Here is a 53597-nt window from a genome sequence, read left to right as displayed (position 1 = left end):
GGCGTTTCTTGTGTACGAACATGATGCAAAGATAGCTTGCGCCACCCAAAAATCCAAATACAAAGTGTCACTTTATTGATTTTTAATGATTTACGGCCGTTAACGGCTATTAACGTGGAAAACAGGAAGATATTAAAGACATGTGGCACGCGGCATGGGATGATTACCGTCACGTGGATGTTTATCGTCACATGTCATGGGATGATTACCATCACGTGGCATGTTTACCATCACATGTCATGGGATGATTACCGTCAAGGGGGTTAGGGCGGGGATGAACCCCGCCCCTACGAACCTACCACAATCTGGTATTACTGGCGTCCACCGTTACGGCGGTGATGAGGCCCTGTCGGTAGTCTCCAAGATACTTTGTTGAGAAAACTGACATTTTTCGCTACTGTGGCTGCGATTTTCGGAAGCAACCGGTCTTTTGCCCGGATTTTCTCGATTTTTTGGCCATATTTTGCAAGTTATTGATAGTCAAGAAGATAGCTAATAAGCACTGTCTCTGTGGGCTCGAGCCATCGGCTTGGTCGATGAGAAACAACTGTTTTGTGCTGATCATCTCAGTGTTTTGTGGCGGTCATCTCAGTTGTTTCTCGATGTCAAACAACTGAGATGACTTGCTCATCACATTGTTTTTTGCGGACAAGACACACAAAACAGCCGTTTCGTCCTTACCGTTTTGCCTTTTTTTGCCTTTCGGCTTCTCTAGATTGAAAAAGTGCGATGTATGTTTTTTTCCAATGTCGTAACCTGCACATGGAAAAAAGGTGACGTTCCGATTTGTGCTTTTAAAAGAAAGTGTTACCTTTGCAGGCAACGCTCTATTCATCACTATCATTTACAGCATCTATGATCATTATTGCGACGATACTTCTATATTTTCTTTGCTTACTATTTCTGTCGTGGCTGACCAGCCGCCATGCCGATAACCGTGACTTCTTCAATGCCCGTCGCAGCTCGCCGTGGACGATGGTCGCCTTTGGTATGATCGGTGCCAGCATCTCGGGAGTGACGTTTGTCTCCGTGCCCGGCATGGTGCTCAGCGTGCAGATGACCTACTTGCAGATGTGCTTGGGCTATATCCTGGGCTACTTTGCCGTGGCCTTTGTCTTGTTGCCTGTCTACTACCGTCTCAGGCTGACGAGCATCTACACCTACCTGCAGGGTAGGCTGGGGGCACGCAGCTATGCCACCGGGGCTTCGTTTTTCCTCATTGGCAAGCTGACGGGATCGGCAGTGAAGTTCTACGTTGTATGCATGATCCTCCAGCGTTTTGTCCTCGATGCCTACCATGTGCCGTTTGTCGTGACGGTGTCGTCGCTGGTGCTGCTCATCTGGCTCTACACGCGTCGTGGCGGTATTCGCACGCTCGTGTGGACCGACTCTTTTCAGACACTTTGCATCTTGGTCGCGCTGGTGCTCATCATTTTCAGTGCGACGCGCGCCCTCGGCATGTCGCTCTCCGATGCCGTCGTGGCGGTAGCCCACGACAGTCGTTCGCGCGTCTTTGTCTTCGATGACTGGCGGTCAACGCAGAACTTTTGGAAGCAGTTTTTCTCCGGCGTGTTCATCGTGGTGGTGATGACAGGTCTCGATCAGGACATAATGCAGAAAAACCTCACGTGCCGCACGCTGCGCGAGGCGCAAAAGGATCTGTGCTCCTATGGCTTCGCCTTTCTTCCGGCCAACCTTCTGTTGCTGGCACTTGGTGTCTTGCTGGCCCTGCTCGCTCAACGATGGGGCATGGCCTTGCCGGCAAACACAGACGAGCTGATGCTCAACTTCACAGCCGGCGGGCGTCTGGGACCTGTGGTGACGGTCCTTTTCTCCATCGGCATTGTGGCCGCCTGTTTCTCCTCGGCCGACTCAGCACTGACGGCGTTGACGACGAGCGTGTGTGTCGATCTGTTCCGTCGGCCTGCCGATGAGCAGTTGCGCAAGCGCGCGCATGTCGTCATCGCCGTAGTGTTCGTGGTGTTTATTCTTGTCTTTGCCCGTCTCAACTCCACCAGCCTGCTGCAGGCCGTGTTGATGCTGGTTGGCTATACCTATGGTCCGCTGCTCGGCTTGTTTGCCTACGGACTGTTCACGCGTCGTGGCGTGCGTGACCGTTGGGTACCATACGTCTGTGTGGCTTCGCCACTGCTCTGTCTTGCCGCCGACATTCTTGCCCGCCGCTGTTTCGACTATCAGTTCGGCTACGAATTGCTCATGTTCAATGGAGCTCTGACCTTCATGGGGGTGTGGCTGACAGCTCCTTCCGCTCATCTGCCGTATGAGCGTCGGCATGGCGGCACATCCCGACTGTTCTCACGTACACTTTCTGATTAGAGGGTTAGGGCGGGGATAAACCCTGCCCTAACTACATTGTCACCCTTGACACTGAATTTCGGGGTTAGGGCGGGGATGAACCCCGCCCCTACATTGTCACCCTTGACACAGAATTGCGGGGAATTGTCTCCGCTCCTAAATCCGTTTGAAGTGGTGGGTTCGTAGGGGCGGGGTTTATCCCTGCCCTAACCCCCTTGTCGGTAATCATTCTCCCCGCCCTCACCCCCGTGACGGTAATCATTCCACCCCCGTGCCACATGTTTTTATGGCGCACTGGATATTTCCCGTGGGCCGATATGTTCATAATTGGTTAAAGAGGTCCATAACTCAAGGAAAATATTCATAGGCAGGCTTAAGCTCCCGATGGAGCTATGGTGTGGAAGTGATGGGGCAGCCTTTCAAGACGCTATGGACTATCTTCCGGCCGCAGGATTTTATGCCCAAGGGGCAATTTTACGCGTTAGCGATTTTCGTCATGGGCAGGCTTGACACCAAAGGTGTGGGGCTAAAGCTATGGGGTAGGCGGCGAGCTTGCTCGCAAGACTACCCCATAGCTTTAGACCCATTGCTCCTTGGGGAGCATAAGCATGACCATGATTTTCTTTTCTCTTTTCCGTTTAAAATGCCAAAGCGATAATGGCAGCATAAAGATTTATATTTCCTCTCACTATGATTCCACGGAAAATGTCCAGTGCGCCGTTTTTATATCTTTTTCGGGGTTAGGGCGGGGATGAACCCCGCCCCTACATTGTCACCCTTGACACTGAATTGCGGGGAATTGTCTCCGCTCCTAAATCCGTTTGAAGTGGTGGGTTCGTAGGGGCGGGGTTTATCCCCGCCCTAACCCCGTAAAACATATGAGTGGGCCGATATAGTCACCAATCTTGGAACTTGGGTGTCCCAATGACGAAAGCAGGAAAAAGATAACCGAATATCAAGCAGACCAGTTCTCGATATTCGGTTATATTCTTATTACCTCAATGGGGTTGAGGCATCACATCTTCGACCGCTGATAGTCTCTTGGCGACATGCCATACATATTCTTGAACATCGTGGAGAAGCTCGCCGAGTTGGAGAATCCGCAGGCATACATCACCTCGGTGATGCTCTGTTTCGGATTCTCGAGCAGACGTGCAGCTTGCTTGAGCCGCAGGTTCTTGATGAAGTTGTGCGGTGTCTGGTTGGTGAGTTCCTTCATCTTTCGATAGAGGTGCACACGGCTGATGCCCACCTGGTCGGCAATGTCGTCCACGCCCAGGTCGGAGTTGCTCAGGTTGTCGTTGATGACATCCATGACACGCTGCAGGAATTTGTCGTCGGGCGTCTGCACGTCCACCTTGTTGATCTTGTCGGCCTGGTCTTCCTGTCCGGTGAACTTGTTTTTCAGCGTACGTCTCACGGCGAGGAGGTTGGCGATGGTGCGTCGCAAGATATCCATGTTGAAGGGTTTGACCACGTAAGCGTCGGCACCGGTCTCCAGCCCCTCCATGCGGTCCTCGTCTCGGCTTTTAGCTGTGAGCAGGATGACGGGGAGATGGTTGGTGTTGATGTTTGACTTGAGCTTGGTGCAGAGCGTGATGCCGTCCATCTCGGGCATCATCACGTCGCTGATGACCAGGTCGGGCATGTCCTTGAGGATAGCCGCGAGAGCCACCTTGCCGTTGGGATAGTAGCAGACATTGTATTCATTGCTCAGCTCCGTCTGCAGGTAGCTGGCGATCTCGTCGTCGTCCTCCACGACGGCAATCGTCGGTTTGCTGTTGTCGTCGCGTGTGGCAACGGGATGCACGAGGGGATCCGCCTCCATGTCTTTGAGTTCCTGCGCCAGTTGCTTGTCGGCTTCACTGTTGTCGTGCTCAACCGGTGTCATGCTGCCGTCGTCTGCCACCATCTCCTCGGGTTTGAGATGGCTGTTGCCCAAAGGCAGTGTGACGATAAAGGAGGCGCCCGGTCCGTCGCTGTTGTTGCGTGCGGTGATCGTGCCATAGTGGAGTTCCACGAGCGAACGGGTGAGGTCGAGGCCGATGCCCGTACCCGTGTTGCGCTCTCCAATGCTGGTCGGACTTTGATAGAAGCGCTGGAAGATCGTCTCGAGCTTGTCCTTAGGAATGCCGCATCCCGTGTCGCGCACGGTGATGATGGCGTCGGTGTCGGTATGAGTCAGGCTGATGTTCACCTCACCGCCCGTGGGGGTGAACTTAAAGGCATTGGAGAGCAGGTTCATGATCACCTTGTCGAAGTTGTCGCGGTCCACCCACACAGGCAGCGTGTCGCTGTCGTGGTGGAAGGCGAAACGTATCTTCTTGATGTTGGCCTGCTGCTGGAAGAGCTGCACCTCGTCGTCGATGAAGCCTACCATGTCGGTTTTCCGCATGTGCATGGCCATCTTTCCCTTGTCGATTTTCCGGAGGTCCATCATCTGGTTGACGAGGTGAAGGATACGCTCGGCATTGCGGCGCATGAGCGCATAGGTGTTTTGGCGCTGCGGGTCGCGGTCGGTCTTGATGAGCGAGAGCAGCGGGGTGATGATCAGGGTGAGCGGGGTGCGGATGTCGTGGCTGATGTTGACGAAGAACCGAAGCTTGGCCTCACCCATCTCTTCGGCATGGATATGCTCCTGGAGCGTGAGATGCTCCTGCTCCTTGCGCTTGCGGTAGGCAAGATAGGCGTAGAATGCCCAGACCAGCAACGCGAGATAGACAAACTTGGCAGGCCATGAGGCGTACCATGCGGGACGGATCTCGACGATGAATTCCTCCTCGGCCGACGACTCGCCGTTGTAGAGAGCCTTGACACGGAACTGGTATTTTCCGGCGGGCAGATGGGCGAAGGACAGCACATTCTGTCCCTGAGCCAGTGTCTTCCATCCCTCGTTGTTGATGCTGTAGGCGTAGGTCACCTGCTCCACATCGTTATAGGTGAGTGTTGTCAGCTCCAGCGAGAAGCTGTTGTCGTCCTGTGCCAGGGAGAACAGATGTGATTCGTAGCAAGGCTCCTCGGTGATGGTGAACCATCCCGACTTCATTCCTGCGATCACGGGTGTGTTGCCTACGAAGAAGTGCGAGATGTGGACGGAAGCCTTCCATGGTGAATGTCCGATATGCGAAGGGTCGAAGACGTTGATGCCTCCCGGTCCTCCGACGAGCATCCTGCCGTCGGCAGAGAGCGAGACGGCGCCGTCGCTGAACTCATTGCTTTGCAGTCCATTGCCGACAAAGAAGCTTTGTGTCTTGCCCGTGCGCATGTCCATACAGCAGAGTCCGTGGAGGGTGCCGAGCCATAGCCGGTGCTGGCGGTCTTCCTGCATGAAGGCCACGCTGTTGTCGGGCAGTCCCTGCCGTACGGTATAGACGAGCGGCTTGCGCCAGTGAGCCTTGTCGTGGCAGTAGAGCACGTCGTTGCTGCCTACCCACACGCGGTCACGGCTGTCGACATAGAGGCTGTGGGCAAACGATCCCTGGTCGACGCTGTTCACGCCGAAGGTGCTCAGCCAGCTGTCGCGCTTGAGATCGAGGCAGGCTATGCCCACCGAGTTGGCTACATAGAGGCGGTTGCCGTCGCGCGAGAACGCCAGCTTGAAGATGAAGTTGTTGGGCAGGCTGTTGGCCTTCAGGTTGCCGTCGGCGTTCTTTGCCATGACATAGTGGCGTCGGGTGCCGTCAGGCCGGATCATGAAGAGGCCGTTGCCGAGGGTAGCCAGCCACATATTGCCTCGGGCATCGCTTTTGATGTCGAAGACGCTCACGCCCTGTCCGAGATCCACGGGATGGTAAGTGTTGCCCTCAAGATACCCGCAGCCTTCGAGGTAGCTGCCTATCCAGAGCCGGTGGCGGCTGTCGAGGCAGAGCGCCTCAATGGTTTTGGGGAAGGTGAGGTGGCGGAGCTGTTTGCCCGTGGCGTCGAGCTGGTAGAGGCCATCGCGGTCAGTTCCCACCCACATCGTGCCGTCCTCGCCGAAGAGTACGCGCGTGACACAGTTGCCCCCGATGGGGCTGGTGTTGCCCGCACGGTAGCCGATATATCCAAAGTCAAAGGCCAGGGCAGGCTGCATGAAGAGTCCTTTTTGGAGCATCGTCATCCAGATGTTGCCCTGCCGGTCTTGGATGATGGAGTTGACTTTGCCGGTGGTGAGGTCGATGCGGTTGGTATAGAACGGGTTGTTGACCACGATGCCTGTTGCAGGGTGATAGGAGAACAGGCCGTGTCCATCGCTGCCGACATATACCTTGCCTGAAGGAGCAACAAAGATACACGACACGGCGAGTTTGCCCAAGGCACTGATCTGGGTAAAAGGTGACGTGCCGCCGCGTGAGAGATAGACGCCGTCGCCCGTCGTGCCGATATAGACATTGCCCAGCGCATCGCAGACGATGGAGGTCACGGCCTGGTCGCCTTTGCCCAAAAACTTCTGAGCGAGTCGTCCCTGATGGTCCAGACACAGCAGGCGGCCGTCCTCGGTGTTGATCCACAAACGGCCCAGCCGGTCTTCTGCCATCCGCCGGATGTATTTCAACTTGCTAATTGCGCCCTTCACCGGGCGGCATACATAGTCGTTGGCTTGGGCGGTGGGCTGGAGGATGCCATATCCCGACGTGCCGATGAGCACTTGACCATTGTGGCGCACGACGATGTCGTTGACGTAGGTCTTGATGAGTTGGTGCTCGGCATTGTAGATTTTGTAAGCGTGGAACTGCTGTCCGTCGTAACTCATGAGGCCTTTGTTGGAGCCCAGAAGGATGTTGCCCTGCCGGTCCTGTTCCACCTTATTAATATAGTTGCTGTCAAATCCGCGCGCGCCGGCATTGTCGCGGTTGATGACAACGAAGTGATAGCCGTCGAAGAAATTCAAGCCATTGCGCGTGGTAACCCAGATGAAGCCACGGCTGTCTTGAAACACCTGGTTGGCAAAACTGCTCGACAAGCCGTTTTCGGTGTTATAGAGTTTGCCGGTCTGAGCCTCCGCAAAGGCGGAAGTCAATAATAGGATAAGGAAGAAAAGTGTCTGTCTAAGGTTCCGCATGATGGTTTTAATCTGTGTCGGTGACACGATGTTATGTTATTAAGTTTTGGTGAGACACGGCATCCGGAAGTAAACGGTTTACGGCGGAACGTCGCGGCTCCTGTCTTTGTAGCCACAAAGATAGTAAAAAAATGGTAAGTCATTACGTCTTTATCTCAAAAAAAGTGGCTGAAAAGACATTTTATAAAGAAAATGTTACACTGCGATACAAATATCAAAACTCTATGAGACTAATAATAAAGTAAGATAAGGACGAATGTCGTAATTTTGCAGCAGAAATCAAATCTCCCAAAAATGAAAACGACAAAAACTGCTTTAACTACTCTCATGCTCATGGCAGCACTCGGCACCAGTGCCCAGCAGCTGACCCTGCAACTCGACAAAGCCCAGAAGGCGGTAAGCCCGACACTATATGGTATGATGACCGAGGAGATCAACTTCTCCTATGAAGGCGGTCTCTACGCTCAGATCCTGCGCGACCCTTCCTTCCGTGAGGATGTCAACGGACAGCGTCGCAACCCATGGACGCCCTGGCATTCGGGAGGACCCAAATACTGGCTGGCTACCGACACGCTCGCCTCACAACTTACGCTCACGCAGAAGGGCGGATACAACCGTGCCAATCCCGCGGTGCTGAAATGGAAGGCTAAGGCTGGAGCAAGCATTGCCAACGGTGGATTCTGGGGTGTGCCCATCCGCGCGAAAGAACACTATAAAGGATATGTCATCGCCAAAACCGAGAAAGGCAGTGGCACTTCGTTCACGCTGAGCCTTGTCAGCAACGACGGCAAGACGGTCTTTGCCTCCACAAAGATCGACGGACTCGGGGAGAACTGGCAGAAGAAGAGCTTCGAGCTGACCGTGCCCGAAAAGGTCAAGGCCACGAAGGACGCTCGCTTTGTCATCATCGCTGACAATGAGGGAACGTATGACTTGAGCAAAACGGTGCTCTTCCCTGAGACGTTCAACAACCGGCCTAACGGACTCCGCAAGGATCTCATGGAGATGATGTGCCGGATGAAACCGAAGTTCCTGCGCTTCCCCGGCGGCAACTACCTCGAGGGCAATGATTTCCGCAACCGCTTCGACTGGAAGCGCACCATCGGCGATCCCGATGAGCGACCGGGCCACATGAGTCCTTGGGGCTATCGCTCTACCGACGGTCTTGGTCTATTGGAGTTCCTGGAGTGGGCGGAGGACTGTGGCGCAGAGCCGATCCTCGGTGTCTTTGCCGGTTACACGCTCAGCGGCGACCACCTCACTGCCGACTACATCGACGGCTTCGTTCAGGATGCCCTCGACGAGATCGAGTATGTCACGGGCGGTCCTGAGACCAAGTGGGGCGCACAGCGTGTGCGCGACGGACATCCCCAGCCGTTCCCACTGCACTATGTGGAGATCGGCAATGAGGACTTCTTCGACGAGAGCGGCTCTTATGCCGGACGCTATAAAAAACTTTATGACGCCATCAAAGCCAAGTATCCTCAGCTGCAGCTTATCTCTACCGCTGATCAGAAGATGGTGGAGCACTGGGCACAGGAGACGGGCGTGACCGGACTGAAGTTCGATGTCATCGATGAGCACTACTATCGCAGTACGGGTGACATGTATGCGGCTGCCAACCAATACGACAAATACGACCGCAAAGGTCCGAAGATCTTCTGCGGCGAGTGGGCAGCGCGCGAGGGCAAGCCGACCACCAATATGAATGCGGCGCTTGGCGACGCTGCCTGGATGACAGGTATGGAGCGCAACGCCGACCTGCTGATCGGTCACTGCTACGCACCGCTCTTCGTCAACGTCAACAAAGGTGGCATGCAATGGGAGAGCGACCTCATCGGATACGACGCGCTCAACGCCTACGGCTCGCCGTCCTACTACGCTCAGTGTATGTTCGCCCAGAATGTGGGCAACCGCATTGTGCCGATGGTCGACAAGGACATGCCAACAATGGAATACGAGGGTAAGAAGCTGCCGCAACTATACTACTCGGCAACGACCGACACGCAGTCGGGACGTACATACCTGAAGGTTGTCAACGGCGGAAAGACAGCACAGACGCTCACCGTCACCGTCAGCGGCGGTAAGGTAGCCGGAAAGGGTACCATCACCACGCTCAAGGCTGCCAAGCCCGAGGACACCAACTCCATCGACAACCCCAAGCATGTCGTGCCGGTGACCGCCAAACAGAAGACCGGCAAGACTTTCAAGGTGGTGCTCGCACCGCTGTCGGTCAATGTGATCAAGATGTGAGGAGTATATAAGATGAATATAAGGTTAATATAATGTGAAGAATATGGCTTCATGAATAATGCTATAAGTTTAGGTTTTTAGAAGTGTAAAGTTAGGTTACAAGATGTTATGTAGGTTCGCTGTACTTACTTTTTTTCAGTAAGACAGATGATTTTAATGATTCCTAAGGCTCTCCGTAGTGATTACGGGGGGCCTTGATTGTGTTGAATAGGTTCGTATCACTCAGTGGCCACCTTGAAGTCGCTGACAGTTCCTGACTTCGTCAATGCGTCACCCTGAATCGAGAATAAGTTTTTGGAAAATAGTCACGTACAGACTTTAGCTCCCCATGGAGCTATGGTGCTGAGGTGATGGGGACAGCCTTACGAGCAAGCTCGTCGGCTGTCCCCATCACCTCAGCACCACCCCCTACGGGGGACAAAGCCTGCCCGTGACGAAAATCGCTATCGCGTAAAATTGCGCAGAGCGCATAAAATATTCAGCCCCCCCCTAAATCTGATCACAATTATTTTAGAAAGCCTTGATGATATCATCGTAGTAATAATAACGCTCTATCTGTGCTTTGGGCCATGTACCGAAGTTCACCAGAATGGCTATTGGAAACGATGTGCCGCGAAGATAACCAAACGTCTGAAACTGCTCTTTGTTCGTGATAGTCTTGATGGACTTGCACTCTATGATGACATTGCCACGGGGCATTATCACGACCATATCCATCTTGATGTAGCTTTCGAGTTGTTCTCCGTCGAAAAACGGATGATATATGAACTCCTTCCTTGCATCAAACTTTTCTTTAACCAATTTTCTGCACAAAGCCTCCTGGTAGATATATTCCGGCATTCCGGGTCCCAATTGTCTGTGGACATATTGCATACAGCCAATAATGCCATAAACATATTGAATGAGGGACTGATGAAGATCAGAATCGAGGAGAGAACGAGAAATAGACAAATCATTCATGTACTGCGTTTTACTTACAAACGATTATTCAGCCGCTTTATTTTATGCGTTATGCGCAATTTTATGCCTTGGCAATTTTCTTCATGTACAGGCTTTGACCCCGAAAGGGGTGAGTCTCAACCAGCGGGATAGCCGTCGAGCTTGCTCGTAAGGCTATCCCGCTGGTTGAGACTCAGAGCTCCTCATGGAGCGTAAGCCTGTACATGATTTTCTTTTTTCGTATCACCTGGATACGGCAAGGCAATATGAGTCAGGACAAAGACATTGACTGTCTGCCGGGCTGTTAAGGAGGAATATCATTCCATAATTCGTAATTGCGTCACTATCAATTGCTGAAATATAGATAACCGTCATAGTGCACTTTCAACAGTTGCAATGTTTTCTCATAGGTATATTCCAATGTCTCTGCCATATCCTGGATGGAAGATGCAAAGACCTCAGACAATTCCTCTTCAATAATTCATGAGCCATCGCGGTAGTCATCGTATGGCGTCCTATAACCCTGTTCCGTCGACCCTTATCGCGATTCCGATACGCAAAAAGTCCTTTCTCATGTCGGTTTTCTCGGATTTTATGCTTACCTTTGCGAGCCTAAAGTGAAAGATGATGCAGTATCATCCGACCGCATAACAACAATCTCAACTTTCTTTGTTTGAGATCCTCACCAGACTAATTCCAACATTAACAATCTTCTTCCATAGATTTTAACGTACAACAATATGAACATCAATTTCAGACAACTCACGCTCAGCGCTGCCCTGACTCTTGTCTTCGGCTTGCCTGCCAACGCTCATAACAGCGTTGTCGGCCTCGATAACAGCGTGATGCGCAAAGACTCCACCGTACACAATGACTCCATCGCGAAGAGACATTCCGCTGACAAGGCCAAGAAAGACTCCACAGCCGCCAAGAAGGAAAACGCCTACGACAAACTCATGAAGAAAGGCGGCTCGGTACGTAACGGACTCTTCACCGTGCGACATATCGAGGATAAATGGTATTTTGAGGTGCCACAACGCATCACCGACCGCATGCTCTTAGCGGTGACACGTTTCACCTCAGTGCCGCAGGCCTTCAAGGAACTGCCCGGTGAGGAGGTCAACCACAGCACCATCTATTTCGAAAAGCGTGATGACAAGACGCTGCTGCTCCGCGCCTATGCCAAGACACAGGTCGCCGACGACAAGGAACAGATGGCGCAACTCGTCGAAAAGTCCACGATCGACCCCATCGTGGCGAAGTTCGACATCATCGGAAAGAATCCCAAGACCGGTGACATGCTCGTGGAGGTGAGTAAGTTCTTCGTTCAGGACAACAACATCTTCGGACTCTCATCGTCGGACCGCAAGGTTGTCAACGTCACGGCCTTGCAGGCTGATCGTAGCTTCATTGACACGATGACGGTCTATCCCATCAACGTCGAGGTGAGGACGCTGCGCACCTATAGCTGTCCCGACGGCAGGATGCCGGCGTCAAGGACCGGTTTTGTCACCGTCGGCATGAACACGAGCATCGTGCTCCTGCCCGAGAAGCCGATGCAGCCACGTATCGCCGACAACCGTGTAGGATTTTTCGAGACCCGTCAGACACGCTTCTCCGACGGTGCGCCCTCGAAAGGCTACGCCATCATCAACCGCTATCGCCTGGAGCCCAAGGACCCGAAGGCCTATAAACAGGGCAAGCTCGTGGAACCGAAAAAGCAGATCGTCTACTATATCGACCCGGCAACGCCAAAGAAATGGGTGCCCTATCTCATCGCCGGCATCAACGACTGGAACGCTGCCTTTGAGGCTGCCGGATTTAAAAACGCCATCGTTGCCCGTGAAGTGCCCAAGGGCAGCGACATCAGTCCCGACGACGCACGCTACTGTTTCCTGCGCTATCTGCCTTCCGAAACGGAGAACGCCTATGGTCCGTGCATCGTTGACCCGCGCAGCGGCGAGATCATCGAGAGCCATATCTGCTGGTATCACAACGTGATGAACCTCGTACGCAAATGGTATATCACCCAGTGCGGGCCGCTCGACAAGCGTGCTCAGACCATGCAACTGCCCGACAAGCTCATGGGCGAGCTCATCCGCTTTGTCTCTTCCCATGAGGTCGGCCACACGCTGGGACTGCGCCACAACATGATCGCCAGCAGTGCCACACCCGTGGAGAAGCTCCGCGACAAGAAGTGGGTGGAGGCCAATGGCCACACGGTGAGCATCATGGACTATGCACGCTTCAACTATGTGGCTCAGCCCGAGGACGGCGTGTCGGAGCGCGGACTGTTCCCACGCATCAATGTCTACGACAAATGGGCCATCAAATGGGGCTACCAGTATCGTCCGGAATTCAAGGATCCATGGAAAGAAGCCAAGCAGCTCCGCACCGAAGTCAGCGAGGCGCTCAGCCACGACCATCGACTGGCCTACTGCGGTGACGAGGGACGAGGGCAGGATCCACGCAGCCAGACCGAGAGCCTCGGTGACGACAACATGAAAGCCAGCGACTATGGCATCAAGAATTTGAAGCGCGTCATCGCTCATCTCGAAAAGTGGACGGCACAACCCGACGGCCAGTACGACGACCTTGAGGAGATGCATAAGTCCGTGCGCTCGCAGTTTGCCCGCTATTGTCTCCATGTGCAGCGCAACATCGGCGGCATGTATACCAATACGATCCCCGGCATGCCCGTCACGGAAGTCGTTCCCCGCGACGTGCAGAAGGAAGCCATTGACTGGTGCGCCCGCAATGTCTTCGAGGCTCCGCTGTGGCTCTATCCCACGAGCATCTGTACGAAACTCAACCTCGACGCTGAGGACGAGATCGTGAACCGGGCCCGCACGCTCGTCTCCTACCTGCTCTCCTCCAACATGGTGGCCAACCAGTATAAGAAGAGCCAGCGTGCGCTCAAGCCCTATCCCGTGCAGGAATATCTCACCGACGTCTTCCACGCTGTGTGGAAACCGTTGGGAAAGGAAGGCGACAAGCAGGACTACTATCGCCGCCAACTGGAGCGTGCTTACGTCAACACGCTCAACCAGGATATCAATGCGGATCCGTCGAAGGACAAGAGCACGCTTAGCCTCAATGCTGCCAACTCCGATGCCCGTCTCTTCCTGCTCCAGCATCTCGACACCGTGGAGACGTTCTGCCGCAAGCAGCAGGCTTCGCTGTCCTCCAACAGCCTCAATGCACTGCACTACGCTGAACTCATCCACGAGATAGAACTCATCCGAAAGAAGTACGACAAGGCGGAGTAAGACAACAGAGAATAGTAATTGGGTCAAGGAAACGGGGATGCATGAATATTAACTCGAACGAGGATAAGTGTCCTCAATGCATGGCTCAATTACTTATTTGGTTTTATATGTGTGCGTATGTCATGCTATTTATGCTGAGGTTTCCTTATCTTTCTTGATGATAAGGAAACCTCAGCGTTTTCTGACAATTCTTTCTTCTATTTTTGTATTGCGTGGCTAAAGGTAATCATTTGCGTTTTTTCCTGAGATTTCCGTTCTTCTTATAGTGTCAGATTTCCGTTAGTTGATAAAAAACTCTCTTTCGTTGAATTTTAAAACACTTTCACGCATGAATATTTGCGTATATGGGATAAATAGTCTATCTTTGCACTCGAAAAGAAATATATATCGTTCGTTAGTTACAACAGCTTTTTTATTCAACTATCCAGACCATCCTTTTCGTGAGAAAGGGATGGCTTTTTTTTGCCCTCATTGATGGATCTCTTTTCTATCCTTTGTTCTGCTTACTTACGTCTCTTTATAGCACTGTGTCATTGATATACATCAATTAAGTGCCAATCTGTAAGTGTTATCCCAATAAATCATTTCAATATTGCATTCATCTTGTCTTTGATTAGGCATGGTGTAAGCAATATATATTATTTATATAACTTTTTGTTAGTAATACTTGTTAGTTGCTGACAAAATGATTACTTTTGCAGCATAATCATAAATCAGTGATAACAAAAGTAGAAAGAAATTAAACTTATTGCTTATGAAGCCGAATCCATCCACAGCGGTTGCCGCTACTATAGCTACAGCAAGCGCCTCTCAAGCACAAGCGAAAGCACCCGGACTGGTACGTGTACTGGGGCTGAAAGAATCAATTGGTATGACTATAGGCACCGTTGTCGGTGTCGGTATCTTCACATGCGGCAGCGCGCAGGTAGGACTGGTGGGTCCCTGGATCATAGTCTTCACCTTTCTCTCACTGCTGGTGAGCATCTGGCCCTGTATGATCTACGGCGAGATGGCGGCAGTGCTGCCTGAGGCAGGCGGTACCTACAACTATGCCAAGCGTGGTCTGAACAAGGTGTGGGCCATCATTGCCGGTTGGCAGTATATCATCTCGGTGGTCGGCATCGGTGCCGGCGAGACGCTGGCGTTCTCCAATTATTTCAAGATACTGATGAGCGCCTTGGGTGTTGACATCTCCATGATCGATGACCGTGTGATCGCCTGCAGCCTTGTGGCGATCTTCCTCGTCATCAACTGTCTCGGCATCAAGCAGAGCGGTAAGGTACAAAACGGCTTTATCTTCTTCTTCTGGGGCATGACAATCCTGTGGTTCTGCTATATGATTCCTCATGTGCACCTGGCATATTTCGGTGGATTCACCATGGACAAGATGCCGCCGTTCAATGAGATGATGTATATCTTCGGACTCGTATGGTGGTGCTACACCGGTTTTGAAACCTGCTGCTCGGTAGGTGGCGAGACCAAATTCCCGCAGTATACCTTGCCGCGTGCGCTGAAGCTCAGCGTATTCCTGGTGTTTGCCGTCAACGCGCTGTTTCAGTGGTTCCTCGTGGCACTGGTCAGCCCCGACTTCTACGGCACACTGGCCGTGTCAGACGCTCCTTATGCTGAGGGTCTGAAAGCTGCCGGACTTGTCGGCGCACCGATCATCCTGCTCTGTATCGCCATCACCTTTGGCGGCGACCTGAGCACTATCAACCCCGGCATTGCCGCTCCTGCCCGCTATATCTATACGATGGCTGAAGATCACAGCCTTCCTAAGTTCCTCGGAAAGATCAGCCCACGCTTCAACACGCCCAACAACGCCATCCTCCTCGTGGGTATCATCAACTTCATTCTCATTGCCACCAACTCTATCACCTACATTGCCTCGGTGTCACTCATCTCTCTGGCCGTTTGCTACATGATTGGCTGCCTGGCCTATCTCGGCTTGAAAAAGAAGTACCCTGATCTGAAGCGACCCTACAAAGCACCGATGGGTGTCTTTGGCAGTTGGTTTACCATTGTGGTCTATGCCTTCATGCTCTGCTTTGCCGACCGCATGGCACTGATCACCGCCGCCATCATCGGCGTAGCCTCTCTGGTTTATTTCTTCCTCTACACACGTGGCCATAAGGATGTCATGCCGACTCTCGAAGAGGAGATCGGCGAGATCGACGAACCCACCGTTAAGGAGAGACTGCATATCGACAGAGAGTACAAGATCTGGGCATGGGGCACTGCTGCTGTCACCGTCGTGGCACTGGCCATCTATCTCATCCCTATCCTCTTTTAGCATCAGCATCGCCTATGTATAGAATCACCATAGAACAGACATCCTACGCGTTTCCTGACCTGAAGGCGCTCATGGCCAAGGCCACACCGATCAGGTCGGGAGACCAACTCGCCGGCATCGCTGCCAAGAGCATGGAGGAACATGTGGCAGCGCAGATGTGCCTGGCCGACGTGCCCCTGCGCCGCTTTCTCGAAGAGCCGCTCATCGACTACGACAAAGACGAGGTCACGCGGCTCATCATCGACAGCCATGACGCTCAGGCCTTCCAGCCTATCAGCAGTCTCACCGTCGGGGAGTTCCGCAACTGGATCCTCAACGATCACACCACCACGGCGATGCTCTCTGCCGCTGCGCCGGGCATCACACCGGAGATGGCGGCCGCGGTCTCGAAGATCATGCGCAATCAGGACCTTGTCCTCGCGGCGCAGAAATGCCATGTCGAAACGGCGTTCCGAGACACCATCGGCCTGAAAGGATGCATGGCCTCACGTCTGCAACCCAACAGTCCTACCGACGACCTCAAGGGTATCGCCGCGAGTATCATCGACGGACTGATGTACGGCTGTGGTGACGCCGTCATCGGCATCAACCCCGCAAGCGACTCTCTGCCGTTGCTCATAGAGATGGAGAAGATGCTCGACGGTATCATCTCGGGCTACGACATACCGACACAGAGCTGTGTGCTCAGCCATATCACCACAGGCATCGAGATGATCAACCGCGGCGCACCGCTCGACTTGCTCTTCCAGAGCATTGCCGGTACGGAAAAGGCTAACGCGGGCTTCGGCATCAACCTCAAACTTCTCGATGAGGGCTACGAGGCCGTGAAGAGTCTGCACCGGGGCACGTTGGGTGACAACTGCATGTATTTCGAGACCGGACAGGGCTCGGCTCTCTCTTCTGACGCCAACTTTGGTGTGGACGAACAGACGTGCGAGGCGCGCTGCTATGCCGTGGCCCGCCGCTATCATCCGTTGCTCGTCAACACGGTGGTGGGCTTTATCGGACCGGAATATCTCTACGACGGCAAACAGATCACGCGCGCCGGACTCGAAGACCACTTCTGCGGCAAGCTCATGGGCGTGCCGATGGGCTGCGACATCTGTTATACCAATCATGCCGAAGCCGACCAGGACGACATGGACAATTTGTTGCTGCTGCTCGGCGTGGCGGGCGTGAACTATGTCATGGGCATCCCCGGTGCCGACGACATCATGCTCGGATACCAAAGCACGAGTTTCCACGACATCATCGCCACGCGCAAGATGCTCGGTAAGAAACCGGCACCGGAATTTGAGAAATGGCTCGAGGACATGAAACTCTTCAATCGCGACGGCCGCATCCTGCAAGCCTCGCCGACACACGCGCTGATGAAGCTCGTGAGCTAAAGACAGAGTAACAACGGAATAAAGCCTTTTTGTAGACAGAAAGACATAAAGGACATATAGAGCCTCCCGGATTTTGTAGACAGAAAGACATAAGGGACATATAAAGCCCCCTCGGATTCTGTAGACAGAAAGACATAAAGAACATATAGAGCCTCCCGGGTTCTGTAGGAAGAAAGACATAAAAGGTATCATTATCCTCCGCTGAATACAAAGCAGAGCCGCCCTTGGGGTGACTCTGTTTGGCGTGGCTGGTTACAACCAACCGTGCCACTGAGGGGTATAAAATCATCGATCATCATGGAAACAGAGATAAGTATCAGAACACAGCATTTGGAGGAAAATGACTGCTGGGCGTGGCTTCGGCAGTTCACTGACGCCCGCATCGCCCTCGGCCGTACGGGCAGCAGCGTACTCACCGACGACTATCTGAAGTTCAGACTGGCCCACGCTCGTGCCCGCGACTCCATCAAGATGCCGTTTGACGCCCGTCGTGTCGCTGAGGATCTGCACCGTCTTGGCCTTACCTCCTTCGAGGTGGACAGCAAGGCGGGTAACCGTGAGACGTTCATCACACGGCCCGACCTGGGACGCCGCCTCTCCGACGAGAGCCGGGCGCGCCTCAAAGCCATGCACTATCCCGGTTGCGACGTGCTGCTCGTCATCGCCGACGGACTCTCGTCAAAGGCGGTGCACAAGCAGGCCGTGCCCCTCGTGGAGCATCTGCAGCCTTATCTGCGTGACCTGCGGCTCTCGCTTGGTCCCATCGTACTGGCGCATCAGAGCCGGGTGGCACTCGCCGATGACATTGCCGAACTTATGCACGCCAAGCTCGTCGCCATACTCATTGGTGAACGACCCGGATTGTCTTCACCCGACAGCTTGAGCGTGTATATGACCTATAAGCCCTACTTCGGCCGTATGGAGAGCGAGCGTAACTGTATCTCCAACATCCGGCCTGAGGGACTCAACTACGACGCGGCAGCCTTCAAACTCACGTGGCTCATCGCCAACGCCTTTGACCGCCGCGTCAGCGGTACTGCACTCAAGGACGAGAGCGACGACCCAGCCAAGTATGGCAAGCTCGCCGACCTCCGCAAAAAATACTATCACGAGATACCTATGGTGCACAAGACGGCACTCAGAATTGCTATTGGTTAGATGGGTCCTTTGATCTTGTCACTGTTGATCTTTAAAGCCTCCACACCTTATTCTATTTAGTGAGTGAATCTCGCATGGCGTCGTATAGTATACCTCTTCTTCGTATACGAGCCTACGAGCGTGGTGATCAGCATCAACTCTTTTGTTTTTGTTAGAGGCGCATTTCTTCTCCCTCTCCCCCAGAGAGAGGGGGTAGGGGAGGAAGAGAACTTTCTGTTACCCTCTCAGTCGCTCTCTCAGTGCATTGCTCCTTCTGAGATAGGCCATGAGAAGGAAGACACTCAGGAAGGCGATGACCAAAGAGACGAGATAAAAGCTGCCGGCAAACAGGTCGTAGAGGCCGTGGAGTGTGGCGGGTATGGCCAGCGCCAGTACATAGAGCGATTTGCGATACTGAGGATAGAGTCCGGCCATGCCCACGAAGTAACCGCAGATACCTGCCCACACGGCATGGAGGAAAGGCAGAGACGTCAGTCGGGCGATGTTCAGCACAAAAGCTGTGGTGTAGTCGGCACGGATGTTGATCGACGTCTGATACTGTACGCCCTCGAAAACGCCGAAGGCTATACCCGCCATGAGACCATAGAACACCATCGTCTGCGGCAGCTGCGGCTCGCGAGCCCGCCGCTCCAAGACGAGCAGAGGGATCATCTTGGCGAACTCCTCCGTCAGTCCGATGCCGAGGATATAGCCTAAGATGCTCAGCGGGAAGGGCGCCGAGGTGAAGGCGTAGAAGAAATTCAACTCGTTGAGGCCCGAGAAGATGACGAACACGCCGAGCTGTGTGAGGAAGAACGTGGAGACGGCTTTGCTCTTGCTGATCTGTCGCGTACGGAAGAAATAGGCGAAGAACAGCCCCCAGATGGTGGCGAAATAGAGGCTTACGGCATAGAAGACGAGATAACCGCCGATGGGCAACAGCATGATAATGGACAGCGACAGCCCAACGATGGCAAGGATGAGCAACCGCTTGTCCTCCATGATATGATGCCGCTCCATGTCGTCTTTGGGAAAGATAAACGCGTGGCCGATATATCTGAGCTGCTCCATGAGTGAGCCGCGGTTGCGCACACGCGGGCGAATGCCGCGCGCGGCGAGCAATTCCTCTACCGTGCCCTCGACATCAGACTCCGCATCGCGTGCCCGGTCGTTGAGCAGCAACCGTCCCTCTTCTACGTATCTTGCAATATCAGACGCCTCGTAGGGCCCGTATTCATGCTGGTTCCTAATGATATAAATCATAACGTTCTCGTTCTAAAAATCTGCTAAACCTTATAGCTAACTTCTACCTTGCTGATTGCGCCTTGCCGCAATATATCTCAGAAACTTATTTCCTGACACCGATCTGGTCCAGTGCCTGCTTGATGTCGTCGAGGATGTCGTCCACATCCTCTATTCCCACAGACAGACGGATGAGATCCGGGGCGATGCCGGCGGCCTTGAGTTGCTCGTCGGTCAGCTGGCGGTGGGTATGACTGGCCGGGTGGAGCACACAGCTGCGGGCGTCGGCCACGTGAGTGACGATATTGATCATCTGCAGCGAGTCCATAAACTTCACGGCAGTGTCGCGGTCTCCCTTCAAGCCGAAAGCGATCACACCGCAACTGCCTTTAGGCATGTATTTCATGGCACGCTCGTGATAGCGGTCGTCTTTCAGTCCGGAGTAGTGTACCCAAGCCACGCGCGGGTCGTCATGCAGGAACTCTGCCACGGCCTGCGCGTTTTTGCAGTGCTGGGCCATGCGCAGGTGCAGCGTCTGTAGGCCGAGGTTCAAGATGAAAGAGTTCATCGGCGCGGGTATGCTGCCCAGGTCGCGCATGAGCTGAGCCACGAGTTTGGTGGTATAGCCCATCTTGCCGAAGGCCTTGACATAGGTGAGTCCGTGGTAGCTCTCGTCGGGTGTGCAGAGTCCCGGGAATTTCTCGGCATGTGCCATCCAGTCGAAGTTGCCGCTGTCCACCACAGCACCGCCGACCTGCGAAGCCGTTCCGTCCATATATTTCGTGGTGGAATGCGTCACAATGTCTGCGCCCCACTCAAAGGGACGGCAGTTGACTGGTGTGGCAAAGGTGTTGTCGACAATCAGAGGCACGCCATTGCGGTGGGCCACACGAGCGAACTTTTCGATGTCGAGCACAGCGCAGCCGGGGTTGGAAATCGTTTCGCCGAAAAGCAACTTAGTGTTGGGACGGAAGGCAGCCTGCAGCTCTTCTTCCGAGGCATCGGGATTGACAAAGGTGCACTCGATGCCGAGTTTCTTCATCGTCACGCCAAAGAGGTTGAACGTGCCGCCATAGATCTCGTTGGAGGCCACAATGTGATCACCGGCCTCACAGATGTTGAACACGGCATAGAAGTTTGCCGCCTGTCCGCTCGAAGTGAGCACGCAGCCCACGCCGCCTTCGAGTTGTGCGATCTTCAGTGCTACCGCGTCGTTGGTAGGATTTTGCAGACGGGAATAGAAATAACCCTCTTTTTTCAAGTCAAACAACTGTGCCATCTCATTGGAGTCGTCGTACTTGAAGGTCGTGCTTTGGATGATAGGCACTTCAATAGGCTCGCCGTTTTTGGGTTGATAGCCACCTTGCACGCAGAGGGTTGCCGTCTTTAAGTTTTTGTTCATGGTGTCGTTTCTTTATGTCGATTAGAAGATAATTTGCTCCTGCTCTTTTAATTCCAACCACAAAAGTACAAAAAAACTTAGAATTAAAAGATCCCGTAAGCATAAATTACCGTCTGCTGGCGGCAAAGAGCGCATAAAAAGCAAGGAGGCGACGAAGAATCACTCCCCATCGCCTCCTGGATTGCCTTTCTATTCAAACGAGTTTGTATAACAGTATAACATTGCGTCTCAAAAGTCGCGTATCAGAAGTTATTTGTTGGCCGGATGATCATAGCTGCTCTTGCGCACGTCCCAATACATCTTCGTGTAGTAGTTGTTCGTGCCGTCGGTAAGCTTGGATAGTGCTTCCTTGAAGTTTGCACCGTTGAGCGTACTCTCGTTGGTGGGGTACTTCACGCGCTCGATGATGTCGCCTTTGGTGTCGGAGAGCGGTGTGAACTTCACGGGCTGATCCTTATAGATGCAGGCGATCTCGCCCGGCCGCATGAGCTGCTCAGGATAGCCGGTGCGGCGGATCTCTGTCCACGCTTCGGTGCCGTTGGTGAAGAGGTCGAGGTATTTCTGGATGGCGCAGCTCTCAGCGTCGACCTTCTTCGATACGGCAGTGACATAAGCGTCCTCGTCGGCGGCGCTCAGCGTCTTGCCCGCCAGGCTGTACCAGTATTCGAGGCTGGCGCGCACGCCGTCCTCATAGTCCTGACGGTCATAACCGTTGTACTCACAGAGGATGAACTTCAGCTCGGCGTAGGTCATCAACGGCACGCTGTAGGTTGGAGTCAGTGCCAGCGGCTGGCCGCTTTTCCAGTCGGGTGAGGATGCACGGAACTTGTCCTGGATGCCGGTGGGCGTGACAAACGGCATGCCGGTGTACTCGCCATTGGCGTTAGGACAGGTGTAGATGCTCAGGCGCGGATCCACGGTGCCCTGCCAGGGATGCGTCTTGTGGTTGAGCTCGTCGGCCTCGCCTTTGAGGAGGTAGAGCAGCGGACGGGCGATGGAGAAATCGTTGCGGCCCTCGACATAGAAGCCCTCGTAGAACTGGCAGTAGTCAGAGCCGGAGGCGGAATAGGTGAACTTTGCCGCGTCGTCGTTGCTCTGCATCACGCCGCTCTCCACAGCCTCTTTGATATAGTTTTTCCAGTTGGGATCCACCTTGGACAGATGGATGGCGAGGCGGCACTTGAGCGAGTTGCCGAAGCGCTTCCATTTCTCTGCGTCGCCGCCGAAGATGACATCACCGGAGGAGAAGGCAGGCTGGCTGACGTCGATGGTGTTGACGGCGTCGGTGAGCTCCTTGATCATCTCGGTGTAGATGTCCTTCTGCGAGTCATAGGCCGCGTAGAGCGTGCCCTCGCTCTCGAGTTTTCCTGCCTGAGAGTAAGGCACGTTGCCCCAGGTGTCGGTGATGATATCCATCAGCCACACTTTCATGATCTTGGCAGCGGCAATTTGGTTGGCGTTAGTGCCGTAGGCGGAGTTGGTGGCTTTGTACTTCTCGTCGGTGTTGAGGGTGATGACCTTGTCGAAGTTGGCCAGTCCCATGTAGAGATAGTTGAAATAGCTGTTGTTCACCGTCTCACGTATCTGGTATCGGTCCTCCTCAGTGTAGTTGCGCTGCACCCACTGCTGGCTGTAGGTCAGGCACTGGCGTCCGCTGAACCAGAGGTCGTAGATGTTGTCCATCGCCCATTTCTCAGCCCCCTCCATGACCATGTTTGAGGGCACGTCGCTGGGCGAGTTAGGGTTTTTGTTGACGTTGTCGATGTCGCTGCACGAAAAGGTTGTCAGGGCCACGACCCCGATCATCGTATATCTGAGTATCTTGTTCATAGAATCATCCTCCAAAAATTAGAATTTGACATTTACAGTAAAGCCATAGTTAGCCACCATTGGCGTGGCACCACCTTCGATGCCCTGCACGTTGCCACTGCTGGTGACGATCATCTCCGGGTCGAAATGCTTGCAGTCGGGTCCCCAAACGGCGAGGTTGCGGCCGTAGGCACTCAGGCGCAAACCCTTGACAAACCAGTTGGGGCGCATCTTGAAGGTGTAGCCTATCGACACTTCACGCAGTTTGATATAGTCGCTGCGGAGTACGTTCTGTGCAGCCGGTCCCGTGTAGTAGTTCTCGTAGTAATCGCGTGCACTGACCACCTTGGTGTTTTTCACCGGTTGGCCGTTGGCGTCGGTAGCCACTTTGTAAGAGCCGTCGGCGTTTTTGATATAGTTGCCGTTGTCGTCGGTGGCAGCCACATAGCCGTCGGTGATCATACCCTTCTCACGCACGCCGTTGGCAGCGGTCTCCTCAAACATACCGGTGTAGCAGCCCCACAGACGGGTCGTGGAGAAGAAATGACCGCCATGCGAGAAGTCGAACTGAACGCTGGCGTCGAAGTTTTTCCAGCGGAAACTGTTGACCAGACCACCCGTGAAGTCAGGATAGATGCTGCCGATGTTGCGGTTGTCAGCCGTAGCCTTATAGAGTCCGGTCTCGGGATCTACGAGTTTGTGTCCGTACTCGTCATAGAGGTAGTCGGTGCCTTTGATGATGCCGTAGCCCTCACCTACCGAGGCTCCTACTTCCACCATGAAGGGGGCAGTGCCCAAGCGCAAGTAGTCGACACCGTCGGTGAGGCTCTTCACCTTGTTCTTATTGGAGGCGAGTGTCAGCGAGGCGTTCCATTCAAAGTCGTGTGTCTTGACCGGTGTGCCGTGGATAGCGAACTCGATACCGTGGTTCTGAATCTCGCCGCTGTTGACAACTTTGTAGATATAGCCTGTCGTACCCGAGACAGACAGCGGAAGAATCTCGTCTTTTGTCGTTGTGGTGTAGTAGGTCAAATCGAAGCCGAGGCGCTCGTCAAACATGCTGGCCTCCAGACCGAACTCCCAGGAGTGGGTGCGCTCAGGCTTCAGGTCTTTGTTGTTGAGCGTGTTCTGCATACGGTAGCCCGGTGTGGAGGGGTCGATGTTGGTGTACTGCAAGAAGGTCTGCTCCACCTGATAGGGGTCGGTGTCGTTACCGACCTCGGCATAGCCGGCGCGCAACTTACCATAGTTGAGCCAGGGCAGACTCTTCTTGAGCAGTTCGGAGAACAGCCAGCTGGCGGTCACCGAAGGATAGGTATAGGTGTTGTTGCCGCTGGGCAGTGCCGAGCTCTTGTCGGTTCTGACGGTGCCCTCGAGGTAGAGCATGTTTTTCCAGCCGAGGGTGACATCGGCAAATACCGAGTTGATGGCCTTCTCCTGCTTGTAGTTGTAGGCGTGAGGCGTGGAGATGGAGTTGGCAAGGTTGTAGAAGTCGGGAATGGCAAGTCCGCCGACGGTCTCGCCGTAGATGTACTCGTAGTGGCGTTTCATGATGTTGGCACCGAGGTTGGCCGACACGCTGTAGTCGTCGTGGAAAGTCTGGTTGTACATCAGCATGAACTCATGGTTGATCTCGTACTGAGTGCGCGCCACCTCTCTGTATTTCGACTGCTCCTGGGAGTGCACGGCGTTGCGCTCATACTGCTTCATGGAGTAGTAGTCGAGGTTGGCCTTGTACTGTGCCTTGAGCTGTGGGAGGATCTGATAGCTGAAGCCTGCATTGCCGTAGACACGGTCGCGGTTGTCGTTCTCATAGTTTTTGTAGCGACTCCAATAGGGGTTGTTGTGGAACTGGATGGTAGGATCGTCAAAGCCACCCATGTTCCACGAGCCCTGTGTGCCGTCGGGTTGGATATAGAGGTCCTTGAGCTCGTTTATGTTGAGCTGCCGCTGGCCCCACTGCGTGAACTTCACCATGATGTTGTTGTCGCCGTAACCAGTTTCCTGTCGTCCCTTGGTGCGGTTGTTGAAATAGTTGACCGTGGTGAAGACATTCAGTCGCTTGTCCTTGCTGGTGATGTTTCCGCTGACGTTGAAGATGTTTTTATACTGACTGCTGTTGGGCTCGTAGCCTTTGAGCGAGGAGTTGGTATAGGAGATGCGGTAGGCGCTGTTGTCGTAGACGTGCGAGATTGCCACGTTGTTAGTATAGCTGACTCCTGTGTTAAAGAAGTCGCGTACATCGCTTGTCGCCGGGCTCCACGGCGATGTGGAGGGGTCGCCTTTCTCGCCGCCGATGCGCCATTTGAGCAAGTCGTACCATGAGAGCACCTGACGCCCGTCGAGTTTTGGTCCCCAGCTCTCGTCCATACCGTAGTCAGGGATGGTGTAGGTCTTGCCGTTGATGGTCTGAGTGGAGAAGTCATCGCCTTCGTCGCCGTGGGCATACTCTCCGGCATAGCCATATCCGCCGCCGTATTGCTTTTGCAGTTTTGGTAGTTTGGTGACCGACTCAAAGCCGATGGTCGTGGAGTATTCCACGCCGTAGCCAGCGTGCTGACGGGCGTGTTTGGTGGTGATCATCACCACGCCGTTGGAGGCGCGGCTGCCGTAGAGTGCCGATGCGGCAGCTCCCTTCAATACAGAAACGCTCTCAATGTCGTCGGGGTTGATGTCCTGCACGAGGTTGCCGTAGTCGTAGCCCTCGGCACCTCGGGCTGTTTCCGAGCTGTTGTAGTCACGACCCTCGATGGGCACACCGTCGACGACGAAGAGCGGCTGGTTGTTGCCAGTGAGAGAGTTGGCACCACGGATAAGCACCTTGGCACTACCGCCCATGCTGCCTGCACCGGAGGAGATCTGCAGTCCGGCGATCTTTCCCTGCAAAGCGTTGACAGGGTTGCTCAGTCCGCCGCGGCTGAGGTTCAAGTCTTCGCCTTTCACCTCGGTGACAGCGTAGCCCAGGGCTTTCTTCTGTCGTGACACGCCCAGTGCGGTGACCACCACGTCGTTGAGCGTAGTGTTGTCGGCTTCGAGATAGACGGTTTGGTTTTCCTTAGCCTTCACGGTCTTGGTCTTCAAGCCAAGGTAAGAGATGCGCAGTGTACTCCCCGCCGGGATGCTCATTTGGTAGTGTCCGTCGACATCGGTGACGGTTCCTGTCTTGGTTCCTACGACCAGTACCGAGGCGCCCACAACGGGATCGCCCTCAGCGGTGAGAATGGTGCCACTGATGCGGGTCTGAGCCATTGCAAGTCCTGAACTTAGCATCATCGTAGCTAAAAGCATAGTCACTCTTTTGTCCATAAGCTCTCTCTAATTAATTAAGTTAACAATAATACGATTTGTTTTCTTTTTCTCTCTATTCCAGATAACAAGAGATTTTTAATTTTTTGCAAAGATAAGTAATTTTATCAAAACTACAAAGTACAAACGACATAAATTTATATTGTGCTTTTAAAAAGTGAATATTTGGTATATAAATATTCTTTTTAATAACATATATATTTTTATTTATAGAGAAATGCGTCTTTGTGATATTAACATAACACGATGGATGGCTCGAGAGTTGTTTTGACTTCTTCAATGCGTCACGCGAAATATACCCTGTATGGCTGATCCGATTGATATTCAAAGTAAGTGAATGCCAGCAATATCACCCCGGCGAACGTTAGCAATACTGGTCCGGGTAGGTTCGTAGGGGCGGGGTTTATCCCCGCCCTAACCCCCTTGACGGTAATCATCCCATGCCCCTTGACGGTAATCATCCCATCATCCGTGCCAGATGTTTGTATATCTTTTGCGGGGTTAGGGCGGGGATAAACCCCGCCCCTACTTGTCACCGGCCTTCTCGACGTTATCAAAAATCGATATACATGACTTGTAATGTGTTGGTGATCAGAATAATATATGGAGTCTTAATAAAAATGACGAAATCAGAAAATGTTTTTTTGCTGACACACATATTTTTATTTATAGAGAAATGTGCCTTTGTGATATTAACATAACACGATGGATGGCTCGAAAGCTGTTTCCGTGTGCGGTACCATAAGAATGCAGTTGGGTACGACGGCGTAAAACGCAGTTGTGATGTCAGTCTGCCTATGTCCATGGAATATATGATTTTACATGACAAAAACACCTCCGCGACAACTTGCAAACTAGAAACGAAAAAAGCGGATTTCTGTTTGCTTTTACTCATTTTTCCCTTGTTAGAGTGCTATTTTACCATGATGATGCTGTCATCTCACTGAGATGATGTGGTCATCTCACTGAGATGATGCGGTCATCTAACTGAGATGATGAGGTCATCTCACTGAGATGACAATGAAAAACAGTGGTTTTTCGAGCTATAAAAAACGGATTTTGTTGTAACGTATTGATAAACAGTAAGTTATAAAAAGGCGCCAAAAATCGCTGATTTTGGCGCAGAGGAGGTGCTGGTTCAGAAAAATGCAGCCACGAGGGCGGAAAATTGTCAGTTTCTTCAACAAATGCTATACATAGACAGGGTGGGGATAACCCCACCCTGACATGAAAGCTCTGTAGGCAACACATAGGAAGCCGGGTGATGAGCGGGCGATGGGGTGGGGCGCCCCGTTAGTTCACTATTTGTTTCTTCACCTTTGTGCTACCCTTCTTTGTCACTCCTTTGACGAGGTAGACGCCGGCAGGTATTTGAACATACGTCGTAGCGGCTTGTGGACGGAGGACCTGCCACAGACGACCGTCGAGGGTGTAGACCGACAGTGAGACAAGGGCGTCGCTACCTGCATAGGAGACAGCAAGCTGTCCAGTAGCCGGGTTCCAGGTCTTCAGGTCACCTTCGTCCGTGGCAAGCACGGAGGCGATGTCTGTCGGCGCGCCACGGGTGATGGCATAGGTGATGAACATCGGCTTGGCATTGGCAGCTTCCGCAGTATTACTTCGGATGTTGGCATCCACCTGCTGGCCTTGGTTGAAAACAAGTTGATTGTTAGCCGACATCTTCACGAAGAAAGACTCTTGCGGACGAATGACATTATACTCTGTACTCACCTGGTTGGCATTGGCCGACGGCAACTGTATCAGTGTGTCCCCGCGCAGCACCCAAAGGTTTTGCGTCTCAAGCGCGCCGCTGTTGTCGGAAAGGAACTGTGCGGCGCTGATGGATGCGGTGTAGGGGTTGGCGATGAGATAGTAGTGATTGTTCGAAGGCAGCACTGTGGCCGGCGTTACGGTAATCTCTCCCACCGCAGCCTCACTCATGTCGGCATTGACACGCAGCTTGCCGTTGTCGGTGCGTGTGAGCGTCACGGTCGTCTGTGAGGCGGTACCGTCGCTGTTCACCGTCTGGTAGCTGTAGGTGGCATCCGCTTTCGGCAGACGGACAAGGGCATTCTTGTTTCGCAGGTCTCCCTTTGGCATGTAGGCGTCACCGACACGCAGCGAGAAGGCGTAGTTGGCGTTCTGGTCGCTGCTGCCATAGATCGCGTTAGCAGTGTTATACACATGGCTCCAGCCGTTAGCCCCTGAGGTGATGGTTCCGTCGGTAGGCACCATCGCCATAGGACTGTCCCAGGCCGTGTAGCCGTTGCTGCCGTCCTGCTCCTTTACGGTCTTGTCGCCCCAGGCGCGCTGGTAGAAAGGATAGGTGACTCTGTTGTTGTCGCTGCTGTTCCAAGAGATGTTCTCAAAGGTCTGCGTCTCCTGACGGCCAGAAGCGGCAGGCGCATAGTAGTCACCGGCATAGGTGTCTTTCAACGGTGATGCCACCGAGTACCACTTGCCCACGGGGAGCTCCAGCTCCGTCCACGCCTTGTTATAGACAAGGAACTGCTGGCTGCGGAGCTCGGCGCCCGCCTTCAGGTAGATCTGGTCGCAGACGTTGCCACGGTAGTTCTGGCAGTAGAAACTGCCCTCATCATTTGCAGGATAGGCCTCCAACTCGTGGGAGATATCGGCCTCGTCACCATCTACAGAATAAGAAACTGCATTCTTGACATTCGACAGACGGATAGCCTGACCTACGTCATTATATTCAACGTAACCCAGCGAAGGATATAGGCCCGCATTCAGTACCGGTATAGTTACCTTCGTAAAGTACATCGGTGCATAGCTTCCGTCGCGCCTCGTCACGGTATTATCTGTTGCCGCGCCCGTGAAGGTAGCAGTATTACCATAATCGGTATAGGAAGCATTGTACAACTCGGATGCCGTAGAACGCCGCCAGTTTAAGTCGTTATTCCAGTTGGAATTGGTGCCATTCTCTGCTGTCGGATACCAAGAAACAAATTCCGGCACGATCTTCAAGCGGAAGAAAGTCTCACCAGGACAGTTGACAACGGTAGCGTCAGTAGAGTTGGTCACGACATACTGCAGTTGTAACTCATACCAATAGCCCTCATGTATCTTATTGATGATGCCGTCGGCGAGCCGGATGTTTACCGTAGAATCAGACGAGAGAAGATTGTAGGGCTGGTCAGGCTGATCGGCCTTGGCAAAGACCAACGAGCCTATTTGCGACTGCAATGCAGGGTCGTTAGTGTTACTCATGATGATATTGGCATCTCCGGTTGAGATATTGGTACCATCGACAAACATCAGATTACTCGTTGTGATTTTCTGTCCATCTACAACACGCGAAGAGATAGGTATGCGTAGCGAAGCCGCAGCGTTGTCTTGTATGATCTTGAGCTGTGGCAAACCAACACGAATATTGCGCACAGAACTTGTATTGGCATAAGGTATGCCGTTGCGACCGAGGTTGAGCTGAACACCCTGCTTGCTGACTCTCACCTTAAACTGTAGCGCTGCTCCCTCGCAAAGGTGATAGGTATAGCCATTTATCGTCAACTCACTGACCGTAGGAATGGCACACACTGAATAATTTCCCACTTTGAGTGGGTAGCCGGTAAGCGACGTGCTAGCCAGGAGCATCAACTTGCCACCGGGGTTTGTGCTTGCGTCATAGATGTTATTCTGCAGGACCTTCTTGTCGTCTTCTGTATAAGTTGTATTCGTTGTCTGATTATAATTGGAGGCAGTAGGATAAGCTTGTCTGAAATGGTCGAGCGCTTCCATAAGACCTGTTACACCATTGAACTCATCTTTGGTTCCTATATACCAGTCGAAAGGTACTTGACTGAGCGTCACCGCACCGCCATCCTCCGGGTTGGTAGTGCTCACGCGGCCTTTAATAGAGTAGTCGGTCACCTCATCAGACGTACAGCTCACCGCCACGTTAGTATTCAAGGAGCCGGTGACATCGTTGAGAACAAAGTTCTCCTCTGTCAACTGAAAATTGTTACTGTAAGTCGAACAACTCTCAGCCGAAGTGCCCCAAGAGTCAGGCTGCGATGCATCATCGCTTGACGGAAGGGCTATCTGTACATAATATTGCTTGTCGGAAGAGAGCGGGAAATGCTTCGACGCAAGCACAAGGCTTACCGTCTTGTCGTTTTCCGTCTCAAACTGTAAGGTCGTGCCATCGTCCAAAGTAGCCGTGGCATTATAGTCCGATGGTATAGTGACCTTGCCATAGCTGTCCATGCCAGAGCCATAGAAATCGGTACCCGTCACAGGCTGGTTGTCGGTAACATTATAGAATCGATAGAAGAGCGAGGCATTGGTGCCGGCATAGTCTTTCAATGACTGATAGTTGCCTTTCAACTTGAGCGTGATGGTTTGGTCAACATTGCTCTCAGATCTCGCGTCAGGACAGATAGGTTTGTTTTGAACGACCATAATCTTTGATGAGCGCTGATAGATACGGATGTCGTCGATGGCATAGTCAGCTCCATTCGTCCCTTTACAGTAATTGTCTATCGTAATGCGGAAGTTACTATACTGTTCTACGTTGGAGCTTGAAGGCAATATCCCACGCCCATAAACTTGATACCAAGTACCCTGGGAGCCGGACGGCGTATAACCATCAATGTTTGAGGTGAAGTCGCCTGAAGCTATATTCATCAACCGGTAAGCCTTGCCGTCTTTCAATCCATAAAGTACGAAAACAATCTGCGGCTGTTCCGGGATGGTACCCCCACTTGGAGTAGATGTATAGCTTGCCACCCATGCCGATACCACAATTTGGGAACCCGAGCAAAGGTTAGCCTGGAAATCTTCCTGGTCTATCTGGCGGCTCTCGTCGCTGGCATCCACATAGAGGAAACTGCCGTACTTTGTGGGGTCGTCATGGTGGGTACGGTCAAAGAGCGTAGCATCAGGGGATGTGAACCACACGTAGCCTTTACCCTGCTGACGAAGATTCTTGCTAAGATTCTTCGTATTTTGGTCAGCCCATTTATTATGCTGCACACTCATGGACACTTGACTGTTAGTACTCAAGGGTGACGCTGTCTTATACTGTGCACTCTTGTAGAAGCCATACTCACCATGCATCGGTGAGTGCTGAGGGTTTTTCCAGATGCCACCAATATCATCTGTTCCACCCATGATGCCGCCCCAACTCTTGGAGATAAGATTCTGATAGACAAAACCATAGGACACAGAAGAAAAATCACGCGGGACACTCGTCATGTTGAGTTTGTCGTCGGTGGGCTGATCAAGCGTCTGAGTGGTGAGCTGCTGGTCAAAACTGATAGGCGCCATGCTCTGATTATAGTGCGACTCCATGTAAGAGGTCTGGCGATCTGGAGCATCAGCCAACTGCGTATCGGACTTTGGATAGAACGAGCGGAACTGCACGTGCATATTACCAACAGGACATTTATTACCTGAGGCATCGGCTGCATAAGACACAATATATACCTCGTCACCGACTTTCACGTCTGCAGGTTTAGAAACAGCGTTATGGTCGAGATCATACCACGTGTTGGAGGTATTATTGATAGTATTGAGACTCACATTAAACATATTGGTCTTTCCCGACACGTTTGCAGCAATATCAGTATATTTAGTCCGGTCAGCAGTATAAACCCTAAAGATGAGCTTCGTGGCATGAATGAGCGAAGTAGAAGCAAAATCGGATGAAGTAATCTTATACTTTGCGTCAGTGGCATACACATGCTTGGTATCAGCATTCGACATCGGGTAAAAGAAATAGTTGGCAGCATCGGGCATATTACTCCGTATGGCGCACGAAGAGGCCGCATTCAGCATACCGAACACAGTTATCTTATGGTCCTCATAAGTCTTGTCCTCCGCATTGTCCTTAAGCAGCGCATCACGCAGCGCGTTAGCAAGGGTGTAAGCCGACCTTACGTGAAAGATGTAACGGACAGAAAGCGTGGGTTCGTGGGTAAAGGTACCCGGAGTGTAGGCATCCAAATCATTGTAATCCTGATAACGGCTGACATCGCACGCCACGTCAGCTCCCTCCCAATCAGGATTGTCACAATCAGCTGTAAGCTTATACCAACAACCCACTCTGACAAGGTCGGCACCACGGCCTGTCGTCTTAAAAGGGTTCTGCACCCTTGGGGCACCGAAATTACCTAAGTTCCATCCAAACCAACCAGCAGATTTTCCGGCCTTGTCGGAGGATGCTGTTGTTGCATAGTTGATATTCCTTAATGCAGCCTGCGTCATCCAAAAACCATAGGGCTGCAGATTGGAGTCATCATTCAAATCCGTCCGAAAGTTATACCATCTGAAATAGCCCTGGGGTTCAAGGTCACTACCGCCGGTATCGAAGTTATTTCTGTTGCTGGCGAGATAGTTTTGAAGAGGAAGCTTAAAAAGAAGGTAGTTGGAACCTTCGAAAGCCTCCATATTGGGTGCTGCCGACGACGTCACATAGATATTATATTCATATTCCGCTACCTGCTGCATGCCGTTGCTTGCCAGTGGCTTTCCGCTGGCGCCGGCATAGTGGGCGAAGGTCTGGGCCGGGGCCTGCGCGGTGAAGAGCAGGGCCACGGCGAGGAAGAGGGAGGAAAGATATTTAAACATAATTGTGTTGCGTGATTATTTATTCATTGACGAAGGTACAGAGAACGTGATCCAGTGCCAGTTTGTTCTGTCTGCGGCGCGTGTGGCAGCTTTAGCCCCGAAGCTCATCGGCGTCATCTTGAAGCGGACGTTGCGTGTGAAGGTCTCGGTGGTGCCATCGGTCTTGTTGATGGTGCACTGCAGGCGATAGACGGCGGAGGTGCCCTCGGTGAAGCCGAGGGATGCCTCTACCCAGTTGTTCGTGCTGTTCCAGTAGGGCGCCGTGGCGAAGAAGCCGTCGGGGTTGGTGCCTGTGACGAGTGTCCAGGGGGTGTCGCCATAGCTGGGTTTGACGTCGGCAGTGACATTGCTGTCGTCGCTCCACTTCTTTATCTTCGGCACGAGGTGAATGTCACCGTAGTAGGAGAAGTCGAGGTCGAGTGTCTCCCCGTCGTCGGTGACGGTGGGCGGAAGGACCCCGATGGCGGTGAAATACTTCACGTCGAAGGTGAGCTTATAGTCGTCGAGGGTAATGGGGATGACGCGGTAGTCGTTGCGCGCTATCTCCGTCCAGTTGAGGATGGCGTAGCGTTTCTTCGCCGTGGTTCCGTCTGCACCTTGTGTTGTCAGGGTGAGCTCAAACTGTGAAGGGTCGTGCGCCTGGCTCTCGTTGAGGTAGAACGTCAGCGACGTCGTGCCTTTTCCACTTTTCACCGTCTGCTGTTGCTCCGGCACGTCATAGATATAGGTGGAGCGTGTCGCCGTGCTGGCAAGATGGGGCGTGCAGCTCACCCCCTCGACCTTGTCGGTAGGCAGGAGGTAGAGGTTGTGGGCTGTGGAGGTGCCGTTCACGGTGATGTCGGAGAGTTGCACCTTTGTCACCTTGATATCAGAACCAGTGACATTGGTGAGGTTCAGTTGCATCTTCGCCACCATGCGTACGACCTCGAGGTCTACCTCCGTGGCTTTCTTCTCCACGGTGATGGTCTGCTTGTTGCTCATCGGAATGCCGTCGGTGAATTTGTCGATGGCTGTCTGGTTACCGCTCACGGCAAAGGTCTTGGTGTCGAAGCCATCGGGCAACTTGGTAGCGTCATCCGTCAGTCCTAAGTCTGCCAGAGAGATATTGGCGAAGGAGTAGAAGGTGTAGGCTCCGGGTTCGAGATGCACCGCGGGATAGTCGGCCTGTTCTACATCGCCGAGGTTGTCCTTGGTAAGGATACGCTTGATGTCATTGCCCTGTGCGATGATGATGACATAGCTCTTCATCCACTCGCCCGCCACGGCATTGGCGTCGGCAGCCCGTGAGGACTGTGCGTCCGTGGTCTGTGCGCGTGCCGAGAGACGTATGTCGACGACAGCCTCAGCGCCGGCCTCGTCTGTGGAGCCGATGCTGTCGCCCGAGCATGCCGTCAGGACAAGCAGGGTACAAAGGGTGATGATGGTATATAGCTTTCTTCGCATGGGTTACATTACGATTTCGGGATGATCTTCTCTGTTCCATTTCCTGACTGTGAGTTTCACGGTCAGGGTACGTTCCGCGTTCTTATAGATGATATACTGATACCAATGGTTACGGACAATATCGTAAGGAGCGCCGGTGGGCGCGTCGCTGCCGTCATACTGTACGAACTTTAGCTTGTAAGGTCCATCCTTCTTTCCGTCGGGATCTGTCAGCGTGACGGAGAGCGTGGCGGGAGTGACACCCGCCGAAGTGTTGTCATACTCCGGCAGGTAGAGGTTCTTCGACGCCGTGGAAGCTGTTGTGGCGGTGGCGGTGAAGTCGATAGGGGTGGCTTTTATGGCTGTTGCCTCACCACTGCCTGTGAACACGTGGAGGCTGTTGTTGAACGTGAGGTCTTTGGTATTGTCGAGACCACTGATGACACCGGGGAGGCAGTAGCCTTTGTTGTTCCAGCGGTCGATGCTGATGCTTCTGATGGTCCAGCCTTTCATGATATCAGTGTCGAGCTGTACGGAGACCTTCGCCATGGCACGGAGCATGGAGACCTCGTCGAGGTTCTGCTGCGTGCCCGCCGTGGTAGAGAACGACACCTTCTTGACGCCCCACATCGGGATATAGGTGGGGTTGTTGGGATCGTAGCTGTAGGTGATGTTGTGCACGGCATCGTCGGTCCACGCCGCTGTCGTTGAAGGCTGCTCCATGTTGACATAGACAACCATGTGTCCGGTGAACTGGTCGTCGACGATCTCATCCTTGCTGATGTCCATCTTGCCGACGATATGATAGACATTCGACTGAGAGGCATCTTGATAGACGCTCATATCCTTGACCTGGCCTACGTAGTTGCCGCCGACGTTGTAGAAGTAGACAAATATCTTGTTGAAGTCGATGCCGTTCTCGTAGTCGTCGGCATCGCCTTGGGGATCATAATTCTGCCAGGTTCCCGTGCCTTCCGGTGGCGCTGTCGCCCGGCTCTTAGCTGCCGTCGTCTTCACCGCGTCGTTGACAGATAGGGTGAAGACCACGGTGACCGCATGGCTGTCGTCCTCGTCGTCGCTGTCACGACAGGACGCGAAGGCGAGAACCAGGACCAGGGCGAAGAGCGCCGTCATGACCTTCCGCCCATGTGCTATGAGTGTATGCTGCATGATATTCATCCTTATTCTCCGAGGCTGGCATTGTTAAGCACCACTCTCCACGAGTTGATGTAGATGGAGGCTGCGAGCCAGTTGTGCTGGCTGTCTATGAAGAAGACCATGTCGTAGTGGTCCTCGCGGTCGAGGTACTCCTGGTCTGACATATTCTTGTTATAGTTGCCTTTGACGAGGAGGCAGTAGTCGATGGCCGGGATGTTGATGATCTCCTTGCCGTCGGCATTGTTGACGATATGCAGACGCATGTCGTGTCCTTTGATGAGTCGGTTGGTCGTTATCTCTGCCACGACAGCCGAGACGCTGGTGACGGTGGTGCCGTCGTTGCCGGTGACGCCCGCCTGACCGCTTGTCACCGACCAGGCGCGGTAGGTGAGCGGCTCGTCGTCGACGAGGTTGTTGGTGCAGTCAAGGCTGCCATTGTTGTCGGTGAGATAGAAGCTGAAGTCGTTGGGGGTGAGGTTGGCGCCACTGAGGTTCTGCAAGACGATGCGGAAGACGTTGGTGTCTTTGGTGAGATAGACCGTGGTCTCGCGCACGCCGCCGTACTGGTAGTCGGTCATGTCGACATTGCGTGTGACGCCGAAGAAAAGGGGTGTGAGGTCGTGGTTGACCTCCGCGTTGTTGCGGTTGACGGTGACGGTGAGACGGGTTGTGTCCTCCCGGTCGATGATATCGTCGCCATAGGTATAGGAGTTGTCGTAACGGTTCTCTCCGGTGGCCCACACGCGGAAGGTGTAGGTGCCGGAGGGGAGGTCGTTGACATCCATATATCCCCGGCTCACGATGTCGGCCACTGCCTCGCGCTTGGTATAGACGATCTTTCCCGAGGCATCATTGGCATAGAGGGTGACGGTGTCGACCTCATGAGCAAAGGCATCGGAGAACAGCATGTTCATGTCGAAGACGAAATGCACGCGCCGGTAGGTGGTACAGTCCTGCCCGCTGTCCGCCTCCATCATGCCGCAGGAGGAGAGGAGGAGAGCACCGAGCGCTGCTACGATGAAGCCAAGGCGCGAGAAAAGTGGGAAATGTGTGTGTGCTGAAGACATATGTTTGAATGTTTATGGGGACGCTACGGAGCAGCGTCCTACGGAACCCAGCCAAGGAGGCTGGGCATGAAAAGGGAAACGATGCAGGGCCGAGGGCGATGCAAGGCTAAAACCAATGCAGGGTCGAGGGCGATGCAGGACGCTTATTATTCGGCTGTAGCGTTGAGGTCAGCGGTCTGGCTGACGATGCGCCATGCCAGCACATTGATCTGGGCAGCGAGATAGGTGGCGTCGTTGCTGGGCACCACAGGGATGATGACCTTATCGGGGTCGTAGACCGGCGTGCCGAAGCCCTTCATGCTGTTGACCGTCACGTCGTAGAGGTGGTTACGCACGACGCCGAGGTAGCCAATCTGGCTAGGATCAGAAGCCAGATGGCGGATGCAATAATAATAATAGGTCATACCAGCGTTGCGCACGTCAGCGACATTGGCAGCCATCTCTGCGTTGATGGTGGTAGATGGAACAGAAGCAAAAGTAGTACCATCAGCGTTCTTCGTATAGTATGTGCCGTCCTTGACGCATGGCACTACCTGATAGTTCTTAGCCGCATCAGAGGTGGTAGTGGTAAAGGTGATATCAGAGGGTGCAAGCGCTGTATAGGTCTCCGTACCATCTGTGGATTTCGTATAATACTTGCTATACTCCGCAGCAACTTTTGTACGCAGAGCTGTCGTACCGAAATAGTTGTTGTTCTCATAGGTGCAGAGCTCTGCCGGCTCCCAGTCGGGAGCATCGTCCGTACCATTATTATACACGAGGACGGTCTTTGCCAAGAACTTTGTGAACTCAGACTGTGTGACGTTCTTGTTACAATCCGTATAACCTGTGAGAGTCTGATGGGTGTTGGGCAGGGTATAGAGCGAAGTGGCTGTCGTAGAGAGCGAGGTGGTGTAGCTGTTCCAGGAATGGTTTACCTGGGGATTGCTGCTTCCACCCTGTGTGTTGGTGGTGTTGAAAGGCACACTGATCTCCCAGAAGCTACGATGATAGTTTGGTGTAGACCAGGGGTCGATACCCAGAGACGTGTTCCAAGTTGACCAATACGTCTCATCGCCAAGGTTCTTCTCCAGAGAAGCCTGGCCATTCTCGTCTGCCAGGCCCCATCCTAAGACGAGGGCATAGATTTTCTTATCAGAAGCTTCCCCAACATAATAAGCCGGATAGGAAGTACCTTTGGTAACGATCGTCGTAGTGTTGCCATTGGCCTCAGCCGTAATATCCTTTGTAGCGGTGATGGTGCCTAATGTACCTTCAGTCGTAGGAACGCCGGTAGCAGATGCTGCAGCCAAGTGCGCGCGCACCTTCGCGTTGACACGCTCTACATAGACCTCCACAGGGCTGGCTTTAGCAGCAGTTTCAGACGTGAAGATATGTCCTGCTGTCTGCACCGCACCACGGAGGGTACCATTGTCTACATAGATGCTGTTACTCATCACGAAACCATCCTCTCCTTTGGCGGATGTACCCTTGAGGTCGGCATTACGGAGTTCGGTAAGCGACATATCCTTCAGCGTGCCTGCATCTGTATCAAAAAGAGGGTAAACACTCTTACCGTTGGTGAAACTCGTCGGGTTGAGGACGACGATCATCGAAGCAGGGCTGGCACCGGTATTGCTCTGAAGGAGCAAGACGACATCACTCTGCTCTTCGATGCTGTTGCCATCCTGGCTATCCTTATTGAAGTTGATCTTATCCCCATTTTCATAGCCTAACCAGTTATGGTTGCCGTTGTTGCTCAGACGGAACGGTGTACCATCAGCGTTGAAGAAATAGAAGGCGACGCTGGTGACCTTCTGCTCGTCTTCAGTACCATCCTCGTAAGTACCATTAGAAGCGCGTGTGGCTGCCTTGGCGCCGGCTCCGGCCGCCATGCTCTGTACGCTTTGGATGTTGACGGCTATATACTGCTTAGCGTCGTCCGTAGCGTTCTCACTGCCGGCCACATCGTCCTTGTCGGAGCATGCAGTCATGCCAAAGAGGGCTGTGCCCAGAATGGCAAGAGTGGAAAGTTTAAAAAAATGGTTCTTCATGTGTGTTGCTTTTATGTATTCTTAATTAATTATCTATCTATTTCGATTCAAAGGTTCACTTCTTGAGTTCTTCGTAGGCTTGTCGTGCCTGCTGAGCCTCTTTGCTGTTGCCTGCTTTGTCGAGGTAGGGTTTGGCATCATCGGCCTTACCTTCGTTGAGCAAAACAATGGCGGTGTTGAGATTGGCCGTGGCATTGTTGGGGAACAGGCGGATGGCAGTCTGCATGACGTCGTTGAAGTCCTTGGATCCGGGCTCGTAGGTCTGTGCCACCATGAACATCTCCTCTTCGGAGAGCAGCTGTGGCTGTGTCTTGATAACCTGCTTGGCCGTTTCCACGTCGAAGGGTTTCACCTTATAAGTAATGTGGTAGTCGGAGTGACGAAGGGCAGGATACCAGTTGCTCAGCATAAACTTATACTCGTCGGCGTACTTCTGCTTGATGCGTGCCTCGCGGGCATCGGGCGCAAGAGAAGTGTCGCTGGCGATAGCGAGTATTTCGGATTTATGCTCTAAGTTGCTGTTTTTGATGAAGTTGACGAGTCCGTCCCAGTCCTCGGCGGTGGAAGACACGGTGAACAGAGAGGCTGGAAGGTTGACCTGTCGGCGCACAAAGTCCGTCAACGTCTTGGCGCGGTTGGTGGCCAAATAGGCGTTATGGTCATAAGGGCTCTCGGGCGAAGCGTATCCATGGATGTTGATAGTGCTGACTTCCAGGTTTTTGTCGGCCTTAAGAGCAATGATGGTGCTGATGATGCTATCGAGCTGTGCCGGATTGCGGCGGTAGTTGGGATAGAGGGTGACCTGGTCGACGGGGAAGTCGATGTAAGCACGCTTGTCGAGATGGCGTATCTTCACGGCTTCTACCTGTGGCCGCACGAGCGGCAGATTGGGCAGATAGTGCTTCTTGAGCGTGTATGTGGTACCGTCGACCTTGTCGCCACATCCGCAGAGGTCCTCATGGAGGTCGACATCATAGGAGCGCACGCTCTTGTCAAGGGGTATGGTGGCGAGGTAGTGCGCCGTCTGTTCCTTGCCGTTGTAACGGCGCACGACGGTGGCGTCAGCGGCATAGCGACCGTTATAGAATCCGCGCTGGTACATAACCTGTTGCTTGCGGCCGTTGACGACGATCTCTGGCAACTGCTTGTCGCCCTGCTCGGTATGGAGGATAGGGGTGTAGACGAGTTGTGTGTTGCTGGGCAGGCGCAGGGAGTCGAGGTTGAGATCCATGGCCAGGGTAAGAAAGTTACCGGCACGCTCGACCTTGACATTCTCCAAACGCATCTCATTGTTGGCAACGGCGAGGTGGGTACAGTCTTGTGCGTGGGTGGCTGTGACGGAGAAAAGGGTGGCTATGGCGATGATATAGCTTTTCATGATGTGATCATTTTATGAGATAGACAAGAGAAAGGGCGGCTTTGGTCGGACCGACATAGTTGCGGTGTTCTTCCTTTCCTTCGGTGCGGCAGACGGCGCAATACTTCTTGTAGGGTGAATAGATGTATCCAGCTCCTACGGAAGCCTCGAAATTCCAATGTTTGCTGAGGACCCACTGATAGCCGGCCGTCAGTCCGCCGCCGACATACCAGCCTTTGTAGCGGTGGTCCTCCAAAGCGGGGAAGAAGCCTAAGGGCAATTTCACTCCTCCGGCATTGTATTGTCCACCCATGGCATGAGCACCGACAAACCATCCGTTGAACTTCTGGCAGAACCAGTGGCGCAGCTCAGGCTGTACGACCCAATGGCGTAGGGAACTGTGGTCGCCGCCACTCTGCTTCCATGGATTGAGGCCAAAGAACACCTGACCGGTAGTCTTATCACCCAGTCCTACTTCCATGCCGATATTTGGCGTGGTTGTGGCCCAGTAAAGCATGTTGGTTTTGAGGGCAACTTCTTGTGCGCAGGCACGTGGCGTGGGGACGATAGCCATGAACAATGCTATCGCAGTGCTCGGGAACAGGTGAGCCTTTGTCAACGCAACTCTGTGAATTTTCATCTTATCTTGTATCTATTATGTGTTCTGTGTTGTCAGCTAATCATCGAAAAAGGTTGTTATTAACTTATCTTCTTTTCTCTTTCTTACCTTTCGATCATTCAATCAGCTAATACCCTTTTTTATTTTTGTGCAAAATTACAATTTTCTGTGAAAAATAGGCAAAACAGCGTGGTTAATTAAAATTAAATTTAATTGGTGTTTTTTATACCCTTTCTTTATTTGTAAAAGGTTATTGTTTTTAACAAAACAACATTTTCTCCTCTCATGGTAATAGTTAAAAGACAAAGTGATTGAGGATAGTATCTTTTACTGTAGTAAAGAGTTTTGATGATAGATTACGTTATTGTAGTTCTGCGCAATAACATGTAGAGACGAGGGTTATCTCTGCTCTAACAAAGCACAAGATCAAGGCTTATTCTTTGTTAGTTTTTAAATTGATCATATGCAAGTGTAAATATCTGTAATATTGAATACGATGAGTAGCTTTTCGGAATTATCCAGCAAACGCAACTATACAATTTTTTTGTGCTGATTTATTGTTGTAAATGTTTGAGCGTATGCGCCATGACAGGAACAGAAAGCGTGAAGGAGCAAAAGTCGCTGACGGCTTGGCACATCTCCACGCCCATCAGTCCGAAGAAGTGCGGAAGAATGAGGATCAACGGGACGAAGAAGAGTCCGCTGCGGGCGGACGCCAGCAGGTTGGCGGCCACTGGCTTGCGGCACGTCTGGGTCAGCATGTTGCTCGTCATGATGAAGCTGTTGAGTGGCAGCGTGCTGATTTGCCAGCGCAGGGCGACGATGCCAATGGCGATGACCTCGGCATCATCGCGAAAGATGCCGATGAGATGATCACTGAGCAGCCAGCCGAAGACCGTGCAGATGATGAGAAAGACTGTGCCGACGGCTATAGTGAACCAATAGGCACGCTTCAAACGGGGGATGAGACGGGCACCGAAGCAGAAGCCACAAAGCGGTTGGAAACCTTGTCCCAAGCCGATGACGACGGCCATGACCATCATCGTGATGCGGTTGACAATGCTCATGGCAGCGATGGCGGCGTCGCCGTAGTTGCCTGCGGCATGGTTGAGCATCATCGTGGCCAGGCAGAGCAGTCCCTGACGGCACAGCGACGGGCTGCCGCCGAAGAAGATTTCCTTGAAGGCGGACCATGAGGGAGAAAAGAGACGGAAACGGATGGCGATGTTCTCTCCACGGCGCGTCATCAGGAAAAGAATGAGGAAGCTCACCACCTGACCGGTCACTGTGGCAAGGGCAGCACCGGCTACGCCCCAGTGACAGACAAAGATGAAGAGCGGATCGAGCCCTACGTTGAGGATTGCACCCGTGACGATACCCACCATGGCAAACGAAGCGTTGCCCTGAAGACGCAACTGGTTGTTGAGCGTGAGCGAGCCGGTTAGGAATGGCGCACCGAAGAGGATGATGCCGAGATATTGTCGTGTGTGGGGCAGGATGGTCGGCGTGGCACCTAACAGCAGTGACAGCGGATCGAGAAGCAACCAGCCCATCAGCGTGATCACGGCACCAGCCATCACAGAGAAGCAAAAACCAGTGGTAGCCATGCGTGCCGCGTTGTCGTGGCGGCGTGCGCCTAACTCGCGTGAGATATAGTTGCCGGAGCCGTGCCCAAAGAAGAATCCGCAGGCCTGCACGAAGAACATCATCGAGAACACCACGCCCACGGCAGCCGTAGACTGTGTGTCGAGCTTACCCACGAAAAACGTGTCCGCCATATTGTATAGGGCGGTGACGAGCATGCTGATGATCGTCGGGATGGCCATCGTCGGTATGACGCGACGGATCGGTGCGGTGGTGAGATAGGTATAGTTGTCTGTTCCTGCGTGCATATTTTTTCTCTTTTTCTTAGCCAGTTCTTATACAGATGAGAAAAAGGCCTTCCGGAATATACCGAAAGGCCTTGAGTGTTATCTCAATTGCAGTTCCACGGGGCAGTGGTCACTGCCGAAGACCTCGTTGTGGATATCAGCTACAGTGATACGTGGTTGCAAGCTGTTGGACGTAAGGAAGTAGTCGATGCGCCATCCGGCGTTTTTCTCTCTCGCCCGGAAGCGGTAGCTCCACCACGAATATTTCACCTCATCGGGGTGCAGCAGGCGGAAGGTGTCGGTGAAACCGCTGTTGAGCAGCACCGTCATCTTCTCGCGCTCCTCGTCGGTGAAGCCCGCGTTGTGGCGGTTGGTCTTGGGATTTTTGATATCGATCTCCTCGTGTGCCACGTTCATATCGCCACAGACGATGACCGGTTTCTTATTGTTGAGTGCCAAAAGGAAGTTTCGGAAGTCGTCCTCCCACTTCATGCGGTAGTCAAGACGGCGCAGCCCGTCCTGCGAATTCGGTGTGTAGACACAGACGAGATAGAAGTCAGCGTATTCGAGCGTGATGACACGACCCTCGTGATCGTGCTCGTCGATGCCCATGCCATATGCGACGCTCAGTGGTTCCTGACGTGCGAAGATCGCCGTGCCACTGTAGCCTTTCTTGTCGGCATAGTTCCAGTACGACGTATATCCGGGGAATTGCAGGTCAAGTTGTCCGGCCTGCATCTTAGTTTCTTGCAGACAGAAGAAGTCAGCGTCCAGGTCTTTGAAGTAAGCCTCAAAGCCTTTGCTGATGACTTTACCATCGTCGTCGGTCTTCGGCTTCATGCAGGCGCGAAGTCCATTGACGTTCCAGGAAATAAATTTCATGCGTTTGTGATTAAAGGGTAATCAAATGATGCCCGACGGGGGGCCTTGTCCGGCCGTGCCGCAGCCCTATATATATAATAAGGTGTACCGATCGGGAAGATGAAGCTCCTACTGTATATAAAATAAGGAGAGCGTGCCTTGTTATTTCACTTTCAGCAGGCTGAGGAACTCCATTCTCGTCTTTGCCGACTCGAAGACACCGCTGTAGGCACTTGTCGTAGTCATGGAGTTTTGCTTTTCCACGCCTCGCATCTGCATACACAGGTGGCGTGCCTCGAGCACAACCATGACGCCTTGTGGTTTGAGCGTCTCGCGGATGCACTGTTCGATCTGTTCCGTCAACCGCTCCTGCACTTGCAGTCGGTGGGAGAAAATGTCGACGACACGTGCGATCTTGCTCAGTCCGGTGATGTAGCCATTGGGGATATACGCCACATGCGCCTTACCGAAGAACGGGAGCATGTGGTGCTCGCACATCGAGAAGAAGTCGATGTCCTTGACGATGACCATCTGGTTGTATTTCTCCTCAAAAAGCGCGTCGGTAAGCACCTTTTTCGGATCCTGGGTGTAGCCGCGGGTGAGCGTCTGCATGGCCTTTGCCACGCGCATTGGTGTTTTGACGAGTCCCTCACGCTCCGGGTCTTCGCCCAGCAAAGTAAGTATGTCTTTATAGTGGTCGGCCAGCTTTTCGAGTCCTGGCCGGAATTCTGTTTCTGGATTCATAAAAGTTGAGAGTTGAAAGTTGAGAGTTGAGAGTGAGTTGAGAGTTGAGAGTGTGTTGAGAGTTGAGAGTTGAAAGTTGAGAGTGAGTTGAGAGTTGATAACTACAATGTTGAATGATGAGTGATAACAATGTTGAGTGTTGAATGATGAATTTCTGTCACCCCAATGGTGCACTTATTTATTCATTATACACTATACACTATACATTATACACTATACATTATACATTACTCATTATTTAGTTCACCGTGATCTTCCCCTTGACGATGGTAGCGGCCTTATAGCCCATCTTTCTGACGGCACGCAGCATCTTTTCGGCCTCTCCGAGCGAGCGGTAGTTGCCCACACGGCAGATCCAGCGTGGAGAATAGAAGTGAACATATATCGGTTGGTCGGGGAAACGCATCTTGATAGCGTTGCCTGCCTGTTGAGCTTTCATCTTATCGGCGCGCGTGTTGCCCCCGGCGAAGGCTTGTACCCGATATCCGGTGACCTTGCGGCTGCCACGCATCACCTTCTTGCGCATGTCGATGGTCGGGATCGACATCTCGTCGTCGTCCTGCTGATGAGCCTGGCTTCTGCGCTCGCTCTCCAATTTCTTTTTATAGGCTTCTGCCTCGCGAGCCCATTGCGCTCTTTTCTCTGCCTCAGCACTCTCTGCCCTGGCCTTAGCTTCCTGGGCAGCCTGCTGGCGTGCTAAAGCCTCGGCTTCCTGCTTAGCCCTGGCGGCCTCTTCCTGCCGGCGTATCTCGGCGAGTTGCTCTTCTTTCTGGGCTGCTTGGGCAGCGGCCTCAGCCTTTTTCTGCTCGGCTGCGACGGCAGCGCGTCGGGCAGCCTCTGTGTTTTTATTCGTTTGTGTGGAAGTCTTCTTTCCCAGTGCCAGGGCCGCTTTTTGCTCAGCTTTCTTGGCTCGGTCGATGGTGCTCTGCTGTTGTGAGACAACAGTCTTGCTTCCTACCGTCTTTGCCTGCGCACTTATCTTCGTGCCCGGCGTAATGTTGTTTGGTGTGGTGGTATTCTTTTCCGGGGACGAAGACGCATTGCCGTTGACGAGATCTGTGATGGTCTTGCTCTGCGTCACAGTGATCTTACCTTCCCCCTGCCTTTGCTGTTGCAGATGTCCAAGGAAGGTCTGTGCATGCATCGGGGTCATGCCCAATGTCAGCATACCGATAATCCCCAAGATCAGTCTCTTCATAATCGTCGTTGTAATAGTCAGGAATCAGAGAAGAGGCACGCCTTCACCCCCACAACAGGGGTGAAGGCCGTCCTGGTTCTCTCATTCCTGATAGATAGAAAATTACTTCCAAGCGTCGATGATAGCCTTGAAGTCAGCGCACTTCAGAGAAGCGCCGCCGATCAGGCCGCCGTCGATGTCAGGCTTAGCGAAGAGCTCCTTAGCATTGCCGGGCTTGCAGCTTCCACCGTAGAGGATGGTTGTGTCCTCAGCAGCCTCTTTGCCGTACTTCTCAGCGACGATGCTACGGATGTAAGCGAGCATCTCCTCAGCCTGGTCGCTGGTAGCCGTCTTGCCTGTGCCAATAGCCCAGATCGGCTCGTAAGCCAGCACGATGTTCTTCCACTCCTCAGCAGAGAGGTTGAACACACTGCCGTCGAGCTCAGCCTTGACGACCTCGTTCTGCTTGTTGGCCTCGCGCTCTTCGAGAGTCTCGCCGCAGCAGAAGATCACCTTCAGACCATTAGCCAGTGCCAGCTGAACCTTCTCTTTCAGGATCTCAGCAGTTTCGTGATAGTACTGACGACGCTCGCTGTGACCCAGGATGACATACTGTGCACCGGTAGACTTCACCATAGCGGCAGAGACCTCACCAGTGTAAGCGCCCTTCTCCTTGTCGGCGCAGTTCTCAGCACCGAGAGCGACGAAATTCTGATCCAGGACCTCAGCGACCTTAGCCAAGTGGATGAACGGAGTGCAGACGATGACACCACAGTTAGGTTTGTCAGCAGCACATGCCTCATTGATCTCTTTTGCCAGGGCGATGCCCTCCTGCAGGTTCTCGTTCATTTTCCAGTTGCCTGCAACGATTTTCTTTCTCATTTTACGTTTCCTTTCTATTAATAATAAGTTAAACAGTTGTTGTTGTATCTGATTTTCTTTTTCCTTCTGCCAAGCTTTGAGCCATTTGGTCCAAGCCCACAGTCTGTCAGCGAGCGTGAGCAGGAACAGCGGCAGGATAAACCAAATGGCAACCTTTGCCATCGTGCCGGCTGCCGTGTGCCCGTCGGGCTGTCCGATGGGCAACTTATTGATGTCACCGTGCAGGTCAGCTGCGTCAGGGAGGTCGTTATGGCTCCACTTGCGCAGAATCGTGCCGTTTTTGATAAGCATCAGTCCTGGATTGCTGCGGATCATCGTCTTGAGTGTGGTGCCGTCGGTGAGCAGGAAGGGATATTCCGCGCCCGTGATGTCTTCCCAGTGCTTGATGTCCTTGTCGCCCGAAGCTGTCAGACAGTAAAAGGGGATATGTCTGTCAATGCAATACTCATAGAGCTGGTCGATGGCACCAAAGTTGCCGTCGTCGGCAGTGCTCAGGTCGGGAGCGATAAGCAGGAAGGTGTATCCGCGGCGGTCGAGGATGCTGTCGGTGAGGTCATCGCCCGCGCGCGACTGTATCGAGAAGTCGTGGATCGGCGGCACATAGCCCTCGGCGGTCTGCACGGTCTTGGAGTCGATGAACTTCCAAGTGGAGTCGGGATAGTTGTCAAGGGTGAACTCTTTCTTCACGCCGTTCTTTTCAAGGATGAAAGTTGTCTCGAATTGGGGTTGCGGCGCACCGGGAGGAATCTCCATACCTTTCTTGATGTTCACGCCGACATGATAGGGGCGGAAGTCAAAGACAGGCAGCTTATAGAGGCAGTAGGTGCTTGTGACGAGGATGAAGATGATGGTGTAGTTGACGGCTATCCACTGGTTGGGCTTCGAGATAAACCGATACATGCAGAGCGGTTTCCGCCACAGCAGCACAGCGCACGCCGTGAGCACGATGTTCTTCAGCAGTGATTCGGTGTTGGTCAGATGGATGGCATCGCCGAAGCAACCGCAGTCCTTGACAGGATTGGCAATGACGAGCCACAATGTGATCAGCGTCATCACCGCCATAAAGGCGAGGATGATCTTTGAGGTCATCCGCCGGTGAATGGCAAAGACCATGAAGATGCCCATGCAAAACTCCAGTCCGGCAAGCAGCACAGCTGCCGAAATGAGCAGATAGTCGGGCAGAGCACCTGCCAAGCCGATGGCCTCCAGATAGTCCTGCATCTTGTAGAGCGTGCCCAACGGGTCGATGGCCTTAACATAGCCGGAGAAGATAAAGGTCAGCCCAACAATAAACCGGGCTATGTTGACGAGGATGGTCGTCAGCATGCTTTGCCAGCGCGAAGTAGCGCGGGCTTGTGTTTGGAGCTGTATGTTGTCTTCTTTGTCGGTCATGGCCAAGTGTTGCGTATGAAAAGCGAATGTAGGATCTTATCGGGCAGTGACGAAAGCGCCGGGTCTATGCTTTCTCTATCGGTTGTTTCGTGCGGATGGCACCGAAAACCGCATAGTTGATGATGTCGTAGTAGTTGCTGTCGATGCCTTCCGAGACGAGTGCTTTGCCCTGGTTTTCTTCGAGCTCTTTGACACGTTCTATCTTTGTGAGGATGAAATCGGTGTAGCTCGTGACGCGCATGTCTCTCCACGCCTCGCCATAGTCGTGGTTCTTGCGCTTCATCAACTCGAAAGCCTCGTGGGCATAGTGGTCGTAGAGCTTCAGTGCCTCATCAGGTGTGGTGTCGATGGTATCGGCGAAACCCTCCTTGAGCTGTATGAGTCCAATGATGCCATAGTTGATCAGCGCGATGAACTCCGGTCTGATGCCCTCGCCGACAAGACTTTCTTTAGTGATCTCAAGAGTGCGAATGCGCTTGGCTTTGATAAAGAGCTGGTCGGTAAGCGAAGAAGGACGGAGCATACGCCATGAGGCACCATAGTCATGTAGCTTCTTGGCAAAGAGCTGTCTGCACTCTGCCATGACGTCCTGGAACTGCCTTTCTGTTTCCTGCACGGTTGTACTCATTATTATATAATGTGCTAAGTTTCTGCAAAGTTACAGAATAAAATCGAGAAACAGAAAGAAAAGAAAACAAAAAAGCCCTTCCCGAACCCTCCCCGAGGGGAGGGGATTGCAATCCCCTCCTAACACCCCTTGGAAGTAATCACTCCCCTCTCCATGGAGAGGGGTACGGGGGTGAGGCTGTGTACGGGGGTGAGACTGTTATATCATTTTGGCGCAGGCATTGCCGGCGACGACGGCGAGCAGTCCCAACGCCACGCTCAGCCCTAAGTAGAGGGCGAGGTAGAGATAGTCTCCGTCGTGCGTGAGTGCCGTGCTCTCGTTCATGAAGGTGGAGAAAGTGGTGAAGCCGCCACAGAAGCCTGTGGTCAGAATGAGCTTCACCGACGGCGACATCCAACCTCCTGCCCAGTTGAGACCGGACAGGAAGCCGATGATCAGACAACCGAGAATGTTGACAGCAAACGTGCCAAAGGGAAAGCTCAGTGGTATCAGCACTTGTATGAGCTTGGACACCACAAAGCGACAGCCGCCACCCAAGAAGCTGCCGCAGCCCACGAGCATGAAGTCTTTCAGCATTTCTCACCCTCCTCACAGTGTGTGTCGGCGCCGGGCATTGTGTAAGTCTCCTGATAGATCATGTGGAGCAACTGCAATCCGGTCTTCGTCCTGAAGATGTTTTTGCGTGCCGCCTCAATGCCGTGCTGCGAGATATGGTCTTCGTAGAGGTTGACAAGGAAGTCTGCCTCCACGAGGATCTGATAGTCCGGTGCGTCTATGTTCTTGTAGGTATGGTGATGGGCGATGAGCCAGCAGATGCGCTCGATGTCGGCCTCGTCGTAGTGCATGTCTTCGAGGATGGCGCGTGCCGGTGCTGGTCCCTCCTTTTCCTGGTATTTACCGTTGCTGCTGCCGTATTTTGCCTCAGCGGGATGGATGCCGATGTCGTGAAGTACGGCTGTTGACTCCAAGACAAAGAGAGTGTGGGCGTCCAGCCCTTCGGCACGGCCGATGAGTTGCGCAAAGCGGTGTACCTTCAGCAGATGTTGTATGCGCATGGGATCACCAGCGTCGTAGGTAATGATGCGCAGAGTGAGGGCATCGATAATTTTTTGTGTCTCTTCCATATTTCTCAAATTAATTTATCAAACTGATCGATGATTTGTTCCGCCCCTGCCTCTTCCAGTTCTTCGCGCGAGCCATTGCCGTAGGTCACGCCACAGGTGTGGGCTCCTGCTTTGCGCCCCATGAGAATGTCGAAGCGCGTGTCACCCACGACGAGCGTATCCTCAGGCTTACAGCCGGTGGATTGCAGGATCACGTTGACAGGCTCGGCATCGGGCTTAGCATGCGTCACGTCGTCTGCTCCCACCAAGGCGCAGAGCCAATCGTCGATGCTATACTCCTGGGCAAAGCCTTGCAGCGACTCATGACAACGGCTGCTGGCCAGCGCGATGAGCCGTCCATGCTCATGGAGCGTGCGAAGCGTGTCAAGGACACCGGGAAACGGCGGTACGGCACCCGGACGGTTGTTACGTCGGAAGATGTCGCGGTAGACGGTGGCACAGCGGTCTGCCGTAGCGTCGTCGACATGGCAGGCCACGGCGAAGCATTGCTCCAGTGGCAGACCGATGGTGGCGGCGTAGGCATCTTCCGTCGGCTGATCCATGTTCAGCTCACGGCATGTGTCCTGCATGGTCTTGACGATGAGATGCTTGGAGTCACCCAGCGTACCGTCGAAATCGAAGATGTATAAGGAAGGCTCAACAAGCTTATCAGGCTCTCTAGGCTCAACAAACTCAACAAGCTCACCAGGCTCTCCAGCCTCACCCCCTTGCCCCTCTCCGAGGGAGAGGGGAGTAGTTACTGAGATAAACGGAGTATTATAGGAGGCCGACTTACCAGGTTCCTTATTACAGTGTTCTGGTTTATCAGGTTCCTTATTACTGTGTTTCGGTTTACCATTATGTTGTTGCGTATCTATCATCTGTTTCTTTCTATTCTTGGGTGTTATGTTCTTAGGGTGTTAGTAGGGGCGGGCCACGGCGAGCCGCCCCTATACAAAGCCGTGCGATCAACCGCAGGCTGGTTTCGCCAGAGTAATCACTCCCCTCTCCTTGGGAGAGGGGTTCGGGGGTGAGGCGTTCACTCCCCTCTCCTTGGGAGAGGGGTTCGGGGGTGAGGCGTTCACTCCCCTCTCCTTGGGAGAGGGGTTCGGGGGTGAGGCGTTAACTTTACCTCATACAGATCCGTTCGCCTGTCGAGCAGGTTACGTACCGAACCGTAGGTGTGGAGCTGGCTGAGGCGGTTGAGATCCACGTCGGCCACAAGGATCATCTCGGTGTTGGGCGTAGCCTCGGCACGCCGGCCGTCGTTGGGGAAGGGGAAGTCGCAGGGCGTGAAGACAGCGCTCTGAGCATACTGGATGTCCATGTTGTGCACACGCGGCAGGTTGCCCACACTACCGGCGATGGCCACATAGCACTCGTTCTCGATGGCGCGGGCCTGGGCGCAGATGCGCACACGGGCGTAGGCGTTCTGTGTGTCGGTCATAAACGGCACGAAGAGGATCTGCATACCTTGCGCTGCCAACAGACGGGTGAGCTCAGGAAACTCCACATCGTAGCAGATCACCACGCCAATCTTTCCGCAGTCGGTGTCGAAGGTGCGGATGGCATTGCCGCCGTTGAGTCCCCAGCACTTCACCTCGTCGGGGGTGACATGGATTTTCTCGTACATCTCGTCAGTGCCGTCACGGCGGATGAGGAAGCCCACGTTGTAGAGGCCACCGTCGTCCTTGACGTAGGGCATGGAGCCCGTGATGATGTTGATGTTATAGCTGATAGCGAGCTCGCGGAAGCGGTCGCGGATCTTCTCGGTATACTTAGCCAGCGCACGTATGGACTCCGCCTCACCAAGATTGTTGTAGCGTGCCATGAGCGGTGCGTTGAAATATTCGGGGAAGAGGATGAAGTCACTCTTATAGTCCGACACCGAGTCTACGAAGAACTCCACCTGCTCGAAGAGCTCATCGATGCTGTTGTAGGGTCTCATCTGCCACTGCACCATGCCGATGCGCACGGTAGGCTTGCGCTCCACCTTCTGGTCGCGCTTGGGTTCATAGTAGATATTGTCCCACTGTAGCAGGCAGGCGTTGTGCTTCGACTCCTCGTCGTTGGGCAGATAGTTGCGGATGATGCGGCGCACGTGGAAATCGTTGCTCAGCTGGAAGTTCAGCACGGGGTCGTAGATCTCGCGCGAGCGCACCTTCTCGATATACTCTTTTGGTCGCATGGTGTCGGCGTATTTGTGATAGTTGGGGATACGCCCGCCAAACATGATAGCCTTGAGATTGAGTTTCTCGCAGAGCTCCTTGCGATACTCATACATGCGTCGGCCGAGTCTGAGACCACGGTAGTCGGGATGGATAAACACCTCGATGCCATAGAGGATATTGCCGTTGGGGTTGTGGGTGTTGAAGGTCTCGTTGCCTGTCACCTGTGCATAGGTATGGTCGCCCTTGACCATGTCGTAGTCTACGATGATGCTCAGCGCACAGCCCACGATCTTTCCGTCGGCGATGACCACCACCTGTCCTTCGGGGAAGATCGTAATGAGTTTCTTGATCTGAGCGTGCGTCCAGAACTCATCGCTGTCGCCATAGATACGCTTAAAAGAGCCTGCCAGCTGGTCATAGTCCTCCATGCGCAGGGTGCGAAGCTCTACCTTGTTGATTTGATGTGTCGTTTCCATTGTTTTTGACGCTTAAGACGGCACTGCCGTACTGTAATCCTTCACCTTGATTATGCTTGCAAAGATAACCAATAATATTAAGACCGCAAAATCAGAAAGATGAAATTATCAAACGGCACAATATTGAAATGTCCGTCTCTCTTTTGGCTGCATAGGGACAGGGGTTTGCTTTCGCACCTTATTCGCCCTTTGGAGCATATCGTCCTCCTCTCTTTTGTGGAGATGGGCTATGGGGTGAGGCTGCGGGTTTAGTACGTCTCGATGTCCTCATCTTTCACTTCTTCTGTGGTGAGCTTCTGATGTGTCGTCCTTGCCTGTGTTGGCAATAAGCGCCGTATGAGCACGGCAAACGGGTTCTTGGCATTGCCTGCTGTTGGTAAACAGACGACAAAGATCTAAACTAGCAAGAGGAGTGGAAGACACAATAGGATTGTCATATAAACTGATAATTTTCGGCCTCTATTTTGGCGATTTTTATGACCGGGACCTATCTTGGCCGGAATTTCGCGAATTTTTGGGTTGTTTTTATATAGTATTGATATATAGGGACTTATGGATAGAGTGTAAAGATAATGGTATGAGAAAACCCTTGTTGATGCCTGCTTCTACGTTTTTTTCTCGATAAAACAAGTGCTTTGACTCGATAAAACAAGTGGTTTGACTCATAAAAACAACCGAGATGACTCGTAGAAACAACTGAGATGACAAGCAGAAACCACTGAGATGAGCGGGAACTGACGCTGAGAATGTCGTTTCAGAGCCATTGCCTTTTCTAGAATGAAAGCTTGCAATGAGGGTGTTTTGTCAATGTTTTTGGATGCGATTGCTGCTTATGTGAGGATGCTTGTACAGAAACACAAAGAGCACAAAAAAGGCTTCATGCCCCAGAATGGAGCATGAAGCCTAATTTGTCGTCTTGTTTAATCGCACTACATCGCCACCTGTTTCAGATCCTCCTGCTTTCGCCACTTTTTCGAGATCAAGAGATTAGTTATCATGCGGGGGTTAGGGTGGACGATTAGTTACCATGCGGGGGTTAGGGTGGGGATGAACCCCACCCCTACGAACCCACCATGTACACCCAACGTAGAGGCGTTTTTTATCCCCATAAAAGCAAAGGAAAATAACGTCGTCATCAAATGTACATCCAACGTAGGGGTGGGGTTTATCCCCACCCTAACCCCGCAAAACATATGATTGGGTCGATATAGTCGCCTGTCTTGGAATTTGGTTGTCCTACTGACGAAAACAAGAAAGAGCACAGAAAAGGCTTCATGCCCCAAATGGAACATGAAGCCTAATTTGTCGTCTTGTTTAATCGCACTACATCGCCACCTGTTTCAGGTCCTCCTGTTTTCGCCACTTTTTCGAGGTCAAGAGATTAGTTATCATGCGGGGGTTAGGGTGGACGATTAGTTACCATGCGAGGGTTAGGGTGGGGATGAACCCCACCCCTGCGAACCCACCATGTATATCCAACGTAGAGGCGTTTTTTTATCCCCATAAAAGCAAAGGAAAATAATGCGGTCATCAAATGTACATCCAACGTAGGGGTGGGGTTTATCCCCACCCTAACCCCGCAAAACATATGATTGGGTCGATATAGTCGCCTGTCTTGGAATTTGGTTGTCCTACTGACGAAAACAAGAAAGA

General features: G+C 52.9%; 28 protein-coding genes and 1 pseudogene. 6 read left to right on the top strand and 23 right to left on the bottom strand.

The genetic code is table 11. The features are described 5' to 3' along the window. Positions 1 to 855 precede the first annotated feature (855 nt). Positions 856 to 2337, top strand: a complete 1482-nt coding sequence (locus FYJ73_RS10425; protein ID WP_154534655.1) for a sodium:solute symporter — start codon at positions 856 to 858, stop codon at positions 2335 to 2337. Between the two features lie 994 nt (positions 2338 to 3331). On the opposite strand, the gene FYJ73_RS10420 is transcribed toward FYJ73_RS10425, so the two are convergent. Next, positions 3332 to 7357: a hybrid sensor histidine kinase/response regulator transcription factor gene (locus tag FYJ73_RS10420; protein WP_154534654.1), complete on the bottom strand. Its 4026-nt coding sequence runs from the start codon at positions 7355 to 7357 to the stop codon at positions 3332 to 3334. A gap of 294 nt (positions 7358 to 7651) precedes the next feature. Between FYJ73_RS10420 and FYJ73_RS10415 the strand changes: the two genes are divergently transcribed. Then, entirely contained in the window at positions 7652 to 9610 is a 1959-nt protein-coding gene (locus FYJ73_RS10415; protein WP_154534653.1) for an alpha-L-arabinofuranosidase C-terminal domain-containing protein, read from the top strand. Positions 9611 to 10120: 510 nt separating this feature from the next. Here the strand turns inward: FYJ73_RS10415 and FYJ73_RS10410 are convergent. Further along, entirely contained in the window at positions 10121 to 10570 is a 450-nt protein-coding gene (locus FYJ73_RS10410; protein WP_154534652.1) for a GxxExxY protein, read from the bottom strand. 719 nt (positions 10571 to 11289) lie between these two features. Between FYJ73_RS10410 and FYJ73_RS10405 the strand changes: the two genes are divergently transcribed. From FYJ73_RS10405 to eutC, 4 genes are all read left to right on the top strand, one after another. Further along, positions 11290 to 13818, top strand: a complete 2529-nt coding sequence (locus tag FYJ73_RS10405; RefSeq protein ID WP_154534651.1) for a zinc-dependent metalloprotease — start codon at positions 11290 to 11292, stop codon at positions 13816 to 13818. Between the two features lie 754 nt (positions 13819 to 14572). Next, positions 14573 to 16111, top strand: a complete 1539-nt coding sequence (locus FYJ73_RS10400) for an APC family permease (protein ID WP_154534650.1) — start codon at positions 14573 to 14575, stop codon at positions 16109 to 16111. A 14-nt stretch (positions 16112 to 16125) separates the two neighbouring features. Further along, on the top strand, positions 16126 to 17499 hold the full coding sequence (locus FYJ73_RS10395; RefSeq protein WP_154534649.1) for an ethanolamine ammonia-lyase subunit EutB: 1374 nt from the start codon (positions 16126 to 16128) through the stop codon (positions 17497 to 17499). A 297-nt stretch (positions 17500 to 17796) separates the two neighbouring features. Then, the gene (eutC, locus tag FYJ73_RS10390; protein ID WP_154534648.1) at positions 17797 to 18657 is read left to right on the top strand and encodes an ethanolamine ammonia-lyase subunit EutC; all 861 of its coding nucleotides are present in this window, start codon (positions 17797 to 17799) and stop codon (positions 18655 to 18657) included. A gap of 216 nt (positions 18658 to 18873) precedes the next feature. Here eutC and FYJ73_RS10385 read toward each other — a convergent pair whose 3' ends face one another. From FYJ73_RS10385 to FYJ73_RS10285, 21 genes and pseudogenes are all read right to left on the bottom strand, one after another. After that, a complete protein-coding gene (locus tag FYJ73_RS10385; RefSeq protein WP_154534647.1) occupies positions 18874 to 19899 on the bottom strand; it encodes a PrsW family intramembrane metalloprotease in 1026 nt (341 codons plus the stop codon). An 85-nt stretch (positions 19900 to 19984) separates the two neighbouring features. Continuing rightward, entirely contained in the window at positions 19985 to 21280 is a 1296-nt protein-coding gene (locus FYJ73_RS10380) for an O-acetylhomoserine aminocarboxypropyltransferase/cysteine synthase family protein (protein ID WP_154534646.1), read from the bottom strand. A 249-nt stretch (positions 21281 to 21529) separates the two neighbouring features. Continuing rightward, positions 21530 to 23110, bottom strand: coding sequence for a SusD/RagB family nutrient-binding outer membrane lipoprotein (locus tag FYJ73_RS10375; protein WP_154534645.1), 1581 nt, complete (start codon positions 23108 to 23110; stop codon positions 21530 to 21532). Between the two features lie 18 nt (positions 23111 to 23128). After that, positions 23129 to 26395 (bottom strand): SusC/RagA family TonB-linked outer membrane protein, encoded by a 3267-nt coding sequence (locus FYJ73_RS10370; protein ID WP_154534644.1) that lies wholly within the window; start codon positions 26393 to 26395, stop codon positions 23129 to 23131. Positions 26396 to 27688: 1293 nt separating this feature from the next. Continuing rightward, complete coding sequence (locus FYJ73_RS10365; protein WP_154534643.1) at positions 27689 to 32983, bottom strand: T9SS type A sorting domain-containing protein; 5295 nt, start codon at positions 32981 to 32983, stop codon at positions 27689 to 27691. 15 nt (positions 32984 to 32998) lie between these two features. Further along, positions 32999 to 34426, bottom strand: a complete 1428-nt coding sequence (locus tag FYJ73_RS10360; RefSeq protein ID WP_154534642.1) for a DUF4906 domain-containing protein — start codon at positions 34424 to 34426, stop codon at positions 32999 to 33001. Between the two features lie 3 nt (positions 34427 to 34429). After that, a complete protein-coding gene (locus FYJ73_RS10355; RefSeq protein WP_154534641.1) occupies positions 34430 to 35575 on the bottom strand; it encodes a hypothetical protein in 1146 nt (381 codons plus the stop codon). 11 nt (positions 35576 to 35586) lie between these two features. Then, positions 35587 to 36630, bottom strand: a complete 1044-nt coding sequence (locus FYJ73_RS10350) for a FimB/Mfa2 family fimbrial subunit (RefSeq protein WP_154534640.1) — start codon at positions 36628 to 36630, stop codon at positions 35587 to 35589. Positions 36631 to 36776: 146 nt separating this feature from the next. Continuing rightward, positions 36777 to 38663: an Mfa1 family fimbria major subunit gene (locus FYJ73_RS10345; RefSeq protein WP_154534639.1), complete on the bottom strand. Its 1887-nt coding sequence runs from the start codon at positions 38661 to 38663 to the stop codon at positions 36777 to 36779. 55 nt (positions 38664 to 38718) lie between these two features. Next, on the bottom strand, positions 38719 to 40041 hold the full coding sequence (locus tag FYJ73_RS10340) for a DUF3868 domain-containing protein (RefSeq protein WP_154534638.1): 1323 nt from the start codon (positions 40039 to 40041) through the stop codon (positions 38719 to 38721). 7 nt (positions 40042 to 40048) lie between these two features. Then, the gene (locus tag FYJ73_RS10335; RefSeq protein WP_419471150.1) at positions 40049 to 40639 is read right to left on the bottom strand and encodes a DUF3575 domain-containing protein; all 591 of its coding nucleotides are present in this window, start codon (positions 40637 to 40639) and stop codon (positions 40049 to 40051) included. Positions 40640 to 41193: 554 nt separating this feature from the next. Next, positions 41194 to 42531: an MATE family efflux transporter gene (locus tag FYJ73_RS10330; RefSeq protein WP_154534637.1), complete on the bottom strand. Its 1338-nt coding sequence runs from the start codon at positions 42529 to 42531 to the stop codon at positions 41194 to 41196. Positions 42532 to 42609: 78 nt separating this feature from the next. Continuing rightward, on the bottom strand, positions 42610 to 43392 hold the full coding sequence (locus FYJ73_RS10325) for an exodeoxyribonuclease III (RefSeq protein WP_154534636.1): 783 nt from the start codon (positions 43390 to 43392) through the stop codon (positions 42610 to 42612). Positions 43393 to 43533: 141 nt separating this feature from the next. Beyond that, positions 43534 to 44115: a GTP cyclohydrolase I FolE gene (gene folE, locus FYJ73_RS10320; protein WP_154534635.1), complete on the bottom strand. Its 582-nt coding sequence runs from the start codon at positions 44113 to 44115 to the stop codon at positions 43534 to 43536. Between the two features lie 238 nt (positions 44116 to 44353). Next, positions 44354 to 44665: pseudogene (locus tag FYJ73_RS15725) on the bottom strand (SPOR domain-containing protein); the annotation flags it as partial. Between the two features lie 750 nt (positions 44666 to 45415). Continuing rightward, a complete protein-coding gene (locus FYJ73_RS10310) occupies positions 45416 to 47500 on the bottom strand; it encodes a BT_3928 family protein (protein ID WP_154534656.1) in 2085 nt (694 codons plus the stop codon). A gap of 130 nt (positions 47501 to 47630) precedes the next feature. Next, positions 47631 to 48194, bottom strand: coding sequence for a DUF1599 domain-containing protein (locus tag FYJ73_RS10305; RefSeq protein ID WP_154534634.1), 564 nt, complete (start codon positions 48192 to 48194; stop codon positions 47631 to 47633). Positions 48195 to 48392: 198 nt separating this feature from the next. Further along, complete coding sequence (crcB, locus tag FYJ73_RS10300) at positions 48393 to 48770, bottom strand: fluoride efflux transporter CrcB (RefSeq protein ID WP_154534633.1); 378 nt, start codon at positions 48768 to 48770, stop codon at positions 48393 to 48395. Beyond that, the gene (locus FYJ73_RS10295) at positions 48764 to 49318 is read right to left on the bottom strand and encodes an HD domain-containing protein (RefSeq protein ID WP_154534632.1); all 555 of its coding nucleotides are present in this window, start codon (positions 49316 to 49318) and stop codon (positions 48764 to 48766) included. Before FYJ73_RS10295 ends, crcB begins: the two co-directional genes overlap by 7 nt. Positions 49319 to 49323: 5 nt before the next feature. Then, a complete protein-coding gene (locus FYJ73_RS10290) occupies positions 49324 to 50178 on the bottom strand; it encodes an HAD family hydrolase (RefSeq protein ID WP_154534631.1) in 855 nt (284 codons plus the stop codon). A gap of 200 nt (positions 50179 to 50378) precedes the next feature. Continuing rightward, on the bottom strand, positions 50379 to 51944 hold the full coding sequence (locus tag FYJ73_RS10285; RefSeq protein ID WP_154534630.1) for a carbon-nitrogen hydrolase family protein: 1566 nt from the start codon (positions 51942 to 51944) through the stop codon (positions 50379 to 50381). Positions 51945 to 53597: the final 1653 nt, after the last annotated feature.

The organism is Hallella mizrahii, assembly GCF_009695775.1.
In the GTDB taxonomy this organism is placed as follows: Bacteria; Bacteroidota; Bacteroidia; order Bacteroidales; family Bacteroidaceae; genus Prevotella; species Prevotella mizrahii.
This window is presented reverse-complemented; position numbering and strand designations above follow the sequence as displayed.

Bases quoted from the DNA above. Each gene is read 5' to 3' on its own strand.
- FYJ73_RS10395 (WP_154534649.1), top strand. From the start codon at position 16,126: ATGTATAGAATCACCATAGAACAGACATCCTACGCGTTTCCTGACCTG.
- FYJ73_RS10355 (WP_154534641.1), bottom strand. From the start codon at position 35,575: ATGCAGCATACACTCATAGCACATGGGCGGAAGGTCATGACGGCGCTC.
- FYJ73_RS10405 (WP_154534651.1), top strand. From the start codon at position 11,290: ATGAACATCAATTTCAGACAACTCACGCTCAGCGCTGCCCTGACTCTT.
- FYJ73_RS10325 (WP_154534636.1), bottom strand. From the start codon at position 43,392: ATGAAATTTATTTCCTGGAACGTCAATGGACTTCGCGCCTGCATGAAG.
- crcB (WP_154534633.1), bottom strand. From the start codon at position 48,770: ATGCTGAAAGACTTCATGCTCGTGGGCTGCGGCAGCTTCTTGGGTGGC.
- FYJ73_RS10365 (WP_154534643.1), bottom strand. From the start codon at position 32,983: ATGTTTAAATATCTTTCCTCCCTCTTCCTCGCCGTGGCCCTGCTCTTC.
- FYJ73_RS10295 (WP_154534632.1), bottom strand. From the start codon at position 49,318: ATGGAAGAGACACAAAAAATTATCGATGCCCTCACTCTGCGCATCATT.
- FYJ73_RS10360 (WP_154534642.1), bottom strand. From the start codon at position 34,426: ATGCGAAGAAAGCTATATACCATCATCACCCTTTGTACCCTGCTTGTC.
- FYJ73_RS10400 (WP_154534650.1), top strand. From the start codon at position 14,573: ATGAAGCCGAATCCATCCACAGCGGTTGCCGCTACTATAGCTACAGCA.
- FYJ73_RS10350 (WP_154534640.1), bottom strand. From the start codon at position 36,630: ATGTCTTCAGCACACACACATTTCCCACTTTTCTCGCGCCTTGGCTTC.
- FYJ73_RS10310 (WP_154534656.1), bottom strand. From the start codon at position 47,500: ATGCTGACGACCATCCTCGTCAACATAGCCCGGTTTATTGTTGGGCTG.
- FYJ73_RS10330 (WP_154534637.1), bottom strand. From the start codon at position 42,531: ATGCACGCAGGAACAGACAACTATACCTATCTCACCACCGCACCGATC.
- FYJ73_RS10415 (WP_154534653.1), top strand. From the start codon at position 7,652: ATGAAAACGACAAAAACTGCTTTAACTACTCTCATGCTCATGGCAGCA.
- FYJ73_RS10425 (WP_154534655.1), top strand. From the start codon at position 856: ATGATCATTATTGCGACGATACTTCTATATTTTCTTTGCTTACTATTT.
- FYJ73_RS10380 (WP_154534646.1), bottom strand. From the start codon at position 21,280: ATGAACAAAAACTTAAAGACGGCAACCCTCTGCGTGCAAGGTGGCTAT.
- FYJ73_RS10385 (WP_154534647.1), bottom strand. From the start codon at position 19,899: ATGATTTATATCATTAGGAACCAGCATGAATACGGGCCCTACGAGGCG.
- folE (WP_154534635.1), bottom strand. From the start codon at position 44,115: ATGAATCCAGAAACAGAATTCCGGCCAGGACTCGAAAAGCTGGCCGAC.
- eutC (WP_154534648.1), top strand. From the start codon at position 17,797: ATGGAAACAGAGATAAGTATCAGAACACAGCATTTGGAGGAAAATGAC.
- FYJ73_RS10345 (WP_154534639.1), bottom strand. From the start codon at position 38,663: ATGAAGAACCATTTTTTTAAACTTTCCACTCTTGCCATTCTGGGCACA.
- FYJ73_RS10370 (WP_154534644.1), bottom strand. From the start codon at position 26,395: ATGGACAAAAGAGTGACTATGCTTTTAGCTACGATGATGCTAAGTTCA.
- FYJ73_RS10285 (WP_154534630.1), bottom strand. From the start codon at position 51,944: ATGGAAACGACACATCAAATCAACAAGGTAGAGCTTCGCACCCTGCGC.
- FYJ73_RS10290 (WP_154534631.1), bottom strand. From the start codon at position 50,178: ATGATAGATACGCAACAACATAATGGTAAACCGAAACACAGTAATAAG.
- FYJ73_RS10420 (WP_154534654.1), bottom strand. From the start codon at position 7,357: ATGCGGAACCTTAGACAGACACTTTTCTTCCTTATCCTATTATTGACT.
- FYJ73_RS10410 (WP_154534652.1), bottom strand. From the start codon at position 10,570: ATGAATGATTTGTCTATTTCTCGTTCTCTCCTCGATTCTGATCTTCAT.
- FYJ73_RS10375 (WP_154534645.1), bottom strand. From the start codon at position 23,110: ATGAACAAGATACTCAGATATACGATGATCGGGGTCGTGGCCCTGACA.
- FYJ73_RS10305 (WP_154534634.1), bottom strand. From the start codon at position 48,194: ATGAGTACAACCGTGCAGGAAACAGAAAGGCAGTTCCAGGACGTCATG.
- FYJ73_RS10340 (WP_154534638.1), bottom strand. From the start codon at position 40,041: ATGAAAAGCTATATCATCGCCATAGCCACCCTTTTCTCCGTCACAGCC.